Raw genomic sequence first — 56496 nt, forward strand, 5'->3', positions numbered from 1 at the left:
CGCCTGGCGTACGAAATCGTATGCCGTGCGTGCTGCTGAAATCCACTCCGGCTCGTCGAAAACAAAGCCCGCCTTGGCGAGCGCTGCGATCATCAATCCGTTCCAATCGGCCAGCACCTTGTCGTCCCGGCCGGGGCGCACGAGTTTTGCACGCTCAGCCAGGAGACGCTGGCGCAGCTGAGGCAGCTGCGCTTCCTCGGCGGCATCGAGAGGCGGTGCGCGCAGCCTGTTGAGCACATTGCTGCCTTCCCAATTGCCTCCGGCGGAGACGTCGTAGGCTTTCTTGAAGACCTGCGCATCGGTGTCGAGCACAGCCTCGACGTCAGCGTTGGACCAGACGTAGAACTTACCTTCGACGCCATCGCTATCGGCATCCAGGCTGGCCGCGAAGGCGCCATCTTCCGTGCGCATCTCGCGGAGGACCCAGGCCACAGTTTCGCGTACGCGCGCGTGGAACAAGGTGTTGCCAGTACTTTGCCAGACGAGGGTCAGCAGGGCGATTAGCTGGGCGTTGTCGTAGAGCATTTTTTCGAAATGGGGGACAAGCCATAGCGGGTCTATCGAGTAGCGCGCAAAGCCGCCACCGAGGTGATCGTAGATACCCCCCTGGCACATGTGCTCACAGGTAACGAGGGTGGCGCGGGCAGCGTCGTCGTCGCCGTTTCGTAGCGCTGCGCGCCAGATCAACTCGAAGAGTGCGCATTGTGGGAATTTTGTTGCTCCGCGCAAACCTCCGAGGGTGGTGTCGATATGGGGCAGCGCCTGGGCGGCGAGGCGATCGATATCGTTGATGTTGGGTGCTGTTCCCGGGTGGGTGTGTTCGAGTCGCGCAAGCCCGTCGCGCAGGGTGTCGACATTGGCGTTGATGCGTTGCGGGTCAGCGCGGTAGGTTTCTGCGATGCCGGTCAGCACTTGGGGCAGTCCTGGGCGGCCATAGCGGGGTTCGGGCGGGAAGTAGGTGCCACCCCAGAAGGGCTCGCCGTCGGGCGTCAAGAACATGGTCAGGGGCCAGCCGCCATGCTCGCCGAGCAGGCCCAGTGCGGTCTGGTAAATGCCATCAATATCAGGGTGTTCCTCGCGGTCCACCTTGACGGTAACGAACAGTCGGTTCATGAGGGCGGCGATGTTTTCGTTTTCGAAGCACTCACGCGCCATGACGTGGCACCAGTGGCAGGCGGCATAGCCAACCGAGAGCAGGATGGGCTTGTTCTCGTCGCGGGCGCGCGCCAGCGCTTCCGGGCCCCACGGCATCCAGTGAACCGGGTTGTCCTTGTGCTGTAGTAGGTAGGGACTGGTCTCCGCGGCTAGCAGGTTAGCGGACATAGATCCTCTTTTAACTCGCAGCCGTCGCCGGCTTTGTCTTGACGTTTATGACAGGATGGTGCCGTTGGGGCGCAGCTTACAAACCCACGTCCGAGAAAGGAATGCTATGGTCGAGACGGAAAGTAAGTGGATCGGCTATTTCCGCGCGCATGTGTTCTGTTGCACCAACCAGCGCGATGCGGAGGATCCGCGCGGCTGTTGCCACGATCGGAACGGCACGATCTTGCGTAACTATATGAAAACAAAAATAAAAAAGATGGGAATTTCAGGAATTCGCATCAACAGTGCGGGCTGTCTCGGCCGCTGTGAGGAGGGTCCGGCCATGGTTATCTATCCGGACGGCGTCTGGTACCGCTGCGAGAGCCGCGAGGATGTGGACGAGGTGTTGCAATCGCACCTGGTCAAGGGGGTTCCGGTAGCGCGACTTCTTCTTTCAGATTGCGATAAGTGAGTGACGCCACACATCACACAATAATCGCGCGATCGACCGCTGCAGGGCGAGCGGGGATAGCGGTAATTCGCCTGTCCGGTCCGGCAGTTGGCGCAGTTCTGCGGGGAATGGCTGGGTCCTTGCCACCGGCGCGGCAGGCGCAGTTGACGCGGCTTCGCGTGCCAGGCTCCGGCGAGCTCATCGATCAGGGGCTTGTGCTGTGGTTTCCCGGCCCACGCAGCTTCACCGGCGAGGATATGGCGGAGCTGCAGGTGCATGGCGGCGAAGCCGTGGTTATGGCCTGCCTCGAGGCGGCGCTTGCGGTCGACGGCGTACGCCTGGCCGAACCGGGGGAGTTCAGCCGCCGTGCGTTCCTCGACGGCAAACTGGACCTGACCGAGGCTGAAGGGCTCGCCGACCTGATCGGCGCCGAAACCGAGGCGCAGCGCCGGCAAGCGCTGCGTCAACTCGATGGTGCTCTTGGCATCCTCTATGGGGACTGGCGCGTCCGCCTGATCAATGCCTTGGCCCATGTAGAGGCGGTGTTGGATTTTGCCGACGAGGCACTGCCTGACGATCTTCTATTGAGCGCCGCGCCGGTGGTAGCAGAGGTGGCACAAGAGATGGCCGCGCATCTTGATGACGGGCGCCGGGGCGAGCGCCTGCGCAGTGGTTTATTGGTCGCGGTCGTGGGGCCACCAAATGTAGGAAAATCGAGTATTATCAATATATTAGCAAATCGCAACGTGGCTATCGTTAGCCCCATGGCGGGGACCACGCGCGATGTCGTGGAGGCCCATCTCGATCTCGGCGGGGTTCCGGTCGTGATGGCAGATACGGCAGGTCTGCGGGAGGGCGGCGGTGCGATCGAAGCGGAAGGGGTGCGCCGGGCCAGGGCGCGTGCCGAGGCCGCGGACCTCGTGTTGGCGGTTTTCGAGGCGACGACAGCGGGCAACCTTGACGCAAATACCCTGTCAGTGGTCGGCGAGGAAGCCATGATCGTTCTGAACAAGTCCGACTTGGTAGCGGGGGCGCTGCCTTCGGAAATAGCCGGCCGAGCAACCATCGCCACTTCGTGCCGAACCGGACAGGGCATCGATGCGCTGACCGCGGCAATCGCCGGGGCCGGTCAAACAGTGGGCGGTGAAGGCGCGCCACTGACCCGCGCCCGGCACCGCGATGCCGTGACCGCCTGTTCGGTGTCGTTGGTGCGCTTTGCCGAGGCCGAGGCGCCCGAACTCGCGGCAGAGAATTTACGCCAGGCGGTTCGGAGTCTCGGGCGAATTACCGGTCGGGTCGACGTGGAAGATATTCTCGACGCCATCTTCGCCGAGTTCTGTATCGGCAAGTGAGTGTTTCACGTGGAACATAGATGGACGTGCCACGCTGGGAGCGCCATTTGACGATGGTGAGCGAAAGGCCTATGTGTCCCGGCTCTCAAGGGCGTGAAGCGCCGGTCTTCGCCCGGTCAAAACCCTTGAGAGCCGGGACACATAGGCCAGATGCAACCATCGTTATCTGGGGTAGGTTGCCTACGCGCTAGTGTTCGGTGGTCAAGGAGGCATTGGAGTGCGCGGCATGTTAGGCTTGGATGTCATTGTTGTTGGCGGGGGCCATGCGGGCTGCGAAGCCGCGTCGGCTGCGGCGCGTCTTGGCGCGCGCACGCTGCTGATCACGCACGATCTCGCAACCATAGGCGCTATGTCGTGCAACCCAGCTATCGGCGGCATCGGCAAGGGAACTTTGGTGCGCGAGGTCGATGCACTGGGCGGGATGATGGGTCTGGTGGCGGACCGTGCCGGTATCCAGTTCCGCGTGCTCAACGCCAGCAAGGGCCCCGCAGTGCGGGGTCCGCGCGCCCAAATCGACCGCGACCGCTATCGCCTGGCCATGCGTGCCGCGCTCGACGCCCAGGCGGGTATAACCTTGCTGGCTGGGGCTGTGGAGGATCTTATCGTTGATAGGGGGGGCGCCGTCGCCGGCGTCGTTCTTGGGTCGGGGGAGCGCATTACTGCCAAGGCCGTGGTGATCACCACGGGCACCTTCTTACGCGGCATGATCCATATCGGCGAGTCGCAGATTCCTGCTGGTCGGGTGGGCGAAAGTCCGGCAATCGGCCTATCCCGAACGTTTGAGGGTCTAGATTTTCGGCTTGGCAGGCTGAAGACGGGCACGCCGCCGAGACTTGCCCGCGACAGCATCGCTTGGCAGCGGCTAGAAATTCAGCGCGGCGACGATACTCCGCAACCCTTTTCGTTCCTTGGTGGCGGGATCGGGTCCGAGCAGGTGGTCTGCCATATTACAGGCACCACGCCGGAGGGCCACGCACTGATCCGTGCTAATCTCGACCGCTCGCCGGTCTATAGCGGTGCGGTTGAGGGTCTGGGTCCGCGCTATTGTCCGTCTATTGAGGACAAGGTGGTGCGCTTCGCTGACCGCAACAGCCATCAAATCTTCCTAGAGCCCGAAGGCATCGATAGCGAACTGATCTATCCCAACGGCATCTCCACGGCCCTGCCGAAAGAAGTTCAGGAGGCGCTAATCACCAGCATTCCCGGGCTCGAAAGCGCTGAGATTCGCCAGCTGGGTTATGCCATCGAGTACGATTTCATCGATCCGCGCGAGCTTTCGCCGAGTCTTGAAACCGGCCGTATGCCGGGACTTTTTCTCGCTGGGCAAATTAACGGTACGACCGGTTACGAAGAAGCCGCGGGGCAGGGGCTGATAGCGGGGCTCAATGCGGCGCTGTCTGCCGCGGGCCGGCCCGCCTTTACGTTGGACCGCGCCGAAGCGCTGATCGGCGTGATGATCGACGACCTTGTGACCCTCGGTGCGGTTGAGCCGTATCGTATGCTTACCTCGCGAGCCGAATATCGCCTCAGCCTGCGCCCTGACAATGCTGATCTGCGCCTGACTGGGCGCGGCATTGAAGTGGGGTGCATCGACGACGCCCGACGGGACCGCCATGCGGCAAAAACACAAGCCATCGCCGAGGGTAAGACGCAACTTTCGGCGCTCACCCTGACGCCGGGTGAGGCGGAAAAGCACGGACTGCGCCTGCGCCAGGACGGCGTTCGCCGCGACGGCATTGCACTGCTCGCCCATCCCGAGATCGATATCGCGCGCCTTGCCGCCATCTGGCCGGAACTTGCCGGATTTCCAGGAGATGCGGGGCGCCAAATCGAGATCGACGCGCATTATGCCGCTTATCTCAAGCGCCAGGCGCGCGAGATCGCCGATTTTCGCCGCGAAGCGACGCTCGCCATTCCCGCTGACCTCGATATAGCCGCGATCGGCGGCTTGTCGACCGAAGCGTGCCAGGCCCTCGCCGTGGCACGGCCGGCAACCCTTGCTGCTGCAGCGCGCCTGCCGGGGCTGACGCCGGCGGCGCTAACGGCGCTTCTCGTGTATCTGCGGGGGTCGCCCAATGCCGCCTGAGATGTCGGCGGCGAAATTCGCCGTGGAAGCCGGTGTTTCACGTGAAACATTGGACCGTTTTGAGGCCTATCTGGCGCTGCTTCGCCATTGGCAGAAGCGTATCAACTTGGTCGCGGCCTCAACCCTCGCCGACCCCTGGCGCCGGCACATGCTTGACAGTGCCCAGCTGGTGCCGCTTTTGTCTGCGGGCACGCGGACCGTCGTCGATCTCGGGGCCGGGGCCGGATTTCCGGGACTGCCCATCGCCTTGGTAGCGCCAAAGCCCATAGAAGTACTGCTGATCGAGAGCGATGTGCGCAAGTGCGCCTTCCTGGCGGAGGCGATTCGCGAGTGCGGGGCGCCGGCACGGGTGATTCCAGCCCGAATCGAGGACATCCCGGTGCGCGATATCGATGTTGTGGTGGCACGTGCCTGCGCGCCTTTGGCTAAATTGCTGGGCTTGGCACGACCGCTGCTATGTCCCGGCGGCCGCGCCCTGTTTCTCAAGGGGCGCCGCGCCGAAGAGGAATTGACCGTGGCGGGGCAAGCCTGGACAATGACCCTGGTGCGGCACGCGAGCCGCACCGACCCCGATTCCACCATTATCGAGGCGAGCGACATCACGCCGTGTCCGTGACTGCAGAAGACAGCGCCCCCGGGGGCACAGCGAAAGTTATCGCCGTTGCCAACCAGAAAGGCGGCGTGGGCAAGACCACCACCGCCATCAACTTGGCGACCGCCTTCGCGGCTATCAATAAGCGCGCGCTAGTGGTTGATCTCGACCCCCAGGGCAATGCCAGCACCGGACTCGGCATTGCGGCAGCCCAGCGTGAGCGCACCAGCTACGACGTCATCATGGGCGAGACGAGCCTGGCCGAGGCCGTGCTTGCGACGGAGGTGCCGGGGCTTTTCCTGCTCCCCGCCGACGAGGATCTGGCGGGTGTTGAGATTGAGCTGGTGGCGGCCGAGGACCGCGTGTTCCGCCTGCGCCGGGCCATCGAGACGCTGGTGCAGGATTACGATTACGTGCTTATAGACTGCCCGCCGGGCCTGGGACTGCTCAATCTCAACGGCCTGGTCGCGGCGCATACGGTGCTGGTGCCACTGCAATGCGAGTTCTTTGCGCTCGAAGGCCTCAGCCAACTCATCCGCACCATCGAGCGCGTGCGACAGAGCTTCAATCCCGAGCTGACAATAGAGGGTGTGGTGCTGACCATGTTTGATCGCCGCAACAATCTCTCCGAGCAAGTCGCCAACGATGTGCGCCATTATCTCGGTGCAAAGGTCTTCGAGACTGTGATCCCGCGTAACGTGCGCATTTCCGAGGCGCCCTCCCACGGCAAGCCAGTACTGCTCTATGATTTCCGCTCGGCCGGTGCCCGCGCCTACATGTATTTGGTCAGCGAAATGTTGCGGCGCGACAAAAATGCCGCGATGGTGAGGGCATGAGTGCGGCGCGCGAGCGAGGGCTCGGCCGCGGCCTCGGCGCTTTGCTGGGTGAGGCGGGGGCCGCTGTGCCGGGCCATGAGCCGGCCACGCTGGCGACAGCCGATTTGGCGCCCGGGCCATTCCAGCCACGGCGAAATTTCGATGAGAATGAACTCGAGTCACTGTGCGCCTCGATCCGCGAGCGCGGCATTATGCAGCCAATCCTGGTGCGCCCCGATCCCAAGACCGAAGGTCGCTATGAGATTGTCGCCGGCGAGCGCCGTTGGCGCGCTGCGCAGCGCGCCCAGCTGCACGAAGTTCCGGTCATCATCCGTGAACTCGACGATCGCGACAGCCTCGAGGTAGCACTCATCGAGAACGTCCAGCGCCAGGACCTCGGTGCACTCGAGGAGGCCGAGGGCTACCGCCGCCTGATCGAGGAGTTCGACCTCACCCAGGAGACCCTCGCCCGCCAGGTTGGCAAGAGCCGCAGCCATGTCGCCAACATGTTGCGCCTGCTCGGCCTACCGGAGGCGGTGCGCGAGATGGTCGATACGCGCGAACTCAGTCCCGGCCATGCCCGCGCGCTCTTGATGGCACAGGATCCGGAGGCGCTGGCCAAGACCGTCCAGGCTAAGGGCCTCAACGTGCGCCAGACCGAGGCGTTGGTGAGGCGAGCGGCGGCCGGCTTGGTCAAGGCACTCAAGGCCAAGGTGCTACGCAGCCCGGATACCGTAAAGCTCGAAAAGGACCTCACGGCGGCACTCGGTATGCGTGTACAGATCGTGGAGCGCGGTGAGGCAGGTGAACTGCGTATCACCTATCGCAGTCTCGAACAGCTCGACGATTTCATCAAACGAGTGCGGGACTAACGATTAGCTGCAGCGGTAAGACGCGTAAGCGTCTGGCCACATATCGCGGCAGCCGGCAGACCCGTGGTCTTGCAGTCGATCTCCGCTTGCAGCAGAAGATCAAGTGCTGCGGCCAGGGTTTGAGTTCGCCAGCGCCTCAATTGTTCCATGAAGGAGGCTTTGCGCTTGAAGAATAGGGGTGGGCGCAGCCCGGCGAGCGCGCTTTCGGCGTCGGTGCTGGCGGCAACCCGATGCAGGCGCTGAAAATGCCGCTCTACCGCACGTAGCACGCCGACCGGATGGACGCCATCGAGGTGCAGGCGTAGGAGCGCTCGCCCGACTACGGCGTGGTCACCGCCCGCCACCGCGTCGGCGAGGTCGTCAAGGGTAACCGTAGCCGAATCGCCAATCACGGCCTCGACAGCCGCTTCGTCCACTTCCGTCTCGCCTTCGCCCACATAGAGCGCGAGCTTGTCGATCTCGCGCCGGGTCAGCTTGCGATCGCCACCAAGGCGGGTAATAAGCGCGTGACGGGCGCCAGGCGTCGCGCGCAACTGATGGCTGGCCAAGCTTTCGTCTATGACGCTTTCCAGGCTCGTCGCGTCGTCGGCGTAACAGGGAACGGCGGCTGCGTTGTCGGCACCTTCGCAAAGTTTACGCAGCCGTGAACTCGCCGCAAGCTCGCCCGCTTCAAGCACAACGAGGGTGTCGCCCGCAGCCGTTTCAAGCCAGGAGGCGACTGCCTCCGCCGTGTCGTTGCCGGCTTCGCGCAGGCGCACGACGCGGCGTCCGCCGGTGAGCGCTAGGGCTGCAGCCTCGTCGGCAAGCGAGGCTGGGTCGGCCACGATCGCCTTGCCGCTCAGCTCGGAGACGCGGAAGGGATCACGTAGATCGTCTACGATGCTGCGGACAAGGGTTTCTGCACGCTCCTGCGCCAGCCCACGGTCCGGGCCGTAGACTAGTACTGCTACGACCTTGGCCGGGGGGCTTCGGCAAAAGCCGTCCGCGCGTCCGGCGCCTATCTTCATTGGCCACGCCTGCGGTCAAAATAAAGCGTCAGGCGCTCAAGAATCTTGTGCCCAATCTGGCGTGTAGCGCGGCGGCCCGCGCGCTGCTCGGCAATGAGTGTAGCGTATTCCGCCGACTCGACGATGTTGTAGCTGGTTACGGTGCGCAAATCGCCCTGGTCCAGCACCGTACCGCTGCCGCTCTCGCTCAGAACGTAGCGGACACTGAGGTTGAAGTCATAGCGCCGCACCAGGGTGTTATCCTCGATCACCAGCGCCTCCTTGCCCTCGGTCAGTGACACGCTAAGGCGGTAACGCGACTTCTCGGCCGTTCCCCGCGGGGCAAGCTCTTGATCCAGCAAATCCGCGAGAGTCGGACCCAGGTTGCCGATAATCGGTGCTACTTTGACATGTGCGAGATGAGTAGCGATCTCTACACTGGCGCGCTCGCCGTGCAACGGGTGGAAGCCGCAGCCCGCAAGCGCTGCGGCAACAAGCACTATGACTATATGCCTAGACCACAACATTGACGATTCGGTTTGGCACGACAATCACCTTGCGTACATCCTTACCGGCGATCGCCGCTGCCACCTTGGGCTCGGCCAGGGCCTCGGCTTCGACAGAGGCGCGGTCCGCGTTGGGCGCGAGTTCGAGCGTGGCGCGCTTCTTGCCGTTAACCTGCACTGCGACCACCACGCGCTCTGCGGCAACCAGCGCCGGGTCGGCTTCAGGCCAGGGCTCGCGGCAGATATAGCCGTCATGGCCGAGACGGCGCCAGGCTTCCTCAGCGAAATGAGGCATCATAGGCGCCACTAGCAGGACCAGCGTCTCTAGCGATTCGCGCAGCACGGCGCCAGCCTGTGGGCCGGCCGGCTCGTAAGCCGCGATGGCGTTGGAAAGTGCGCGAATATGCGCGACCGCACGGTTAAAGTGGAAGCGCTCGATGTCGTCGCTCACTGCGGCGATGGTGAAGTGGATGACACGCCTAAGCTTAAACTCGGGGCCCGCCGCATCGAGGTTGTCCGGCATAGCGCTTCCCGCAACGGACAGGGCGGTAGCCGGCTCAGTGACCATGCGCCAAAGTCGTTGCACGTAGCGCCAGACGCCCTCGATGCCTGCTTCCGTCCATTCAAGGTCGCGCTCGGGAGGGCTATCCGAGAGCATGAATAGCCGTGCCGAATCGGCGCCGTAGCGCGCGATCATATTCTCCGGATCGATGACGTTGCGCCGCGACTTACTCATCTTCTCCGAGCGCCCGACGCTGACCGGCGCGCCGTCGCTGCACCGCGTCGCCCCGTCCTCGCTGCGCGTCACCTCCTCAGGATAAAGCCAGCTGCCATCCTCAGCGCGATAGGTCTCGTGGCAGACCATGCCTTGTGCAAGCAGGCCGGAGAACGGCTCGTCGAACTCGACATAGCCGCAGCGCCTTAGCGCGCGCATGAAGAAGCGCGAATAGAGCAGATGCAGGATGGCATGCTCGATGCCGCCAATATATTGGTCGACCGGCATCCAGCGCTGCATCGCCTCGGGCTCCAGCGGCACCTCCGCGTGGGCACAGGCGAAGCGGGCAAAATACCAAGAGGAATCGACAAAGGTATCGAAGGTATCGGTGTCGCGCTCGGCTTCGGCCCCGCATGACGGGCAAGTGACGGTCTTCCACGCCGCATGCCGGTCGAGTGGATTCCCCGGCTGGTCGAAGCTGACATCGTCAGGCAGGATCACCGGCAAGTCTTCCTCCGGCACCGGCACGATACCGCAACTCGCGCAGTGCACGACGGGGATCGGACAGCCCCAATAGCGCTGGCGCGAGGCGATCCAGTCGCGCAGGCGATAGGTGGTCTCGCCTTCGCCATCGCCGCTCTCGGCAAGCCGGGCGATGACTGCCGCCTTGGCCTCCTCGACGTCGAGGCCGTCGAGAAAATCCGAGTTGACCAGCACACCGTCTTCCATGAAGGCCTCGCCGGATACAGTAAAGCTCTTCTCGGCGTTGCGTGGGCGCACCACGGTAAGGATCGGTAATTCGTACTTGGTGGCAAAATCGAAGTCGCGCTGATCGTGCGCCGGCACGCCGAAAATGGCACCTGTGCCATATGCCATGAGTACGAAGTTGGCGACATAGATTGGCAGGGTTACGCCCTCGGCGAGCGGATGGATCGCCTCCAGCTCCGTGCAATAACCCATCTTCTCGGCCGTCTCGAGGTCGGCTTCGGAGGTGCCGATGCGGTTGCACTCGGCGATGAAATCGGCCAGTGCTGAATCCGATTCGGCAAGCTCCACCGCCAGCGGGTGATTTGCGGCAATAGCGCAGAAGCTGGCACCGAACAGCGTGTCCGGCCGGGTAGTGAAGACCTCCAGGCGATCATCGCGGCCCCCCAGGCGGAAGCGCAGCCGTGCGCCCTCGGAGCGGCCAATCCAGTTGGCCTGCATGGTCCGGACGGAATCGGGCCAGCGCTCCAGCTCGTCGAGCGCATCGAGCAGGGAATCGGCAAAATCGGTAATGCGGAACATCCATTGCGGCAGCAGGCGTCGCTCGACTAGTGCGCCCGAGCGCCAGCCACGCCCCTCAATGACCTGCTCGTTGGCAAGCACGGTATGATCGGCGGGGTCCCAATTGACCCAGGCCTCCTTGCGGTAGACCAAGTCTTCGGTGAGCATGTCGAGGAACATCTTCTGCTCGTGCCGGTAATAGTCAGGTGAGCAGGTTGTGACCTCGCGGCTCCAGTCGTAGGACAGGCCCATAGACTTGAGCTGCTCGCGCATGGTGGTGATGTTGCTCCAGGTCCACTCGGCGGGATGGACGCCCTGTTCCATGGCCGCGTTCTCGGCCGGCATGCCGAAGGCGTCCCAGCCCATGGGGTGCAATACGTTGAAGCCGCGCGCGCGCTTGTAGCGCGCCAGCAGATCGCCGAGCGTATAAACGCGCACATGGCCCATATGGATGCGACCGGAGGGATAGGGAAACATCTCGAGAACGTAGTAGGGCGGCCGCTCATCGTCGTCATCGGTGGCAAAACTCGAATCCGCCTCCCAGGCCTTTTGCCATTTGGGCTCGGTCGTTTGCGGATCGTATCGCGCCATCGGGAGTCCGTTCTTGGCTTCAGAGAATGTTCGATAAATCTCACCAGCGCTGCGCCTCATCAGCACCAGCCCAACGGCCGCGTCTGGCCCGCCCGGACTACTCTTGGTTGGCGAGGGTGCGAATTCTGAGTAGGCGAGCGCGCCTCAGAATGGCGTTCTCCAGATCTGTTGACATGGAATCGGCGACAGCCGCATCGACCCAGCCGTTGGCGCCCTGCTCCTGACGGAACACCGCAACCCGGACACCGTCGGCTCGCATGGCCCGATCGAGAATGAAGGCCGAGATCTTAAAGCGCTCGTTCGGCGTTTGCGGTGGGGTATACCAGTCGGTGATGATGACGCCGCCAAAAGGATCGGCTGAGGTCAGCGGCAGGAAGGCAAGGGTGTCGATCGAAGCCCGCCAGAGGAAGCTGTTGACACCGATGCCGGCGCCACCGCCGCCGTCGTCCGGCCGGTAGTCGGGTTCGCCCAGCAAGACGATGCCGCCGTCCCCAAAAAGGGACCCGCTGCTGTCGATGCCGGGCCTGTTCGGATGGGTGCCATAGGTGGAACTATCGTCGGAAGGATAGGCCGTCTCGATGTCTAAATCGTCGCCGCAGCCCGACAGGGTGGGCAACAGCAATGCTACGGCCATCGCCAAGCCCAGCGAGCGCTGCGAGTAGAGTGCCACAGATGAAGCGGTCAAAAGCAAGCGTAGCCTCAGTCAGCGGCCATGCCGCAGCCAACGAAAAAGGGGCGACAGCATAGCTGTCGCCCCTTCTCAAGTCGAGAACCAAAGCTTCCTGATCAGAAGCTCATCTGCAAACCGCTAAAGACCGCTATAGCGTCGTTATCCAGGTTGGCCGCACCGTTGACGGCGAAGTCGGTCGCGTTTTGAGTGTGGTCGATGTCAACACCCTGTATGCCAGTATGCCAACTGAGGCCTGGAGCGACCTGATAATTCGAGCCGATTGTCCAGATATCAACCTCGTACGTCTCGCCCAGCGCTGACGGCGCGACCGTGAAGCCAGTCGTAACGCCAGTGGTGGCATGGGCGAGCGCCGCAGCCGCGGTAACCACCCGGTTCGAGGATACGACTTCAGTGGAAACGTACTGCACCTCGAAACTTAACGGTCCAGCCCAGTAGGCCGCATCTAGACCCCAGCCGTCGCTCTTGAAGCCGTAGTCGCGGCCCTTGATGGCACCTGAGGTGCCTTCATCATAGTATTGGCCGCCCACCTGGAAGCTACCCCAACCGATCTGAGCGCTGAGCATGTACATGCCCAAACCGCTCACGTCCTTGTGGGTGTTCAGACCAGTTGTGCCGGTGGCAGCCGAGAGATAGCCATCGGAAATGGCGCCGACAGCCGATAATCCGACATTGACATCGCCAAAGTCGCCCTTCCACTGGCCACCGAAACCGATCTTGTCCTTGTAAACGCCGGCGGCATTGTCAACAGCGTTGACGGCATTGTCAGACGTATTGGGGGCGTAAGTGATTCCAGCCTGGAAGCCCGATACGATCGGAGTGTAATAGGTGACACCGATCCCCTTAGAGAACCATTGGCGGTATGGCGCGCCAGCGCGAGACCTGATGCCAGACACGGCTGCACCGCCACCATCGGCTGCGCCCGCGGGCATGGCAATGTAGCGCAGCCCAGCGTCAATACCGCCGTTAGCGCCGGCATAGGTTCTACACGTCGGACAGAGGGCCATGCCTGAGTCGGCGTGGAAGTTGTTGCCAAACTCAAGCGAGCCCCAGCCACCATTCATAAAAATGTACTCACGGCCAGGCCAACCGTTCGTATTTACGCCGCCGGTGGCCATGTGTATCGTCGCGCCATAGGCGAGGCCGTTATCAGCCGTCAACTCGCCGTTCATCCAGATCTCGGCAAAACGGCCATTTATCATACCATGATCTGAGGTATTGGCGCTGCCTGCGTAGTTGTCGTTAGAGGCTGTGCCTACTTCCCACTGCGACACCATTCCCGCGGTTAGAACTTGCGTGCCGTCCTCATCTTGCGACTGGAGGGGTACGGCAAGCGCGCTACCAGCGACCACCGATGCCCCAACCAGTGCGGTAGTTCCAAGAAGAAGTTTCTTCATAAGGTTTTCGACCTCCACACTGTGGGTCCATGGGTCCGCGGCTGCATGAACCCCGTGACCCGGCTCTTAACAATCGCCTGGGCAACCAACACAACAAGTCGCCAGGCCCAAAATGGTCGCTCTCAAGGTCGCTTGCCAATCCTCGGCACATCCCTCGAAACCGGCGCGCGCAACATAAGCTACGCACGTCGTCCAGTTTAACTATTTTATGGGCATGCAAATCAACCTTTTCCGACGTCGGACTGCGTTCTTCATGTTACGTTGTGGCAAAAAAGCAACAAATGGCGCCTCAACTAGTGTCCCGGGTGGGTTCTGGCTCAGCTAGGGCGGCCGCCAGCGGCGCGAGCGCTTCCCCCAGACGTTGTGCCCCTTCGTGACACATCGCGCGTTGCCGGTCCACGATGGCAGCGCAAGCGGCCTCTTCGGCAAGGTCGAGGAAGCGCAGCAACGCTGCTGCTGCTTCTGTCGGCCTGTCGAGGAGGTCCGCGAAGGCGATCTCATGCACGGGCAGCGCCAGGACTTGCCGCCAATGGTCGAGCAGGCGCGCCACATTGCGGGCATGGCCGCCGATATCGCCGAGATCGTAGGCATAGGGGCTGGCGCCGGCGAAATCCTCAAAATAGCAGGCGAGGCCGGCATCCAGCGGGTCGCGGTGGCAGATCACCACGCGGGCATCCGGGAACAAGCTTTGCGCCAGGCCGAGGTGGAAGACGTTGCCGGGGACCGCTTCGACGGCCCAGACTACGCTGGGCGCGCGCTCGGCCAGGCGCGTGCGGTGCGCTGTCGCCACGGTCGCACCGCCCTCACCGGCCAGCGCAGCCATATCATCGAGATAGCCGAAGCCCTGGCCACCGAGGCTCCGCGCGCTGGCGTGCAGCAGGCCGGCCGGGCCGAGGCCTTTGATGCGCGAATGGGAGGCAAGCATGCGTTCGACTAGGCGCATCCCTGAGCGCTGCATGCCGACCACGAAGAGCGGGCGCGGTTCGTTGGGTGCCAGCGCTACGAGGGGGCCGGCGGGAAAGGCAGCGATGAGGCGTTCGACCAGGGCCGTCTCTGCTGCCAGGTCCAAGCGCACGCCTTTGAGGCGATTGGCCTCGTGCGCGGTCTCCAATGCGGCTTTCGCCTCGCCCAGGCGGTAGCGGGCGCGGGCCAGGGCGAAGAGCAGCTGGCTGCGCAGCACCCCAGGCAGGTCGTCGCGCGCGAGGGCTGCCTCCAGGCCATCTCTTGCCGATGCCAGCTCGGCCGGACCGGCGGTTTCGGCACGCGCCAGGGCGAGCTCGGGTTCATCGCCCGAGAGGCCCGCGAGCAACACCCTAGCGCCCGCTTGGTCGTCGAGCGCGGCGAGGCCGCATGCCGCGGCCGCCGCCGCGCCGCGCCTGGCGGCTGTACGGAAGGTCGCCGCGGCGGCCTCATCTCTGCCGGCAAACGCGTAGGCGTTGGCCAGTTCGCAGAGCAAGACGCCCGAGGTCGGGGCCTTGTCACGCGTCCGCTCCAGCACCGCCACTGCCTGCTCGACTTCGCCGGTCTGCTGCAGGGCCGTGGCCAGGCGCCGGGCGCCTGCGGGCTCGCCCGGAACCAGGGCGTGGAGTTCGCGATAGGCTGCGAGCGCCGCGTCCAACTTGCCCGCTTGCATTAGGACGTCGCCGAGGGCGAGGCGAATCTGCGGCACCGTCGGCTGTAACTGGGCGGCCCGCGCCAGGACCAGCTCAGCGCCCGGCAGGTCGCCAGTCTCGGCCAGGGCCTGACCGAGATGGGTCAGCCCACGGGCATCGTCGGGCTCGTGCTCTAAGCCCTTGCGGAAATGCCCCAGCGCCTCGTCAAAACGGCCCTGGGCTGCGACTGCCAGTCCGAGATTGTGGTGGCCTCCGGCGAAGGCGGGGTCGGCGGCAGTGGCGGCGCGGAACTCTTGCTCGCCTTCCTTGGCCTCGCCTCGTTTCAGGAGCGCCTGGCCTAAGGCATTGCGAACGCTGGCATTTTTTGGCTCGACGCGGGCCGCCATGCGAAAATGCTCCAGCGCCTCCTGCCCCTTGCCCTTGCCTTGTTCCAACAAACCCAGCTGCATCAGTGTCGGCGCATGCCGCGGAGCGCGCGCGAGGATGTTGCGATAGAGGGTTTCGGCTGTGGTGAGGTCGCCGTTACGGTGCGCTTCTGCCGCCGTTTCGAACAACCGCGCCGCAGCGTTGGCATCCTCCCAGGCCGGGTCGTCGACAGCCGGCGAGGCGAGCGCCTCGACGAGCGGTGCGAGATGCGCAGCATAGTGTTCGTGGCGTTTGACCGAGCCGCGGTAGATGGGTTGGCGCACCTGATCGTAGCTCGCCGTCAGGGTGCGGCGGGAGGAGCTGTGAAAGGCGAGACAGGCGTCGTCCCAAGGCAGGCCGAGGAAGGCGATCATCTGCCGGCTCACGCGCTCCTGATCGGCGACCAGCTCTTCGTAAGAAACCTCAAGCAGCTCGATGCCGCCGTCGCCCTGCCAATGGGCCATGAGGCGCTCGTAAAGCCGATGCTGTGCGCCGAGGCTCGCCAGGTCGTGTGCAAAGCCGAGACCGTAAAAGAAATTCTGGAAATAGCACGACAGGCAGGTGTCGATCGGGTCGCGGGTGCAATGGATGATGCGCGCGCGAGGGAACAGCTGGGCGATCAGGCCCAGGTGGCGATGATTGTGTGGCAGCTTGTCGGTGGTCCGCTCGGCATTGCTCGAGAGCGCCGCAAGGCGCTCCAGGTGGGCCTCGGCGAAGCGGTCGAGCAATGCCTGATCGGCATCCGCCATGCAGTCCGGGAAGCGCGCGTCGCCGCCCATCTCGATGGCCATGGCCTTGCTGAGGTTGGGGATATCGGAAAGTTCGCCGGCGCCGTGCACGGCGGGATGGCTGGCCAGGATGGCTTCGACCAGGCTGGTGCCCGAGCGCGGCATGCCGACGATAAACACCGGCACTTCGCTGGTGTTGCTCGCCTGCGCCAGGCCTTCGCGCCAGCCCGCGTTATAGACGCGCTCGTTGGCCGCGGCGTCGCGCACCTGGTTGGCATGGTCATAGGGCCGCGAGTCTAGCGCGTTGCCGCGAGCGTAGGCATCGAAGGCGTCGTCGTAAAGGCCGAGCGAATCGTTGAGGTCGCCGAGGCGGAAATACAGCACCTGTCGGGTCTCGTCATCGAGCTCGTGGTCGTCCAGCAATGCGACGATTCTGTCTCGCGCCTCCTGGCGCCGGTCGAGGCGCTTGGCCAGGACGGCGAACTCGGTGACCACGGAGGGGTCCTCGGGCGCGCTGTCGAGCAGCGGCTCGAATCGCCGCCAGGCTTCGTCAAACCTTCCCTGACGCTCGAGATTATTGACCTGATCGACGGTAATTATGGTGCCATCTTCGCCGCTGGTGCCGGCGCGCTCGAACAGCGTCAGGGCCTCCTCGTAGCGGTCGGCATGTTCGAGTGCCCGGCCCAGATACCTCTGAATCACCGAGTTTTCCGGTTTCAGTGCCAAGGCCCTTTCAAGGCACGGCACCGCTTTGTCGGGCTTGCGCTCCTTCATCAAGATGATGCCGAGATTGGCCAGCGTCTCGGGATTTTCGGGCCTGAGCTCGAGAGCGGCGGCAAAATGCGGTGCTGCCTCCTCGCCGCGGTGCAACTCACCCAGAGCGACGCCGAGATTGTTGTGCGCCGCGCCGTGCTGGGGCTCGAGCCTGAGCGCAGTCTCGAAATGGGGCACTGATTCCTCCGTGCGCTCGCTCTGGCGCAACGCCTCGCCGAGGTTGTTGTGGAAATCGGCGGCGTCGGGTGCCAGTGCCACGGCTTTTTCGAAATGGGGAATGGCGCGCTCAGGCTTGCCCAACTCGGAGGCAACGATCCCCGCCATGTTCCAGACTAGCGGGTGCTGTGGAATGCCCTTGGTCAGCTCACCGACCAGCGGGCGCGCCTCGGCAAAGCGCTGCTCGCGCATCAGGCGCACGGCCTTATCCAGCTTTTTCTGATGTTTCTCGCGGGGCGTCATTGCGGCGCCGGTATAGCACCGATCGGGATGGCCGAGAAGTCGTGGACTTGTTCCCGAATTAGCCCTTTTTGCTAGCGCGTCCCGCGGGATGAGTTGATTGGCAGCCATCGACCCACGCTGCTCCTTGCGTGGTCTCTGGGCGATCTGCCAGCGCCCCGAGCGCCGCGATACCGCAGGCGCCGCTGCCCCATAGACGGGTGGCGGTGCGGTCACTGATTCCGCCAAGCGCATAGACTGGCAATCGGGCCTGACGGACGAGGTTGGCGAAGCGCACAGGACCGAGCGCGTGGGCGCCGGGATGGCTGGCGGTGGCGAAGACCGGTGAGATCAGGCAGGCAGTGGCGCCCGCGCGCGCCGCGCGCACCAGCGCGGCCCGATCATGGGCCGCTGCGGTTACCATGTCGCGCTGGCGCCGGGCCCGCGCGACCAGGCCTTGTGGCAGGTGCACCCCGGCGCCGAGCGAAGCTGCCAGCCGGGCATCGTCGCCGATCAACAAGGTGAGACGCTGGCGCCGGCAAAGCCGGGCGAGGGCCTTGGCAAGGTGCGCCCTGTCCGGTGCATCGTAGTCGCGTAGCAGCACGGCCGAGCCCGCCGGCAGGTGCGCCGCGGCGGTGAGTGGATCGGCCAGGCGCTTGCGATCTACGATGAGGATCAACGGCGGCAGGCCGCTGCCGTGTCGCGAATTGAGTCGCCGAGCCCAGTTTGCTACGGTCATGCGCAGCACACTAGAGCATGACCGCCCATGGACGATACGCCCACCGTCGACATTGTCGCCAATCTCGCCGCCGTGCGCGCCCACATTGCTGACGCGGCAGAGGCTGTGGGCCGCGCGCGCGACGCCGTGACCCTGGTCGCAGTTTCGAAGAACTTTCCGGCCGAAAGTATCGTTCCCGTCCTCGAGGCCGGACAACGCGTGCTCGGGGAAAACCGCGTGCAGGAGGCGCAGGGCAAGTGGCCGGGTCTGCGCGAGCGGTTCGCCGATGTCACGCTGCATCTCATCGGCCCCCTGCAAACCAACAAGGCGCGCGAGGCGGTCGCCCTGTTTGATGTCATCGAGACCGTCGATCGGGCCAAGCTGGCGAAAGCCTTGCGTCAAGAGATGGACCGGCAGGGCTGCGAGCCCGTCTGTTACGTGCAGGTCAACACCGGCGCCGAGCCGCAGAAGGCGGGTGTGCTGCCCGGTGCCGCCGCCGCCCTCATAGAGACCTGCCGCGAGAGCCACCAGTTACCCCTGCAGGGGCTCATGTGCTTGCCCCCCATCGGAGACGACCCGGCGCGCCATTTTGACCTGCTCGCACGCATCGCCGAAAACAACGCTCTGCCAATCCTTAGCATGGGTATGACCGCGGACTTCGAAACCGCCATCACGCACGGCGCCACTCATGTGCGCGTCGGCACCGCAATCTTCGGGCCACGGCCGCCTCGGCAGCTCTAGGAAAGAGATGGGCCGCACCTGCGGGTGTGTACCGACCGGTTGTCCAGCTAATCTTTCTTACCGCCTTGACGGTCACTTGAAAACGAGCTTTTGCGTCTACTTCATTAATCTTGTGCTATCGCCAATTTTTTACAGCCGTCTGCAACGCCATTAGCCAGTGCAGTTATCAGCGCCCCCCCGTATTGGTCACCACGGGTAGCATGCCGTCTTCCTTGAGCCATTCCAGAACCACATGGGATTGCACGTGCGAGACCGCGGGATGCGGCAAGAGGACTTCGCTGATCAGGTGGTTCATCTGGTCGAGATCGGCGGTGGCAACGCGCAGCAGAAAATCGGTCGGGCCGGTCAGTTTGCAGGCCTCCAGGATCAACGGATTGAGTTCCAGCAGACGCAGGAAGGCATTGATGTCGTCATGTTGATGGTTGGCAAGGGAGACCTGAATAAAGGCGGAGATGCCGAGCCCCACTTTGCGCCGCGACAGGCGGGCACGGTACGACTTGATGATGCCGAACTCTTCGAGCCGGCGGCGCCGGCGGGCGCATTGTGATGGCGATAGTGCTGTTGCCTCTGCTAGGTCATGGCTCGTCATGCGGCCATCGCGCTGCAGGGCCTGCAAAATCTTGCGGTCGAAATTGTCGAGTGCATCCATGGTGTCTGTCTCCGCATTCACCTAAGTATGCCATATTATGGCATGAAATGATGTTTTGTGCGCTTATTCTCGACTATATCTCATAGATCATCGTGAAATCGCGCATTAAAGGCAGCGCACCCGCTTCATAGTCATGGTTGGCATTGGCCATGGTCGACCTTTGCGGCTGACCGACTGATCACTTTTCATGTGTCTCAGGCAGAGGATTCGACGATGTTGCAGAAGGTGCCGACCATTCCCGACGGCCATGATATGTGTCTCGAAACCATCGTTGCGGCGGCGCGCGATGCCAACAACCAGGTAATGATCACTGATGCAATCTGGGACCGCGTGAGCGCCTCGCGGGCGCTCCTCGACGAGTTTGTTGATAGCGGCCGTATCATCTACGGGGTGACCACCAGCGTCGGTGGCTTCGTCAACTGGCTGGTGCCGCCGCATCTGGCCGAGCAGGTGCAAAACAACATCCTACGCAACGTGCAGTCCAATGTTGGTGATGATCTCGACGACGTCTATGTGCGCGCCGCCATGCTGGCGCGCATCAATTCGCTCGCGCGCGGTAATTCGGCGATCTCGCTCGAGAATCTCGAAAAATATGTCGCCATGTACAATCGCGGCATCGTTCCCTGCATCCCGGAAAAAGGCTCGCTCGGCACCAGCGGCGATCTCGGCCCCTTGGCCTGCATCGCTTTAGTCGGCACCGGGCAATGGCGGGCGCGTTACCAGGGGCAGGCCATGCCCGGTGCCGAGGCATTGCGGCGCGCCAACATCGAGCCCATGACCCTATCCTACAAGGAAGGCCTGGCGCTGATCAACGGCACCTCGGTGATGACCGCGCTGGCCGCCTGCCACGTGGTCGCCGCCAAAAATTTGATCAAGGCGCATACCCTCGCTGCCTGCCTGACGCTGGAGGTGCTGAAGGCCAAGATCATGCCCTTCCATCCCGCGGCCCACAGGCAAAAGCCCCATCCTGGCCAGATCCGCATCGCCGACGCCATCTACACGACCTTAGCCGACAGTAAGATGATCGTTCAGGATCGTCAGGTGGAGGCTTGGTTGCGCAAGATGGCGAGTGACGAGCCGCGCGGCCTCGACGAGCAGATCGAGGACGCCTATTCGATACGCGCCACGCCGCAAGTGCTGGGTCCGGTGCTCGATACCACCCTGTTCGTCGAGCAGACCGTGACCACCGAACTCAATTCGTCGAACGACAATCCGCTGATCGTTGTCGAGGAGGGTGAGGCCATCCATAACGCCAATTTCCACGGCCAGTACATTTCCAATGCCATGGACCAGCTGGCAATCGTGCTCGTCACCCTGTGCAATCTGTCAGAGCGGCGCAACAACCGGCTACTGCATCCCAGCCTCAACGGCGATTTGCCACCCTTCCTCTGCGCCAGCAATCCGGGCATGAGCCAAGGCCTCATGGGCGGCCAGTTCATGGCTACCTCGCTGACCGCAGAACTGCGTCATACCGCGGCGCCGATCTCGATCCAGTCATTGCCGTCGACCGGCGATTTCCAGGACCACGTGTCGTTCGGTCTGGTCGCCGCGCGGCGCACGCGCGATACTCTCGCCGATGCCCGCCGCATCGTTGCCTATGAGTTGATCTGCGCCGCCCAGGCAGCCGATATCCGCGGCATCGACGGGCTCAGCTCGTCGACGCGGATGCTATACGGGATGGTGCGTGAGCACGTCCCCTATCTCGATCACGATGAGCCGCTAACCGACTACATCGAGGCTGTGGCAGCGTTGTTCGAGAGCGGTGCGCTGCTCGATGCGCTGCCCGAAGAGTGCGATGGCTACGACTGGTAGGAGCGCGCAGCCATGAGCAGCCAAGCGGCACGGGCAGTGGTGCTCGACACTGAGCAGTCGCTGCGGACCTATTCGCGCAAGACCCGCAAGAGCGCTGCGGCCCATGTTCGTGCCGATAAGTTACTGCCCGGCGGCACCTCGCGCCAGGCTGGCTATTGGGCGCCCTATCCGCTGACCTTCAAGCGCGCAGAGGGCCCCTTTCTCTGGGATATCGACGGTAACCGCTACTTCGATCTGATCAACAATTACACCGCCATGGTGCACGGCCATAGCTATCCGCCGATCGTCGAAGCGGCACGGCGCCATGCCGGGCGAGGCACCGGCTGGGTCGGCGGCAATCTCGAACAGCTCGAACTCGCCGAGGAAATCGTCGGGCGGGTGGCCGCGGTGGAACAGGTGCGCTTCACCAATTCAGGCACCGAAGCAGGCGCGCTGGCCTTCAATATAGCGCGAAAGTTGACCGGGCGGGAGAAGCTGCTGATGGCGCGCTACGGCTATCACGGCTCGCTGCTGGAATTTGAAACGGGCTCGTTTGGCCGTGAAGGGTCAGTGACGTTGTTGGCCGACTACAATGACTTGGCCGCATTCGAGCGCGTTATCGAGGAGCACGGTAATGAGATCGCGGCCGTTTTTCTCGAGCCGGTGCTGGGGTCGGGTGGTGTGGTGAGCGGTGATGCGCTGTTCCTGCACGGCGTGCAGGCGGCGGCACGCCAAGTCGGGGCGCTGCTCGTGCTTGATGAGGTGCTGACGTTGCGCTTCGCCCTTGGTGGCGTTCAAGGGCAGGTCGGGCTCACCCCCGATCTCACCATGTTCGGCAAGCTGATCGGCGGCGGCTATCCGGTCGGCGCCATCGGCGGGGCGCGGGATCTGCTAAAGATTTTCGCCCCCTCGGACCTGAAGCTGTTCCATACCGGCACCTTCAATGCCAATCCGGTAACCATGGCCGCCGGTTTTGTCTCACTCAACCACCTGACCGGCGAGCGCATCGACGCTATGGCGGGCGCTGCCAAGACATTGAAGTCCGGGCTTGCGCGCGCGGCGACAAAGGCCGGCCTGCCGCTCTCGATCAACCATCACGGCTCTTGCCTGAACCTTTATTTCAGCGAGCGCGCGCCGCGATCGTCGGTCGTCCGCGAGGATGGGCAGCTGCTTGGCGCCTTCCACATCGTGGCGATGAACCACGGCTTGTTCCTGGCGCCGCGCGGCATGATCGCACTGTCAACGGTCATGACTTCCGCTTACTTGGCCGAAATCCTGGAGCGGGCCGAGGCGGCGATGGCCGAGTTGGGGCAAACGGCGTAGCGCGGCCCCGCGCGCATCGCCACCATCAGGATCGCACCGCCCTAGAGCATATGACCGCCGCGTTTTGCCTTGGTCGCCAGATAACGGGAATTGTGGGCGTTGGCAGGAAAGCTGTGCGGCACGCGTTTTGCCACAGTCACGCCGCAGCGCTCCAGGCCCGCGATCTTGTCGGGATTGTTGGTCAGCAGACGCACCCGCTCGATACCGAGCTGGCCTAGCATCTCGGCCGCCACCCGGTAGTGGCGCTCGTCGGCGTCGAAGCCGAGTTGTTCGTTGGCCTCGAAGGTATCCAGGCCGTCGTCCTGCAGTTCGTAAGCGCGCAGCTTGTTGACTAGGCCGATGCCGCGGCCTTCCTGGGTCAGATAAAGCAGCACGCCGCCGCCGTTCTCGGCAATGAAGCTGATGGCGCCGCGCAACTGGTCACCGCAGTCGCAGCGCAGGCTGCCTACCAGATCACCGGTAAAGCACTGGGAGTGGATGCGCACCAGCACCGGGGTGTCCGGCGCCGGTGCGCCGATCATCATAGCCAGGTGCTCGCTGCCGCCATCGGCCGGGCGGAAGGCGACGATGGTGGTGTCCGGGGCATCGGCCAGGGGCACCTTGGCGGCGCTGACGCGGTTGAGCATGCCTGAGGCAGTGCTGCCGTAACGCTGGATATCCGCGGCGCTCACCGCCAGCAGACGCTTGGTGGCGCTGGCCTCGGCGGCATCGAGATGCCCGGTCAGGATCGCCGGCAGCAGGCTTGCGAGCTTAGCGAGGCGGATCGCGGCTAAATCGCGTGGCCCGGCTGTGGCGAGGGCAAGTCCAACGGCGCGCGCGCCGCTGGGATCGCCCGGCGCGGTGGTTGGGTCAGAAAGGTCGTGCACCTGCGCCGGGTCAACGGCGTCCGGCAGGGTCAGCGCCACGCCGGGCTCGTCATCCCGGGCCAATCCGAGAACTCTGGCGCGCTGTGCCGTCAGCACTAGTCTCACCGGACCTTGCGAGGCCTTGGCGAGACGGCGCAGGCGGGCAGCGTTGGCATATTCGCTCGACAGCACCAGCGAGGTGCCATCAGCGTCCTGCAATAGCACCATGCCACCGCGGCGCAGGTCGCCGATGGCGCGGTCCACGGCGATCACCGCGTGCGGCGTCTCGGCTTCGATCGGTTCGAAGGATGTCTCGTCCACGTCGTTCCCCTAGGATAGCATCATGCCGCCGCCGCGCTTTCATATATAGGCGTCCCGGACGCGGCACCAGTCCCGGCTACCGCAGGGCTCATTGACGCGGCCTGTACCGCGGCTAAACTTGCGGCAAAGACGGGGGCGAAACGTCCGGAGCATGCCATGGCTAAGGCTATGTGGAACGGTACGGTGTTGGCCGAGAGCGATCGCTTCGAGATCGTCGAGGGGAATTGTCTATTGCCCACCCGAGACCATCATGCGGGAGTTTTTCGTGGACAGCGACCACACCAGTTGATGTCCCTGGAAGGGCGAGGAGCCCTATTATTATGTGCGTGCAAACGGTGAAGAGAACCGAGGCGACGCCTATTACTATCTCGAAACCAAGACGGTGGCGGACAATATCGGCGGCCATATCGCCTTTTGGCACGGCGTGACGGTCGAGCAATAGACCGCGCCAAGAAATCTGACTAGGGAGCGGGCCCGTGGCGGAGCCTGAGCGTTGATGGAGCCGACCGGGGCGGAAAAGCGCATCTTGCTTGTCGAGGACGATGAACCCTTACGAGAGTCGCTGGCAGAGCAGCTGCACTTGCATCAGGAGTTTGAGGCTGTCGAGGCAAAAACCGCGGCCGAGGCGCTGGAGCTGACCGAGGCGCAGCGCTTCGATCTTATTCTGCTCGACATCGGCCTGCCGGACATGGATGGGCGCGAGGCCTGCCGCCTGATACGCCGGGCCGGGCACAAGACACCGATCATCATGCTGACGGGTGCAGATTCGGAGGCCGACACGATCCTCGGCCTCGATGCCGGTGCCAACGACTACATCACCAAGCCGCTCCGCCTCGGCGTTCTGCTGGCGCGTATCCGTGCCCAGTTGCGCCGTCACGAGCTGACCGATGACACGGCTTTCACCGTCGGCCCCTATGACTTCCAGCCCGGCAACAAGATGCTGGTAAAGGCCAACGGCAAGTGCAAGGTCCGCCTGACCGAGAAGGAGACGGCGATCCTTAAGTTTCTCCACCGCGCCGGCGACAAGGTGATTGGTCGCGACGTACTATTGGACGAGGTCTGGGGCTATAACGCGGCGGTCGCCACTCATACGCTGGAGACCCACATCTACCGTCTGCGCCAGAAGATCGAGACCGACCCGTCGAATGCGCAGATTCTGCTGACCGAAACCGGGGGCTATCGGCTGGCGCGCTGAGCCGCGCCCATCAGCCAGACGGCTAGGGCGAGCGCCGCCAGGGTTACAGCGCCAAATACAGGGCCGACGGCGCTCCAGTCATCGCCCATCAGCAGCAACGGCGGCAGCGCCAGCGGGCCGGCGAGCACGCCGAGATTGCGCCCAGCCATGAGAACGCCAAAGCTGCGCGCCATATCGAGTCCGGGTCCGGCGAGGCGGGCCGGCAGCGCGAACAGGCAGACCGTGACGAGACCGGTGCTGGCGCCATAGGAGAATAGCGACAGCAGACCGGTCCAGTCGGTGCCGGTGATCGGCACCAGCAGCCAGGTTGCCGCCTGTACTGCCAGCGCCGGCAGTAGCAACCGGGCGATTGCTACGCCGCGCCCTAGCAGGGCGCCGCCGAGCTGGTTGAACACGAGCACAATGGCAGGAGAGACCCCATAGCCCAGCACCACGGCGCCGATCGCCAGCTCGTGCGCCTCGACCAAAAACGACGGCAGCCATGTCATGTATGCCATGTACTGTATCGACCAGAGCGTAAAGAGCAGGGCGGCGGCGCGGATTGCCAGCCGGCGCGCGGGCGACGCGGGCGCCTCGTCCCGCGCCGCCGCGGCGGCCGTCTCAGGCGCGATTCGGCCGAGCCGCCGGGCCCAAACCGCAAGCAGCACGGCGGCGCCGAGCGAAAGCGCCCACAAGGCCTGCCAGTCGGCCTCCGTCGGCAGCGCCACGGCAACGGCGGTCAGCTGCCCGACCGGCATCCAGGCGGCGTAGAGTGCCATGACCGTAGCACGCTGGCCTGGTGCGGCGTGGCCGTTGGCGATCACCGCACCCGCCACGGCCAAGATGGCATAGCCAATCCCTTCGAGGGCACGGGCGAAAAGCATCGTGGCGCCGGTTTCAGGCCAGGCTAGGCCGAGTAGGCTGCCGGCCACAATCGTGCCGAAGGCTGTCATCACCAGCGTTCCGCCGTGGCCATGCGAGAGGCCACGGCCGACCGCGGCTGAGAGTACCAGGCCCGCCAGCGCGAAGACTGACATCAAAGCGCCGCCGAGCAGCTTGCTGTAGCCGAAGCTCTCGGTTATCGCTGGGAGTGCTAGCGGCAGCTTGAAATGGCAATAGGCAGCCAGCCAACCGATGGCTAGGCCGAAAATAACGCCTTCCCAGCGTGTTCGACTCACGGGTCTAGGTCGACGATGACCGGGGCGTGGTCAGACGGTCTCGGCCAGCCGCGGACGCGTCTAAGAATATAGCCGCCGGTGAGCGTCGGCGCTAGCTTCGGGCTCACCCAGATATGGTCGAGCCGACGGCCGCGGTCGGCCGCCTCCCAGTCACGCGCACGATAGCTCCACCAGCTGTAGAGTTTTTCCTCGGGTGGTACGAAGCGGCGCACCGCATCGACCCATTTGCGCGACGCGCCCAATGCATCTAGCCTCTCGATCTCGACCGGCGTGTGGCTGATGGTGCGCAGTAACTGCTTGTGCGACCAGACATCGGTTTTCAGCGGCGCAATATTTAGATCACCGAGCAGGATCTGCCGCGCCGGCTGGCGCGTGTCACGGAACCAGGTGCTCACTTCGTCGAGAAAGCCAAGTTTGTGCGCAAATTTCGGGTTCTTCTCTGTGTCCGGAATGTCGCCGCCCGCGGGAATATAAAAATTGTGTAGGACAATATTGCCGAGCAAACGAATCGAGAGGTGTCGCGATTCCGCCTTGCCCCACCATTCGCGTCGCGTCGGCCTGTCGAATGGTAAGCGGGAGAGAATGGCGACGCCGTGATAGCCCTTCTGTCCGTAGATGGCACGGTGTTCGTAGCCGAGATCGGCCAGATCATCATGTGGGAACAGTTCGTCGGCGACCTTTATCTCCTGCAGACAGAGCACGTCTGGCGCCGTTTCCTCGGTCAGCTGCACGACACCGTTAAGGCGCAGGCGTACGGAATTGACGTTCCAACTCACGATCCTCACGTCAACGCTCCCGGCACGCGGCACCAAAGGCCGTGAACAGAGCTTGCGACGCAGCGCTTTCCCAATAGCGCCATTCGGGATGCCATTGTACTGCGAGTGCCATCGTCTCGGCGTCTTCAATGCGCACGGCCTCGATCAGTCCGTCAAGCGCTATCGCTTCTATCACGAGGCCATTGCCGAGGCGATCGATGCCTTGCGAATGGACCGAATTGACGATGATCGTCTCTTCTCCGATGAGCCCATGGAGATGCCCGTCCTTGACCAGGCGAACGGGATGGGCAGGGCCGTACTGGATGTCGAGCGGCTGGCTCTCGTCGGCCCGGTGATCGTCGCGCCCTGGCATGTCGTGTACGGATTGGTGCAACGTGCCTCCGAGGGCGACGTTGAGTTCCTGGCAGCCGCGGCAGACGGCGAGTATGGGCAGGCCGGCGTCAAGCGCGGCGCGGATCAGAGGCAAGGTGGTGGCGTCGCGGCGCGCATCGTGCAGCGTTCCGGCGGCACTCGCTGGGCCGTCATAGTGGTGTGGCTCGACATTCGAGGCGCTGCCCGTGACGAACAGGCCATCGAGGCGGTCACAAAGCTCGGCGAAATCGGTATTGGGGCCAAAGGCGGGCAGCACCACCGGAATCGTGCCGGCTGCGCCGGCCACGGCAGCGAGATAGTTGTCGCCGGCGACATGGAAATTGTGCGGGCTCACATGCTTGACGCAGGCGGTTATGCCGACCAGGGGGGAAGGATCGCTCATGCGGCCTCGCTATCACGCCCACGCGGGCTACGGCAACAGCCCGCGCTCGCGATAAGCTGCCTCGGTCCCTGGATGGGTCGCCACGCCGCTCCGCCGATGCGGCGCGGTGACGCTCAATACTAGGGTCTCGGCAGTAGCGGGAAAGCTCAGCAGCAGCGCGGTCAGCGCCGCCGCCCTCACGGCAGCTGGCCGATGCGGAAATCTGGTTTGCGGGCGCTGGCGGGGAAATAGAACCAGTCGCGATCGAAGTTTTCGCCAACCACGGCATCGGTCAGGGTGACGATAGTGAGGAAGCCCTGAGCGTCGCGCACCTCCCATTGGCGCAGCGTCATCGGCGTTTCGTCGAACACCAACGTGACCGAGCCGGCGCCGGGGTCCTCGGCGTCCGCCAGCGTGAGCTTGAGCAGGCCGCTGCCGCGCGCCAGTTCGCGCACCTCGACGCCTTCGCCGAAGCGTACCTCTTCATCCAACAAGAATCGGAACGGCCCGGAATCCGCTGGAATATGGCTCACCTGGTCAAGCTCGGCGTCAAAATAGACTAGCCAGTTGCCCGTCGCCACCATCAGCACCTCGGTCGGTGCCGCATATTCAATGCGCACCAGACCCGGGCGCCAGAGCCACATGATGCCGCTGTCGAGAGTGCCGTCGGCGTTCGCCTGCAGAAAATTGGCGCGCAGAGTGGTCATCGATTCGAGATAGGCTTCGATGCGCTCGACCTCTTCACGGTCGCCAGCCGGCCAGATCTCGGGCGCCGCGGCCTCTCCCGCGCCAGCGGCGAGTACGACCAAGATGGCGGTGAGAAAGCGCGTAACCATAGACATCATGTGTGCCCCGTCAGTGCACCGCGCAAGACCTTACGAAGATGTGTCGAAGTCGCTTGCCTCGATCAGCGCGATCAGCTCGAGGCCATGTTCTGAGAGCGTGGCGCGAGCGCCCTCCAGGCGATCAACCACGGTGACGGCGAGCGAAACCTCGCCACCAACCTCGCGCACAGCCTCGGCGGCCTTGAGCGCCGAACCGCCGGTGGTGGTCACGTCCTCGACCACGACGACCTTGGCGCCGGGCTCAAGCTCGCGCTCGACCAAACGCCGCGTGCCATGGCCTTTCGGCTCCTTGCGCACGCAAAAGCCGTCGAGCGCGTGCCCGCGCTCGCGCGCTCGCAGGACCGCTGCCATGACCACCGGCAGGGCCCCCATCTCAAGGCCGGCCACATAATCCACCTCGCGGTTCTCGATGGCGTCGAGCAGCACATCGCCGATGATCGTCGCGCCCTCGCCATCGAAGGTGGTTGGCTTCATGTCGAAATAGAACCGGCTAGTGGCGCCCGAGGTGAGCGTCATCTCCTTGCCCGTGATCAGAGACCGCTCCCCCACGATCTCGATCAGTCGCGCCTTCACATCCATCTTCATGTTGTTTCCGTCCATTTGCGCCACACTGCGCGCTGTGTAGCACAGTGACAGCAGCCTACGCATCGGCGGATAGGCTAGCCTGGACCGCAGCTTTGAGCAGAACAAGATCGCCGTTAGAGGCGAACCAGACGTCAATCCACGGGTGTCGCCTGATTTCGGCTCACGAATGTGATCCCTATGTCCCTGTCAGTGCTTTGCTTTCGATGGCGTCCCAGATGGCAGCGGCAAGGTCGTTGCCGTCGAAGCGCGAGATCTCTTGGATGCCGGTGGGCGAAGTAACATTGAGCTCGGTCAGCCAATCGCCGATCACGTCGATGCCGGTGAAGATCAGGCCGCGTTTTTTCAGCGCCGGGCCGATGGCAGCGCATATTTCCTGCTCGCGGGGCGTCAGCGCTGTTGCTTCCGCTCTGCCGCCCACATGCAGGTTGGAGCGTGCCTCACCCTCCGGCGGCACCCGGTTCACCGCGCCCACGGCCTCGCCGTCGACAAGAATGATGCGTTTGTCCCCAGCGCGCACCTCCGGCAAGTAGAGCTGCACCACGACGGGCTCCCGGTAGAGATCGGTGAGCAGCTCCAGAAGCGCGTTCAGGTTCTCGTCGCCCTTGCTGATATGGAAGACACCGGTGCCGCCGTTGCCGTAAAGCGGCTTGATGACAATGTCCTCGTGGCGGGCGCGAAAAGCGTCGATCTCACTGCGGTCCAAGGTGATGAGCGTTGGTGGCATCAGGCCTTCGAACTCTGTTACGAAAAGCTTTTCCGGTGCATTTCGCACATGCGCCGGATCGTTCACCACGAGCGTGTTGGGGTGTATGCGCTCAAGTAGATGGGTGGCTGTAATGTAGGCCATGTCGAAGGGCGGGTCTTGGCGCATTAGCACCACGTCGACGTCAATGAGGTCGATGGTGCGCGCCTCGCCGAGTGTAAAATGGTTGTTGTAGGCGCGGCGCACATCAAGTGGATGTGTCTGAGCCACCACGCGGCCTTCGCGCAGGCTGAGAGCGCGCGGAAGATAATGTAGCAGGCTGTGGCCGCGCGCTGTTGCCTCGAGCGCCAAGGCGAAGGTCGAATCGGCATCGATATCGATCCCCTCAAGGGGATCCATCTGGATAGCGACCGTGAGGCTCATTCGGTAGCGGCGGCGGAGCGCGAGGGATCGTCCTTCATCACCACATGCGCGACCACCCTTCGCACATAAGGCATGTCGCGGGCATGCGCGAGCACCTGCTCGAGCTCGTCCTGGCTCTGGCCGATGCCGAGCAGGTAGATGCTGCCGCCGACGGTGACGATGGTGTAGTTGACGTCATAGATCTCAGTATCGCCTAGCATACGGACGCGCAGGCGCATGCTAATCCAGCGATCACGCACGATCTCCAGCGCGTCGAGCTCGCCGACGCGGACCTCGTTGATCACCGTGGCTACGCCGTCGACTTTCCAGGCGATCAACGCCGCCTGGTCAACAAGCTGCTGGGTCTTCACTTGGCCGGTCAACAACACTCGAGCTTCCATCACATCGACGTTGACCTTGCGATAAAGGTCATCGATATGGGCCTGGAACAGTGCTTCCGAGATTTGCAAGTTGATGCCCGCATCGTCAACTGCGTCGCCGGCTGAGCGCTCCTGGGCGATAACCACGCCGGTGGCGGTGGTGGCACTAATGCCCACGCCGAGCGGACTACAAGCACCTTGCATGAGCGCCGCCAGCAGCACCAAGAACAGGCCGACGCGATACGCCGGGCGTTGGGAAGGTATAGGGGCCATAGAAATTACACGCTCAGCTAAGGTTCAACCAACATCACGTCGAAGCGGCCACAGAGTGCCGCGAAGCGTGGGTGCCGCGCAAGGAACATTTCCGCCGCGGGTACAATGCGGTGGTGCCAACCCTTGACCGCACCGCGGTAGGGCACAAAATCGATCTCGCCAACCAGCGTGGCTAAAGCGCAACGCCCGACGGCGTGCTTCACGGCTCCGCGCTATCGCCTTGCCGGCGCAGCGTCACGGCGCGGGCATAGAGTTGGCGCCGCGGCAAGCCTGTCGTTGCCGCCACTTTCGCTGCCGCGTCCGAGGCTGAGGCGTTAGTCAGCGCCTTGCGTAGGCGGGCATCTACTTCGCCGGCATCCGTGGTGACGCCGGCGTTCTCGGGCGGGGCAATCACAAGTACTGTCTCGCCTTTGGGTGGGGCGTCGGCGAAGCGGGAGGCGAGCTTGGACAAAGGCTCGCGCAGCATAGTTTCATGGAGTTTGGTCAATTCCCGCGCCAAGGCCGCCTGCCTATCGCCGAGCGCCTCGACAAGTGCCGTGCAGGTCGCGGCGAGGCGGCGCGGCGATTCGAGTAGCACCAGCGTTGCCGACACCTCGGCGAGCCCGGCGAAGAAAGCCCGGCGTGCCCCGGCTTTCGCTGGTGGAAAGCCGGCATAGAAAAAGCGGTCCGTTGGCAGGCCCGAAGCAGTCAACGCCGCCAGCACCGACGAGGGGCCTGGGATTGGGATCACGGACACGCCTGCCGCTGCGGCCTCGGCGACCAGGCGGTAGCCGGGATCGGAGATCAACGGCGTACCGGCATCGCTGATCAGCGCCACGGCCTCACCGCCGGCAAGTCTGGCAAGCAGGCTGGGCAGGGCACGCCGGGCATTATGCTCGTGATAGGGCGTCAGGTGGGTCGAGATTCCGTGGGCCTGCAGCAGGCGCCCGCTGCGGCGCGTATCCTCGCAGGCCACCACATCGGCGTCCGCTAGCACATCGAGGGCACGCAAGGTAATGTCACGCAGGTTGCCGATCGGTGTTGCTACGAGATAGAGACCCGGCGGCAGTTTACTTGGCCGGCCAGCGGAGCTACCGTCATTTGATGAGGCAGTTTCAGACACTGTGGCTCCCCGCCCTCGTCGCGGCTGCATCGTTGAGCTTGCTCGCCGCCTGTGCTGACACCGTAACGCCGCTGCTTGAGATCATGCAAGGTGAGCCGCCGTCGACCGAAGATGAGGTCGTTCCCGTGGTGCCGGCTACTCAGGTTGATCTCGAGCCCCTCAACCTGCCAGCACCAGAGACGCCGTTGACCGAAGACGAGATCCTGCCCGTGGTGCCGGCTATCGAGGTTGATCTCGAGCCCCTCAACCTGCTGGCGCCTGAGATGCAGCCACCGCAGGTCGTGGATCGAGAGCCGGGCGCAGTGCGCGTCGCCATTCTGCTCCCTTTGAGCGGGCCGGGAGCAGGCGTTGGCCTGGCGTTTCTCAAAGCGGCGCAGCTGGCGCTGTTTGACCATGCGGGCGACGACTTTGTGCTCATGCCCAAGGATACCGCCGGTACCAACTTCGGTGCCGAGCAGGCCATGCGCGAGGCGCTTGTCGACAGTGCCGATATCGTGCTCGGGCCGCTGACCGCCTCCTCGGTGCGCGCAGTCAGCCAATTGGCACAAAGCCGCAGCGTGCCTATTCTCGCCTTCACTAATGATAGCTCGGTGGCACGCGCGAACGTCTATGTACTTGGCATCACCCCGGCACAGGAGGTCGAACGCATCGTCGGCTATGCCGCCAGCAATGGCTATGCGCGTATCGCGGCCCTGGTGTCAGAAGACGAATATGGCACGGCAGTGCAACAGAGCCTGATACAGTCGGCTGCGCGGCACGTCGCAGACGTGGGCCAGGTGGAGTATTTCGTGCCCGGCCAGGTCAGCGCCGGCGAAAGTGTGCCAGTGCGCAGCCTGGTCTCGAGCGGCGGTTTCGATACGTTGCTGATTGCAGCGGGTGGGCGCGAGTTGCGTCTATTGGCGCCGCTCTTCCCCTATTATGACCTTGACCCGGACGAGGTGCGCTTTCTCGGCACGAGCTTGTGGGGGATTGACCAGGCGGTGATCGGCGAACCGGCCCTGATTGACGGCTGGTTCGCGGCGGCGCCCGATGACGATTTTGCGGGCTTTGCCGCGCGCTACCACCGCGCTTATGGGCGCAAGCCGCCGCGCCGGGCCTCGCTCGCCTACGACGCGCTGGCGCTCACCGCGCTGCTCGCCAATGCGCCAGGCGGGGCTGATTTCAGCCGCGAGACTCTGACCAACGACGAAGGCTTCGTCGGCATCGACGGCCTCTTCCGCCTGCGCGAAGATGGCTATGGTGAGCGTGCGCTGGCGGTTTACCGCGTTACCGCGCGAGGCTTTGAGGTCATCGACCCCGCGCCGACGGCGCTGGGCGGAGCAGTGTTTTAAGAAATTACAAAGGTAACTACTTCCATGTGGGTGGCCTGCGCTTTGGATCGATGATTGCCATTCACGTAACCACTGGTGAGGCAACGGGTTGCTGACTGCCACAGGGTGGCCCTCTGCGGCCTCGGTCTCACCAGCGGATGTGTTGTTCGCTCACCATCAATCCAAGGTGCTTTCGGCAGGTCTCTTTCGGCGGCGTTATGTTTTCTCCTGCCATGCGCACAAATTCCGGATCGGGCAGTTGGGGCAATTCGGCTTACGCGCCTTGCAGCGATAGCGGCCGTGCAGGATAAGCCAGTGGTGGGCGTGCTGCTGAAAGCGCTTCGGCACCGCCTTCATCAGCTTCTCTTCGACCGCCAGTGGCGTTTTCCCCGGTGCCAGCCCGGTGCGATTGGCGACGCGGAAGACGTGGGTGTCGACGGCGATGGTAGGCTCGCCGAAGGCGGTGTTGAGCACCACGTTCGCTGTCTTGCGCCCGACACCGGGTAGCGCTTCGAGGGCGGTCCGGTCGCGTGGCACCCGACCGTCGTGCTCAGCGATCAGTTTTTGGCTCAATGCGATCATGTTCTTCGCCTTGTTGCGGAAGAGGCCGATGGTCTTGATCATCTCGCGCGCCTTGGCCTCGCCGAGCGCCACCATGGCTGTGGGCGTGTCGGCGACGGCGAATAATGGCCCGGTCACTTTGTTGACCCCGACATCAGTCGCCTGGGCTGACAGCATCACGGCTACCAGCAGCGTATACGGATTTGTCGAGACCAATTCTGTCTGCGGCGCCGGGTCTAGGGCGGACAAACGCTCGAACATCTCCTCGCGCTGGGTGGGTCGCATTAGCGTGACCTCCTGGACGGGTTTTTGATAAGACATGGCCGCGGTTCTATCATCGAGCAATGGAAGCACGCCGCAATCCTGATGCTCAGCCAGCAAATGCAACGCAGCCCGTGCTGTTTGACGCTGTGGTGCGCCCGCACCGCTGGCTGAGCGGGCTCGGCTTCGCCGTGCTCATGGCGACGGTCGGGGTGGTTATCTTCGATGAGCACCCTGGCGTTGCCGAGTTTGTTGTTCTTGCGACGATGCTGGGCGTCTTGGTGCTGATAGGCGGTCAGTCCAATAAACCGAGGACCTCCGCCATTCCGTAAAGACCCGGCGCCCGGTCGCGTGTCCAGAGCGCGGCGCGGACAGCGCCATTGGCGAAGATATCGCGGGAGCCCGCGCGGTGGCCAAGCTCCACACGCTCGCCTTCGGCGGCGAAGATCGCGCAGTGGTCACCCACCACGTCGCCGCCGCGTAAGGCCGCAAAGCCAATATCGCCGGATCGCCTGGCGCCCGTGATGCCATTGCGCCCGCGCGCCGAAACTGCGTTGAGATCGACGCCACGCCCCGCCGCGGCGGCACGGCCGAGGCCCAGCGCTGTACCCGACGGCGCATCAACCTTGTGGCGGTGATGCATCTCGACGATCTCGATGTCGTAGTCGTCACCTAGCACGGCCGCGGCGCGCCGGGTCAGGGCAAAAAGTAGATTGACACCCACACTCATATTCGGCGCCCAGACGAGGCAAGCTGTCTCTGCTGCTACTTGCAATGCGGCGGTCTCGGCGTCGTCAAGCCCAGTGGTGCCGATGACATGCGCAGTACCGCTCTCCGCCGCTAGCGCTACATGCGCCGCCGTTGCCGCCGGGCTGGAAAACTCGATCACCACGTCGGACGCGACGAACATGGCAGCGGCATCCTCGCCGATCGCCACGCCCCTTTCGCCGATCCCGGCCAAGCTGCCCGTATCTTGCCCGATCGCGGCGTGCCCGCTCCGCTCAATCGCCGTCACCAGTCGACAGCCCTCGCACGCGTCGATGCGCCGCACCAAAGCCCGCCCCATCCGCCCCGCCGCGCCGACCAGACCGACCGATAACTCACTCATGGCGTCCCCCGTCACTTCGATTCCAACCCTACTCCCGAATATCGTCCCACAGCTCCTTCACCTTACTGAAGAAGCCTGCGGTCTCGGGGTGGGTGTGCTCGTTGGCGGTGTCTTCGAATTGACGTAGCAGTGCGCGTTGCTCTTCGTTGAGGTTGACCGGGGTCTCGGTCATGGTCTGTACGAAGAGGTCGCCTGTGCTCTGGCCGCGCATGGCCGGCATGCCTTTGCCGCGCAGGCGGAACTGGTGACCGGTCTGGGTGCCCTCGGGCACGGTAATGCGGGCGTTGCCGCCGTCGACTGTCGGCACCTCTATGGAGCCGCCGAGCGCGGCCCGGGTCATGGGCAGGGGCACGCGGCAATAGAGGTTGCCGCCTTCGCGCTGGAATAGGGAGTGCGCGGCGATGGCGATAAAGATATAAAGATCGCCAGGCGGGCTCCCGCGCACGCCAGCCTCGCCCTCGCCGGCCAGGCGGATACGTGTGCCGTCTTCGACGCCGGCCGGAATGTTGACCTGCAGCTCCTTGTCGCGGCTGGTGCGGCCGCTGCCGCGGCAGGTCACGCAGGGACTCTCGATCACGCGGCCTACGCCCTGGCATCTCGGGCAGGCGCGCTCGATGGTGAAAAAGCCCTGCTGGGCACGCACCTTGCCGTCGCCGCCGCAGCCCGAACAGGTAACCGGTTGGGTACCAGCGGCGGCACCACCGCCAGAACAGTCCTCGCAGGTCACGGATGTGGTGGTGCGGATGTTGGTCTGGCGGCCGTGGAAGGCGTCTTCCAGCGAGATCTCGAGGTTGTAGCGCAGATCAGCACCGCGCTGCCCACTGGTGCCGCCGCTGCGCCGGCCGCCCATGAAGTCGCCGAACAGGTCGTCGAAGACATCGGAGAAGCTCGAGCCGCCAAAACCGAAGCCGCCGCCCTGCCCGTTGCCGCCTTCGAACGCGGCGTGGCCGAAGCGGTCGTAGGCGGCGCGCTTGTCGGCGTCCTTCAGGACCTCATAAGCCTCCGAGACTTCCTTGAAAGCGCGCTCGGCTTCCGGATCGGCGGGATTGCGATCCGGGTGGTATTTCATGGCGAGCTTGCGGTACGCTTTCTTGAGCTCGGCTTCGCCCGCCTGGCGGTCAACGCTGAGCGTCTCGTAGTAATCGCGCTTGTCCATGACAGCCTCGGATCACGCTCCAAGGCGTCGCTTAGCCATCGCTCTTCTTGTCGTCCTCGACTTCCTCGAAGTCGGCATCGACCACAGTCTCGTCGCTGTCGCTGTCGCCGCCACCGGGCCCCCCGCCTGCAGCCGCCTCAGCCTGGGAGGCTTGGTACATGGCTTCGCCGAGCTTCATGGAGACCTGCTGCAAGGTATCGGTTTTGGATTTGATGTCTTCGACATCCTCGCTTTCGAGAACCCCGCGCAAGTCGGCGACAGCGCTCTCAATCGCGGTCTTGTCTTCGTCGGACACCTTGTCACCATGGTCGCCCAGCGTCTTCTCGGTGGCGTGGATCACGGCATCGGCCTGGTTGCGCGTGTCGATCAGCTCGCGGCGCTCCTTGTCCTCTCCGGCATGCTCCTCCGCCTCGTGCACCATGCGGTCGATGTCGTCATCCGAAAGACCGCCCGAGGCCTCGATACGAATTTGCTGCTCCTTGCCAGTGCCCTTGTCCTTGGCCGAGACATTGACAATGCCGTTGGCGTCAATGTCGAAGGTGACTTCGATCTGCGGCACACCGCGTGGCGCTGGGGGAATGCCGACCAGGTCAAACTGGCCGAGCAGCTTGTTGTCGGCCGCGATCTGGCGCTCGCCCTGAAAGACGCGGATGGTGACCGCGCCTTGGTTGTCCTCGGCGGTTGAGAAGGTCTGCCCCTTCTTGGTCGGAATAGTGGTGTTGCGGTCGATCAACGGCGTGAAGACACCGCCAAGGGTCTCGATACCGAGTGACAGCGGCGTGACGTCGAGCAGCAGCACGTCCGTGACATCACCAGCCAGCACCGCGCCCTGGATGGCGGCACCGGTGGCAACCACCTCGTCCGGGTTGACACCCTGGTGGGGCTCGCGTCCGAAGAAGGTCTGCACGGTCTCGATCACTTTTGGCATGCGCGTCATGCCGCCAACCAGCACCACATCATCGATCTCGGCCGCCGTCAGGCCGGCGTCATCGAGTGCCGCCTTGCAGGGGCTGATGGTGCGCTGGATGAAGCTATCGACCAGCGCCTCCAACTTGGCCCGGGTGAGCTTCATGGTGAGATGCTTCGGTCCGGAGGCGTCCGCCGTGATGAAGGGGAGGTTGATCTCGGTTTGTGTAGTACTGGAAAGCTCGATCTTGGCCTTCTCGGCGGCCTCGCGCAGGCGTTGCACCGCGAGCTTGTCGCCGCGCAGGTCGATGCCGGCCTCCTTTTTGAACTCGTCCGCCAAGTAGTCGACAATACGCAGGTCGAAGTCCTCCCCGCCGAGGAAGGTGTCGCCGTTGGTCGACTTCACCTCAAAGACGCCGTCGCCGATCTCGAGGATGGAGACGTCGAAGGTGCCGCCGCCCAGGTCATAGACCGCGATCACGCCCGCGCCGCGCTTCTCGAGCCCGTAAGCGAGCGAGGCAGCGGTAGGCTCGTTGATAATGCGCAGCACCTCGAGCCCGGCGATCTGGCCGGCGTCCTTAGTCGCCTGGCGCTGGGCATCGTTGAAATAGGCGGGAACCGTGATTACCGCTTTGCTGACCGTCTCGCCGAGATAGCGCTCGGCGGTCTCCTTCATCTTCTGCAGCACCATGGCGCTGATCTGGCTCGGGGCGTAGCCCTTGCCGCGCGCCTCGACCCAGGCATCGCCGTTGTCCGCCTTGATAATCTTGTAGGGGACCATGTCGGCGTCCTTTTTCGCCATCGGGTCTTCGAAGTTGCGCCCGATAAGGCGCTTGATGGCGAAAAGGGTGTTTTCCGGGTTGGTCACGCCTTGGCGTTTGGCCGACTGGCCGACCAGACGCTCGTCCTCGGTGAAGGCTACCATCGACGGTGTGGTCCGGGTGCCTTCGGCGTTCTCGATCACCTTGGCTTCCTTGCCTTCCATGATGGCAACGCAGGAGTTCGTGGTGCCAAGGTCGATACCGATGATCTTGCTCATATTTTTTCTCTTTCGAAAAGCAGGCGGATCTGCTCCGGCCTCGTCGAGCACCGGACGGCCCGATCGTATTGATACTGCACCGTGCGTCTCACTTGCGCACTAGCAGGCGGCGACGGAAGGTATATGGGAGTGTCAGGGGGGCACTGCAAGCGTTTGCGATCAAGCTTCCGTATCGATGCTGCCGTCGGCCGGTCGCTTGGCCACGCCGACCCGTGCGGGGCGTAGCAGGCGGTCATGAATGCGATAGCCGCGCTGGACCACCTGAACCACCGTTCCCGGCTCCCTGTCGGGCGATTCCACCTCGAACATGGCTTCGTGAAAATTGGGGTCGAATTTATCGTCCTGGGGATCGATACAGGTGATGCCGTATCGCTCCAGCGCCGTGTCCAGACTGCGCAGCGTCAACTCGATACCTTCGAACACTGACGTCGGGTCGCTGTCGCCGGCACTGCCCACGGCGCGGTTTAGGTCATCGGCGATGGCGACGATGTCGCGGGCAAAGGCGGTGATGGCATATTTGCTGGCATCCTCGCGCTCGCGCTCCGCTCGCCGGCGCACGTTCTCGGTCTCGGCCAGCGCGCGCATCAGGCGGTCTTCGAGCGCCGCCGTCTCGCCGCGCAGCGTCTCCAGCTCGCTGACCTCGTCTGCTTCCTCGGCAACGGGCGTCTCTGCTCCGGTCTCCTCGGGCGTTTCGTCTTCGGGCTGGGTCGGTGTTTCTGGCATGTTGGCAAGTCCGTTTCGCTTGGGTGTGTTGGTTCAACCCATCAGGCGGCTGATCGCGCGGGCGGTGTAGTCCACCATGGGAATGATGCGGGCGTAATTAATGCGCGTCGGCCCGATGACGCCGATGGCTCCGAGGCACCCGGGCTCGCTACCGCCTCCACGGTGCAGGGGTGCGATCACCATCGAACAGCCGGCAAGATTGAAAAGCTCGTTCTCGGAGCCGATGAAAACGTGCACAGCTTGGCCGCTCAAGGTCGAATCGATGACCTGCAGCATGCCTTCGTGGCGCTCCAGGTCCCCGAATAATTTGCTGATGCGCTCAAGGTCAGCAATGGCCTGCGCGTCCTCGAACAGCTTGGCGCGCCCGCGCAGGATCAGCGTTGGCGCGCCCGCCTGCTCGGTAAGCGTGCCGAGTCCGGCTGCGACGATACGCTCGCCGAGGCTGTCGAGCGCGGCCCGATGCTCGGCGAGTTCCGCCTCTATAACGCCACGCGCTGCGCTAAACGTGCGCCCGTCCAGCCGCATATTGATGTAATTCGCAGCCTCGGTCAGCGATGACGGTGTGAAACCGCCGGGCACCTCGATGATGCGGTTCTCCACCAGGCCGTTGGCGAGCACGATGATGGCAAGCGCCTGGCCCTCGGCAAGGCGGATGAACTCCATATGCTTGACCGGCGCCTCGCTTTTTGGTGCCAGAACTAGGCCGGTGGCGCTGGAAAGTCCGGATAGCATCTCGGTGGCCTGTCCCAGCACCTCGGACAGCTTGCGTCCCGCGCCCGCGCATTGAGCGTCGATGCTGATGCGCTCTTCGGAGGTGAGGTCGCCGATCTGCAGTAGCCCGTCGACATAAAGCCTTAGACCCTGGTCGGTCGGCATGCGCCCGGCGGAAGTATGCGGTGCATACAGCAGGCCGAGATTCTCTAGGTCCGCCATGACATTACGGATTGTCGCCGGTGACAGGCGCAAGGGCAGGCGCCGAGAGAGCGTGCGCGAGCCGACGGGCTCGCCGCCTTCGAAGAAGGCTTCGACAATTTCGGCGAAAATGAGACGCGAGCGCTCGTTGAGCTCGGTGATCATGGGTTGACTAGACCTGAAAGTCCCCGTTGCCGTAGCGTTGGCGGAGAATGTAGTAAGCGCTCCCGGGAGCGTCAACGCGGTGGACGGAAATAGCCCCTGTCAGTAGATTGCTTCTATGTCCGAAAACATCCCTCAAGACCCCGTCACGCGGCCTTCCGGCCGCGCCGTCGATGCTCTTCGCGCGGTGACGCTCGAGCCCGGATTCAGCAAGCATGCCGAAGGCTCTTGCCTGATCCGCTTTGGCGACACGCATGTGCTCTGCGCCGCCACGGTCGAGGACCGGGTGCCTCCTTTCTTGCGCAATACGGGGCGCGGCTGGGTGACGGCGGAATACGGTATGCTGCCGCGCTCTACCAATACTCGCACTGATCGCGAGGCGGCGCGCGGCAAGCAGTCGGGCCGCACTTTGGAGATCCAACGCCTGATTGGGCGCAGCCTGCGCGCCGTCACTAGGCTCGACGGCTTCGGTGAACGCCAGGTGCGGGTCGATTGCGACGTCATCCAGGCCGACGGCGGCACGCGCACAGCGGCGATCACAGGTGCCTGGGTGGCGCTGCATCTCGCCTTCGACTATCTCGCCGGTCACAGCCTGATCGAGGCCAACCCACTCAGTGATCAGGTGGCGGCGATCTCGGCCGGGCTGTACGGTGGCATAGCGGTGGTCGATCTCGACTATGCCGAGGACTCGACGGCCGACGCCGACGCTAATTTTGTGCTTACAGCCGGTGGCGGTATCGTCGAAGTGCAGGCGACCGCAGAGTCGGAACCGTTCCGCCAAGAACAACTTGATGCTTTGCTTGGTCTCTCCCGTAACGCCACTAAAACGCTGTTCGATTTGCAGCAAAAAGCGTTAGAGGATGCCGCGTCGGCTTGAGGCTGAGCGGTTGGTTGTGGCCAGCCATAACCCAGGTAAGGTCAAAGAGATCAATGCCTTGCTGGAGCCCTTCGCGATCTCGGCCGTTTCGGCCGGTGACCTGGGTCTGCCAGAGCCAGAGGAGACTGGCGACAGCTTCCTCGCCAATGCCGAGCTCAAGGCGCGGGCGGCGGCTGCAGCCTCGGGCCTGCCGGCCTTGGCCGATGATTCCGGCCTGGCCGTGGCCGTGCTCGGTGGTGCGCCGGGAATCTTCTCTGCCCGCTGGGGCGGGCCGTCGAAGGACTTTGCGGCCGCCATGGCACGACTGGAACGGGCGCTCGGCGGCATCAGCGGCGGCCGCGCGCGGTTCGTCTGCGTCTTGGCACTCTGTTGGCCGGACGGCCATTGTATGAGTTTTACCGGCATGGTGACCGGTTCTCTGACCTTCCCACCCCGTGGACACGGCGGCTTCGGCTACGACCCAGTTTTCATCGCTGACGGTCGCGACATCACCTTCGGCGAGATGGACCCGGCCGAAAAGGACCGTATTAGCCACCGCGCCGACGCCTTCGCCAAGCTCACCTCAGCCTGCCTGAGGGGCTGACATGGCAGATACGCTGGCGGTCTATGTCCACTGGCCGTTCTGCCTCACCAAATGCCCCTATTGCGACTTCAACAGCCACGTCGGCGATGTCATCGACCAGGTGCGCTGGCGCGAGGCCTATCTGACCGAGATTGCTGAGATCTCCGCGCGCACGCCGGGACGCGTGGTCGAGAGCATCTTCTTCGGTGGCGGCACGCCATCGCTGATGTCAACGGAGACGGTGGCTGCAGTGATCGCGGCCGTGGCGTCGAACTGGCGACTTGCAAGGGATGCTGAGATTACCCTGGAGGCTAATCCCAGCTCTGTCGAGACCGCACGCCTCGCGGCGGTGGCCGCTGCTGGGGTCAACCGTATATCGCTCGGGGTGCAGGCGCTCGACGATGCGGCCCTGGCTTTTCTGGGACGTCTGCACTCTACCGGGGAGGCGCTCGCGGCGGTGCAGGTGGCAAAATTGCACTTCAAGCGTGTATCGATCGATCTGATCTATGGCCGACCGGGCCAGACCGTCGCAGCATGGGTGGGCGAGTTGCGCCAAGCGCTGGAGCATGCGGGCGGGCATATCTCGGCATATCAGCTCACTGTCGAGAAAGGCACACCCTTCTTCATCGCCGAGCGTGATGGCGCCTTAACCATGCCCAATGAGGCAACTCAGGAAACGCTCTACGCGGTTACCGGCGAGACGTTGGGCGATGCCGGTTACCAGGCGTACGAGATATCTAACTACGCCCTTGCCGGAGAGGCCTGTCGGCACAATCTTTGCATCTGGCGGTATGGCGACTATGTGGGCATTGGTCCCGGCGCCCATGGCCGGCTGACCATCGGCGGCAGGACCTACGCCAGCGAGGCAACATCAAACCCGGCCGGCTGGTTGGACGCCGTAGAAACCAAAGGTCATGGCCGTCGGCGCTGCGCTGCGCTGTCAGCCAAGACCGTGGCCGAGGAGATACTTTTGATGGGCTTGCGGATCGACGACGGCATCTCTCAAAAGACCATGTGGGAACGCACCGGACAGGATCTCGCTGCCTGGGTTGATGGGGACACGGCGCGGCAGTTGCGTGACGGTGGCTTGTTGGTTTGGGATTCTGACGGTTTACGTCTGACTGCCGCAGGCCGGCCTTTGTTAGATGGTATTCTGGCGCGCCTTCTGGCTTAGGCCCTGTACTACATGCACCATCATGGCGGTGCCGATGATCGGAGCCAGCAGATTGAGCAGCGGAATCCAGAACAGAAGGGCGACCGTGATGCCTGCGGTCCACAAGGGCATGCGGTGGCGGCGGCGGAAATCCGCTGCCTCGAGCCGTGGCATGCGGCGCAGCGCGACCACCTCGAAATACTCACGCGACAATAAATAGCCGCTGACCGCGAAGAAAATCAGCAGATTGAGTCCAGGCAAAAAGGCATAGAGAGGTAGACAAACCAAATTCACCACCATGGTCCAGATCACTAGACGGACGGCTGCCCAAATGGACTGCCCGAGCGAAGCACCGGGTGCCGTACCGAGGCCGGGATAGTGTTGGGCCTCAACAGCATTCGCCGCCTCCTCTTGGAAGAGCGAGGCGACGAGCGTCGCGATGGGGGCGAACAGCACCAGGGTAATTACGATGCCGACCGTGCTCCCGAGGATGCCGATCAACCAGTTGATCCAAGCTTCCCCGACCGTCAACCAGGTATCGATAGCGAAGCCGACGGCAAACCAGAGCACGGCAAAGACCGTCACCGTGCAGGCGAAGGTTTTGGCCACGACCCAGCGCAGACTGCGGTCCGGCAGTTGGGCGATGGCCTTGCTCAATGCGCCAATCATGCCCGCCGGTATACGGCTCTCGGGCTTAGCCGGGCAAGTGAGACTCGGATTCCCAGTGCCGGACACCTATAGTTCGGCTATGGCCGATCGGTCGGAACGAAAAGAGCGACTGGTAGCCGCGCTGAGTGACATGTTTTGTACCCACGGTTACGGTGGTGCCAGTGTGGCCGTGCTAGTGCGCGCAGCCGGTTTGAGCAAGGCGAGCCTTTACCACCACTTTCCCGGGGGTAAGGAAGCTAGGCTTGAAGTCGGAATGCTCGCCCCTCTGGCCGGTGAAAGCCCTTTGCCTGAGCGTGTGGATGCCATGATGGTGGCGGTTGCGAGCTGAGCATTTTCGGCCAGTTCAGCCAAGTCGGTACCGACCACCCCTAGCGGCGCCGGTGGTTGCGTTCTATGGACGCTGGATCGCTTCGCTCGCAGATGCCCTGAGCGAAAACGGAGTCGAGAGCGAGGAGGCGGTGCGTCGGGCCGCCGATGCGGTGATGATGGTCGAGGGCGCGGTGCTACTTTCGCGCGCACTCGCTGACCCGGGTCCGCTGCACCGCGTGCGGCGGCATCTGCCGAGCGCCACCGCCGAGGGTGGCTAGGCAGGCGCGCCTGGGTATACTGCGAGGCCAGTCCGATTCTTCCCATCTCCAAGAGGCCCCGTATGGTGCAAACCGAAATCGATGTGCTCGGCATCGGTAACGCGATCGTCGATGTTCTCAGCCACGCCGAGGACAGCTTTCTCGATAGCCACGGTCTGACCAAAGGCGCTATGGCGCTGATCGATCCAGACCAAGTCAAGATGCTTTACGATGCCATGGGTTCCGGTGTCGAGATATCGGGCGGCTCGGCCGCCAACACCATTGCTGGGCTCGCCTCTTTCGGCGGTCGCGGGGCCTTCATTGGTAAGGTGCGCGACGACCAGCTCGGCGAGGTTTTCGCGCACGACATCCGCGCTCTCGGCGTGCGTTTTGATACCAGGCCGACCAGTGACGGGGCGAGCACCGCGCGCTGCCTGATCCTGGTCACGCCAGATGCCCAGCGTACTCTCAACACCTTCCTAGGCGCCTGCGTCGAACTGAGGCCGGAGGATATCGACGCGGACCTCGTCGAGGCCTCGGCCGTGACCTACCTCGAAGGCTATCTCTGGGATCCGCCGCGGGCCAAGAACGCCTTCCGCAAGGCCGTCGAGATCGCCCATAATGCGGGACGCAAAGTGGCGCTGACGCTTTCGGATTCGTTCTGCGTCGACCGCTATCGCGACGAGTTCTGCGCTTTGGTTGCTGGTGGCGCTGATATTGTTTTTGCCAACGAGACCGAGCTGCTCTCGCTTTACGGGGTGGACACGTTCGACGAGGGCCTACGGGCGATCCGCGAGAATTGTGAGGTGGCGGTGCTGACGCGCAGCGAGAAAGGCTCGGTGATTGTCGACCACGAGGAGGTGCACGTGATCGACGCTACGCCGGTCGAGCACGTGGTTGACACCACAGGCGCCGGCGACCTCTTTGCCGCCGGCTTCCTCTACGGCTACACCCGCGGCGACGGGCTCGCCGAATGCGGACGCCTGGGCTCGCTCGCTGCGGCCGAGATCATCAGCCACTTCGGTGCCCGCCCAGACGTCGCGCTCTCGACATTGGTGTGACGATGATGGCGCCGACTTGGCGGGAGACGCTTGCGTCTTTCAAAGAGCGACCCGTCGTCACCATGCTCTTCCTCGGCTACGCTGCCGGCGTGCCGTTGATCATCGTGCTCTCGACGACCGGCTATTGGCTGCGCGAGATGGGCGTCAGCCGCACCTCGATCGGTTTCCTAGTCTGGGCGAGTCTTCCCTGGGCTCTGAAGGTCTTTTGGGCGCCGTTGGTCGATCGTATACCGCTCCCGTTTCTAACTGCTTGGCTCGGCAAACGACGGTCCTACATGCTTCTGTCGCAAATAGGTATCGTTTGCGGCATGATTGGCATTGTTCTGCTCGACCCCCAAGCATCGACCGCCTTCAAAGCTGGGGTGCTGCCGGTCTTCGGCGGCATGTCGAACGCCGAGGTCACTCCACCGGGAACCAATGTTGTTCTGGCAATGGCAATCTTGCTCTTTGTTATCGCTGTCTCATCGGCCACACAGGACATCGTTGTCGACGCGTTCCGCATAGAATCCGCACCGGACGATCGGCAGGGTGTTATGGCCGCCGCTTATCAATACGGTTACCGGATCGCCATGTTCGCGGCCGGGGCGGGCGCCCTGTACATCGCTTATGCCGCAGATTGGGTGACGGCTTATTTTGTGATCGCGATTTCAATGGGGATCGGCATGGCGACGGTGCTGGCGATTCGGGAGCCACCACATGAGGCCGTTGAGCGCGAGCACGACCATGAGACCGCCCTTAGTGAACGAGTTGCCGCTTTGGGACATCTGCATGGGCGCAGGAAGCACATGGCCGCGTGGTTCTCGTCCGCCGTGATCAGCCCGCTAGCAGAGTTTTTTCGCCGCAACGGCTGGATGGCGATCGTTGTGCTGGCGCTTATCGGATCGTTTCGGCTGTCGGACTTGACGCTCGGCGCGATGGCCAACCCGTTTTACGTCGATATTGGGTTCTCTAAGCTCGATATTGCGAATATTGGCAAGACCTTCGGCCTGTTCGTGACGCTGGTCGGCATTGCCCTTGGCGGTGTCACGGTGGTGCGTTTCGGTATCATGCCAATGTTGTTGCTTACTGCCGTCCTGCTGACGATCACCAATCTCCTTTTCGCAGCTATGGCAATGGTCGGGCCGGAGCTGTGGATGCTCGCCATCACCATCAGTGCTGACAATCTTGCTGGCGGCATGTCAGGCACGGTTTTCATCGCCTATCTTTCGGCACTCACCAATCGCGCTTATACGGCGACACAATATGCGCTCTTTACCTCGCTGATGAGCCTTTTCGGCAAGTTTGTGGCGGGGTTCTCCGGTGTCGTAGTCGATGCTACCGATTATGTGACGTTCTTCATCTACGCATCCATTCTTGGTGTTCCCTCAATCCTGCTGATCATTTTTATTCGCATCCGCGGGCGTGAAGGCATGCCGGCGTTTGAGCGCCTACCGACTGGAGCTATGGTGCCCTAGCTAAAAATAGGATACTGCCACGCTTATCAGTGTGCTGAAGAAGATTAAGGATTAGGAATCGCGCGACGGGCTAATTCTGCCGAGTGTGTGGGTAGTGCATCAAGATACCAGTTATTGCTAACAAGCAATGCTACGCACACCATTGAGTTCGACGACTATATCTCCCAGGCGGCCTTGTCGTATGTGCTGTCGCTTACCGAGCAGGGATGCTTGGCCGCCGATGGCGGCTTCGCCGAAGACCTCAACGTGCACACTGGCAAGGTCACCCCTTCTACCGTGGCCGCGAATATCTCTTACGACTATGTGGTCCTGAGACAGTGCTTGGCTAAGCGTCTTCGTATTCTAACGCATATCCGGCCGAGCGCACGGTACGGATCAGGTCGCGCTCGTTCTCGCTGTTGAGTGCCTTGCGCAGACGCCGGATATGGACATCTACGGTGCGCGGCTCAACCGAGATGTCAGGTCCCCAGACCGCATCCAGTAGGCGCTCGCGCGAGAACACCCGGCGCGGCTTTTCGAGAAAATGCCTGAGCAGACGAAATTCGGTGGGGCCTAAATGGATGGTGCGGCCGGCACGACGCACGCGGTAGGTGTCGAGCTCCATCTCTATGTCGGCGTAAGTCAGCCTGTCCTGCGACAATGCTGGGCGTGTGCGGCGTAGCACGGCACGCACGCGGGCGATGACTTCGGACGGCGAGAACGGCTTGGTGACATAGTCGTCGGCGCCACTGTCGAGGGCGCGTACGCGATCGTCCTCTTCGGCGCGCGCGGTCAGCATGATGATCGGCAGCTGCTGGAGGTTGGGATCGCGGCGCAGCTGGCGGCAAACCTCAAGGCCCGAGACCGAGGGCAGCATCCAGTCGAGGATGACCAGATCGGGAGGCCGCTCCCTGATCATCAACAGCGCCTCCTCGCCATCGCCCGTCTCGCGCACCTCGAAGCCTTCGCGCTTAAGGTTGTAGCTGAGCAATTCGACGATTGAGGGCTCGTCTTCGACCAGAAGAATGCTGGGCCGCATTGATTTGCTTCCCATCTATTCCAAGGTGCCGTCCAACTCCACCGGCGCGCAGGCGACGAATGTCGCGGTGGTGTCTGCCTTGGGGCGATCGCCGAATCTGTGGTCGCCGGTCAGGCGGTAGTTGATCATTTCGGCAATATTGGTCGCGTGGTCGCCAATGCGCTCGAGGTTCTTAGCCGCAAACAGCATATGTGTGCATGGCGTGATGTTGCGCGCATCCTCCATCATGTAGGTCAGTAGCTGGCGGAACAGGCCATTGTACATTTCGTCCACGTCCTGGTCATTGCGCCAGACTCGCTCGGCCCCTTCCAGGTCCTGGTCGACATATGCGTCGAGCACCTGCCCGACCATGGCTCTGACTTTTTCGGCCATGTTGGGGATCATCCAAGCCGACGGTATCTCGCGCGCCTGTGAGAGAGCAATACCGCGCTTGGCTATATTCTTGGCGAGATCGCCCATGCGCTCGAGGTCGCTGGCCACCCGCAACGCACCGATGACTGAGCGCAAGTCCACCGCCATGGGCTGGCGCAGCGCCAGCATCTTGGTGACTTGGCGCTCCACAGCGAGCTCGAACTCGTCGATGCTATCGTCGGTTTCGATAATGCGGCCGAGGCGCTCACTATCACGCTCCATCATGGCGGCGACCGTGTCGCCGATCTGGCGCTCGACCATGCCCCCCATCTGCAGCACTGTATCGGTCAGCTGCCGCAGCTCGTCGTCATAGGCATGGACCGTATGTTCGCCGTTCATGTCTTTCTCCTCACCCTCAGCCGAAGCGGCCCGTGATGTAGTCCTGGGTGCGCTGCTCGGCCGGATTGGTGTAGACCTGCTCGGTGTCGCCGAACTCCACCAGCTTGCCAAGATGAAAGAAGGCGGTGCGCTGGGAGACGCGCGCGGCCTGCTGCATGTTGTGGGTCACGATGACAATGCTGTACTGGGAGCGCAAGTCGTCGATCAGTTCCTCGATCTTGGCAGTGGCGATAGGATCGAGTGCTGAGCAGGGTTCATCCATCAGGATCACCTCCGGATTGATGGCGATGGCGCGGGCGATGCAGAGGCGCTGCTGCTGGCCGCCTGAGATCCCGGTGCCGCTTTGGCTCAGACGATCCTTAACCTCGTCCCACAGCCCGGCGCGGTACAGGCTCGATTCGACGATCTCGTCGAGCGCTGTGCGTGACGAGGCCATGCCATGAATGCGTGGGCCATAGGCCACATTCTCGTAAATCGATTTGGGAAACGGATTGGGTTTCTGAAAGACCATGCCGACACGAGTGCGCAGACGTGCCACGTCGATGCTCGGCGCATAGATATCTTGTCCGTCGATGGTGACGCTGCCGCTAACACGACAGGATGGGATAGTGTCGTTGGTGCGGTTGAAACAGCGCAGAAAGGTGGATTTGCCGCACCCCGAGGGGCCGATGAAGGCGGTGACCTCGTGGTTGTTGATAGTGATATCGACATGGTTCAGCGCCAGTTTGTCGCCGTAAAATACATCAACGCCTTGCGCTACGATCTTTACAGCCGGCGTGGCGGCGCCGTGCAGGGGCGCATCTGTGGTGACTGACATGGCTACCATCGCTTCTCGAATCTCTGGCGGATCAGGACCGCACTGGTATTCATCAGGATGAGGAAGGCGAGCAGTACCATGATGGCAGCCGAGGTTTTCTCGACGAAACCGCGTTCGGGGCTATCGGCCCAGATATAAATCTGCACGGGCAGCGCGGTAGCGGGGTCGAGCGGTCCGTCGGGCACGTCGACGATGAAGGCAACCATGCCGATCATCAACAGCGGTGCCGTCTCTCCGAGCGCACGCGCCATGCCGATAATGGTGCCCGTCATAATGCCCGGCATTGCCAACGGCAGCACATGGTGCAGCACGACTTGCATCGGCGAGGCACCAACGCTCAGCGCCGCGTCGCGCGTCGAGGGCGGCACGGACATTAGGGCAGCGCGGGAGGCGATGATCACTGTCGGAAGGGTCATCAAGGCGAGAACCATGCCGCCGACCAATGGCGCCGAGCGCGGCATGCCAAAAACATTGAGGAATACCGCCAGGCCGAGTAGGCCGAAAACGATTGATGGCACCGCGGCGAGGTTGTTGATGTTGACCTCGATCAGATCGGTCCATCGATTGCGCGCCGCGAATTCCTCCAGATAGACGGCAGTCATGACGCCGAGTGGCACCGATAACAGCAGGCAGGTCAGGATTGTCCACAGCGAGCCCATGGTCGCGCTGCCAATACCCGCCAGCTCAGGCTCGCGCGAATCGCCCGACGTAAAGAAGCCGAGTGCGAAGCTGCTTTTCAGGCGCCCCTCCTCGGCAAGGGCGTCGAGCCAGGCAAGCTGTTTGTCCGACAGCGCGCGTTGCGTCTCGGGTATATCGCGCGAGATATGCCCTTTGCGCAGCATGTCGACATCATCCGAGACGAGCAGCGACCGCGTTTGGCTGCTGCCGATCAGACCTGGGTTCGTGATCACCATTCCGCGCAGCTCGCGCGCCGCTCCATCGCTCAGCAGGCGGGTCAGAGCGCGCTTATCGCGGCGCCCAGAGACTTCGGGGAAAAGCGCGCTCAGGGAGCGCTTAGCAATAGCGCCGTAGTTGCCCTTGGCCAGAATTTTGGGATCGCCGCTCGCCTCGGGATCGATCAGGGCCGGATCGAAAAACACGTCAACCACGACGCGGCTTTGGAAGAAGGCGGTGTGGCCCTTCGCGACAATCGTGACCAACAGCACTCCGAGCGCCAGCACGGCTAAGGCGATGCCGAGCAGGCCGTAAAAGCGAAACCGCGTCTCGGCCGCATGTCGGTGGCGCAGGCGCCTTTCGTCGAGCTTAAAGGTCACCCTAACCTCCTGTCCGAGAGTTTCGATCTGGTCTCCGCCCTGGGCCACTATTCATAGATCTCCCGATAGCGACGCACCACTCTCAGCGCAACGACATTGAGCGCCAGGGTCACTAGCAGAAGCACTAGCCCGAGGGCGAAGGCCGCGAGGGTCTTGGCACTGTCGAATTCCTGGTCCCCGACCAGCAGGGTAACAATCTGTACTGTCACCGTGGTCACTGCCTGTAGGGGGTTCGCGGTCATATTGGCGGCTAGGCCCGCAGCCATCACTACGATCATGGTCTCGCCGATGGCGCGCGATATGGCGAGTAGGATGGCTGCGACCACACCCGGGAGGGCAGCCGGCAGCACCACGCGCTTGATGGTCTCAGACGGCGTCGCACCGAGGGCCAAGGAGCCGTCACGCATGGTCTGTGGCACCGCGTTTATGACATCATCTGATAGTGATGAGACGAAAGGGATGATCATGATTCCCATCACTAGACCGGCTGCCAGCGCGCTTTCCGAGGCGACGTCAAGACCGATACCGGCTCCTACCTCGCGTAGCATCGGGGTTACGGTGATGGCGGCAAAGAAGCCGTAGACCACGGTCGGCACGCCCGCCAGCACCTCAAGCACGGGCTTGGTGATGGCGCGCAAGCGCGGGCTGGCATATTCGGAGAGATAGATTGCCGACATGAGGCCTATGGGCGCGGCAACCAGCATAGCTATCACCGTAACCAGAAGCGTGCCGACGAAGAGCGGGATGGCGCCAAAGCTCCCCGTAGCCCCGACCTGATCGGCCCGGATTGCGGTCTGCGGGCTCCATTGCAGACCGAATAGGAAGTCGTAGATCGGCACTTTGGCGAAAAAACGTATCGATTCGAAGAGAAGGGACAAGACGATGCCGATGGTCGTAAAAATGGCGACTGTCGAGCTGATGATGAGCAGGATCGAGAGGGCGCGCTCGACGGCGTCACGGGCGTGAAACGCACTCGTGATGCGACGACGGGCATAAAGCAGGCCTAGGAATGCCACCGCCAGAGCTACGATGGTGAGCGCGGCCGTAGCGATGGCCCGGTAGCGCACCAGATTGTCGGCGGCCGCTTGAACTGCCGGCTTGATGTTGCCGCCAGTGTTGAGCCCATTGGCCAGATTGTGAATGTCGTTGAGCAGTAGCCCCTTTGCGTCGGCCGGCATTCCCGTATAGCTCTCTGGCAGGTCGCCGACCACGAGGAAGTCTGCCACATGGCTTTCCAGCACGGCCCACACCACGATCGTGAGCAGCGCCGGAACGCTACACCAGATCGCGACATAGGCCCCGTGATAGCTGGGTAGCGAATGCAGCCGACGTAATTCGCCGCCCACTGCCATCACGGCGCGCTGCCTGCCCAGGTAAAAGGCCAGGGCGCTGAGGCCCAGCAAGACGAAGAGCAGTATCGTCAGCGACATCTCGGCGACACTTTCGACAGCGGTCTTAGAGGCTCAGCGGTGCTAGGGCCAAGGCCTTCTCGCGGGCCCGTTGGCGGTCCTTGTTCGACAACGGGATCAAGCCCTTGTCGGCCAGGTAGCCGTCCTCGCTCCAAGCCCGCTCCGCGGTGAACTCCTCGACATATTCGACGATGCCCGGGATGACGCCAACATGGGCATCCTTGACGTAAAAGAACAGTGATCGCGATATAGGATAGTAGCCGTCGGAGATTGCCTTGAAGGTGGGCTCAATATTGCCGACAAGGCTGCCTTGCACTCGATCGGTATTCTGATGGAGAAAGCTGAAGCCGAACAAACCGAAGATATCCGGATTAGCGATTAGCTTCTGAATGATGAGCATATCATTCTCACCGGCCTCGACATAGGCACCGTCCTCGCGGATGCCGTGGCAGATCCCTTTGTAGCGGTTCTTGTCTTTCGCCCTAAGTATCTTGATCCCCGCAAATGTCTTACAGCCGCGTTCCAGAGCCAGTTCGGCAAAGGCGTCGCGCGTGCCAGAGGTTGGTGGCGGACCGAGCACCTCGATGGCGACGTTTGGCAGGGACGGGTCAATCTCACTCCAGGTCTGGTGTGGGTTCGCTATGAGTTCGCTACCGTCCTTGTTCGCTGGGACATCTTTGGCCAGGGCAAGAAACAGTTGTCGCAAGGTGATCGACATCAGCGCCGACTCCTTGGAGTTTGCCAGCACGATGCCATCATAGCCGATCATCACTTCGGTAATATCGGCCACGCCGTTTTTGGCGCAAAGATCCACCTCAGACTGTTTGATACGTCGCGAGGCGTTGGTGAGGTCCGGGTGCTCTACGCCGAGGCCGGCGCAAAACAGCTTCAAGCCGGCGCCCGAGCCTGTGCTCTCGACCACTGGTGTCTTGAAATTGCTGCTGTTGCCGAACCGCTCGGCTACCGTAGTCGCAAAGGGGAACACGGTCGAGGAGCCGACAATACGGATCTGGTAGCGGGCGTCGGCGGCAGTGGACGCAACCATGGTTGCAACAGCCACGAGAGCGAAAAACTTGAGGGACACCGTCCAATCTCCTTTAGGTGGTACGCCCGTTTTCGGAGTCTGCGAATTCGGGACGAAGCGCGCACCTCACCTTATGGATGCCAAGCACCAGACGTATGACAGAAAGATGATAGTTTTATTTCAGTCGCCGGGAGAATCGTCGCTACTGCAATCGAGGCAGACTGAGAAGCGACTGCCGACTCCTGGCGTGCTCTCGATTCGCAAGGCGCCGCGGTGGCGGGCGACGATATGTTTGACAATCGCGAGACCCAGGCCTGTGCCGCCCAACTGGCGCGAGCGCGCCTTGTCAACACGGTAGAATCGTTCGGTCAGGCGCGAAATATGTTCCGCGGGAATTCCCTGGCCACTGTCACTCACGCTGATCACCACTGCGCTGTCGCGTGGGCGCCAATCCTCCCCGGCATCGGTGGCCTTGGCGTGCCTTGCTTCGATGCACACCGTAGTATTTTCGCTGCCGTATTTGATCGCGTTGTCGATAAGGTTCTCGAAGACCTGCTGCAATTCTTCCTCGTCGGCGGCAACTTGCACCAACCCGTCGGCGATCCGCAGATCGAGTGTTACGCCTCTGCTATGCGCCTTCAGGGTCAGCGCCGATGACGCTAGTTTGAGTATCTCGCCGACGTCTGTCCGGTCCTGCGGCAGGCGATGCTCGGCCATCTCGATTCGTGACAGGCCCAGGAGATCGTCGACCAGACCGCGGATACGATCAGAGTGCTCGCGGATCATGACTAGAAACTGATGGCGGTCGCCCTCGGGAATCGGCTCAAACAGGGTATTAACGGAACCGATGATGGTGGTGAGCGGTGTGCGGATCTCGTGGCTGGCATTGGCCACAAAATCCGCGCGTAGGCGATGCACGCGCTCAAGCTCGCTGACGTCGTGCAGGGCGAGCGCCACGGCACTGCCGCGAGGTACCGCCCTTTCCATGATTTGCAGGTGGCCGAGGAAGTGGCGCGGCGGATCATTCCCGAACTCAAACGAGAATTCCGCCACCGGCTCGCCGGCGAAGACGCGGTCGGCAGCAGCCATCACTGCCGGCACGCGCAGGATCGCGGCAAGGCTGCGTCCGTTTAGGTCTTCGCCCAATAGGGCCTCCGCCGCGGCATTGGCGTGGACCACGGTGCGACCGGCATCGAGCAGCACGAGCGGGTCCGCGACCGCATCGAGCATACCGATCGCGCCGCGTTCCGACTCGGCTGTGCGTGCGTCCAGCGCCTCCCAGGTGCGTGCTAGCTGCGCAAGTGCCGTAGACAGACGGTCCCCCGCTCCGGTCCACCAGAGCTGTGGTGGCTTCCCTACCTCGCCGCGCACAAGTCGCTCCAGATGTTTCGCGAGGGCGTTAGTGCCGCGTAGCGCCGGCATGGCCACCAGACCAAGGCCTATAGTGCTGGCCGCGAACATGATAAAAGCCTGGTGCATCACCAAGGCGCCGGCGGCGGTAGCCAGCATTAGAACCAGCGCGGTCGGGAAAGCGAGTACGGCAAGCAGCGTTAGGGTGCGCACCGAAATTCCTTTCCTTGTTGACCCCTCTTACGGTGCCGAGCGGGCCTGTTCGCGGACGGAGTCATGAGCGGCGAACTTCGTCATGTTGACTATATCGGCGACCGTGGCCCCGATTTGTACGATTTGCGCCGGCTTTTCCAAGCCCATCAACAGTGGGCCGACCAGCGTCGCTCCGCCCAGTTCCTGGAGCAGTTTCGATGCAATATTGGCGCTGTGCAAGTCAGGCATTACCAACACGTTTGCCGGCTCGGATAGGCGGCAGAACGGATAAAGTGCGCGCAGGTTCTCGTTTAGGGCAACATCCGCGGAGACCTCGCCTTCGTACTCAAAATCGACGTTGCGCGAATTGAGAATCTCGATGGCTTCGCGCACACGTACCGCCGCATCGAGTGGGGGATTACCGAAATTGGAGCATGACAGCAACGCAACTCGAGGCTCGTGGCCCATGGCGCGAGCCTCTACTGCACCTTGGCAGGCGATGTTGGCAAGCATCTCGGAGCTTGGTAGCTCATGTACTGTCGAATCGGCGATGAAGACCGTGCGCTTCGGCGCGACCACGATGGACAGTCCAAACAGCACCTGTCCGGGTCGGGGATCAAGCACGCGGCGAATGTCCGCATAGGCGACGTGGTAGTTGCGCGTGACACCGGTGATCATGGCGTCGCTATGGCCATGGGCGATCATGCATGCAGCGAAGACGTTGCGGTCCTGGTTGACCATGCGCTGGCAATCGCGAAACAGAAAGCCCTGCCGCTGCAGCCGCTTGTACAGGGATTCGGCGTAGAGTTTGTTGTGCTGGCTGAAACGTGCGTTGTGGATCTCCATCTCTTTCGGCTGGCTCAGCCCGATACGCGCCATGGTCTCGTTGACCTGGTCCTCGTGACCGATCAGCACCGGTGTGCCGAAACCGCTCGCATGCCATTGTAGGGCGGCGCGGATCACCTGCTCCTCCTCACCCTCGGCGAAGACCACGCGCTGCGGTGAGGCCTTTACCCGCTCCTGGACCATGTGAATGTGCGTCGCCGTGGGGTCGAGCCGCGCCTCGAGGGCGCGAGCGTAGCCGTCGAAATCGGTAATCGGTCGGTTGGCCACGCCGCTTTCCACCGCAGCCTTCGCCACGGCCAGGGGCACCGCCACGATGAGACGCGGGTCGAAAGGCTTCGGTATGACATATTCGGGCCCGTAGCGTAGGCCCTCGGCGGCATATGCAGCCGCCACTTCGTCAGGGACGTCTTCGCGGGCAAGTTCCGCCAGTGCCTGGGCTGCGGCGCTCTTCATCGCTTCGTTGATGGTGGTTGCGCGGACATCGAGTGCGCCGCGGAAGAGATAGGGAAAGCCAAGCACGTTGTTGATCTGGTTCGGGTAGTCCGAGCGGCCCGTGGCCATGATCGCATCGTTGCGAATCTCGGCCACTTCCTCAGGCGTGATCTCGGGATCCGGGTTGGCCATGGCGAAGATGATGGGCTTGTCCGCCATCGAGCGTACCATGTCGGCCGTCATCGCCCCCTTAGCCGACAGGCCAAAGAAAGCGTCGGCTCCTTCCAGGGTTTCGGCCAGCGTGCGCATCGGCGTATCGATCGCGTGCGCTGATTTCCACTGGTTCATGCCCGTCTCGCGTCCCTTGTAGATCACGCCACGAGTGTCGCAGATAAAGGCGTTCTCGTGGGGCAGGCCCATAGCCTTGAGAAGTTCGACGCAGGCAATTCCAGCGGCGCCGGCTCCATTGATCACGAGGCGGGTATTCTTCATGTCGCGCCCGGTCAGGTGCAAGGCGTTGATCAGACCAGCGGCGGCGATGATCGCCGTGCCGTGCTGGTCGTCATGGAAGACCGGAATGTCCATGCATTCGCGTAGGCGCTGCTCGATGATGAAACATTCTGGCGCCTTGATGTCCTCGAGGTTTATGCCACCCCACGACTTACCGAGGAAACGCACGCAGTTGACGAATTCGTCGACGTCCTCGGTATCCACCTCCACGTCGACACCGTCGATGTCAGCAAAGCGCTTGAACAGAACGGCCTTGCCTTCCATCACCGGCTTCGATGCCA

The 56496-nt window shown here is 63.0% G+C and carries 54 protein-coding genes and 1 pseudogene (2 of these 55 running past the window's edge); 20 read left to right on the forward strand and 35 right to left on the reverse strand.

Annotation, left to right across the window (positions count from 1 at the left end; all coding sequences use genetic code 11):
- A protein-coding gene (locus QF629_04675) for a thioredoxin domain-containing protein (GenBank protein ID MDP6012827.1) crosses the window boundary here: on the reverse strand, positions 1-1323 show its 5' portion. The gene continues 807 nt to the left of window position 1, outside the view; the window shows 1323 of its 2130 coding nt (coding positions 1-1323); its start codon is at positions 1321-1323; its stop codon lies beyond the left edge, outside the window.
- 106 nt (positions 1324-1429) lie between these two features.
- Here QF629_04675 and QF629_04680 point away from each other — a divergent pair, with 106 nt between their 5' ends.
- From QF629_04680 to QF629_04705, 6 genes are all read left to right on the forward strand, one after another.
- Positions 1430-1774: a (2Fe-2S) ferredoxin domain-containing protein gene (locus QF629_04680; protein MDP6012828.1), complete on the forward strand. Its 345-nt coding sequence runs from the start codon at positions 1430-1432 to the stop codon at positions 1772-1774.
- The gene (mnmE, locus tag QF629_04685) at positions 1771-3105 is read left to right on the forward strand and encodes a tRNA uridine-5-carboxymethylaminomethyl(34) synthesis GTPase MnmE (GenBank protein MDP6012829.1); all 1335 of its coding nucleotides are present in this window, start codon (positions 1771-1773) and stop codon (positions 3103-3105) included. The genes QF629_04680 and mnmE overlap by 4 nt, the downstream gene beginning before the upstream one ends.
- Before the next feature lie 226 nt (positions 3106-3331).
- Complete coding sequence (mnmG, locus tag QF629_04690) at positions 3332-5191, forward strand: tRNA uridine-5-carboxymethylaminomethyl(34) synthesis enzyme MnmG (protein MDP6012830.1); 1860 nt, start codon at positions 3332-3334, stop codon at positions 5189-5191.
- Between the two features lies 1 nt (position 5192).
- Positions 5193-5807, forward strand: a complete 615-nt coding sequence (gene rsmG, locus QF629_04695) for a 16S rRNA (guanine(527)-N(7))-methyltransferase RsmG (GenBank protein ID MDP6012831.1) — start codon at positions 5193-5195, stop codon at positions 5805-5807.
- Positions 5798-6619 (forward strand): AAA family ATPase, encoded by an 822-nt coding sequence (locus QF629_04700; protein ID MDP6012832.1) that lies wholly within the window; start codon positions 5798-5800, stop codon positions 6617-6619. The genes rsmG and QF629_04700 overlap by 10 nt, the downstream gene beginning before the upstream one ends.
- Positions 6616-7470 (forward strand): ParB/RepB/Spo0J family partition protein, encoded by an 855-nt coding sequence (locus tag QF629_04705; GenBank protein MDP6012833.1) that lies wholly within the window; start codon positions 6616-6618, stop codon positions 7468-7470. Before QF629_04700 ends, QF629_04705 begins: the two co-directional genes overlap by 4 nt.
- Here QF629_04705 and holA read toward each other — a convergent pair.
- The 7 genes from holA to QF629_04740 all read right to left on the reverse strand — a co-directional run bounded on the left by holA (position 7467) and on the right by QF629_04740 (position 18313).
- Complete coding sequence (holA, locus tag QF629_04710) at positions 7467-8477, reverse strand: DNA polymerase III subunit delta (GenBank protein MDP6012834.1); 1011 nt, start codon at positions 8475-8477, stop codon at positions 7467-7469. The genes QF629_04705 and holA overlap by 4 nt on opposite strands.
- Entirely contained in the window at positions 8474-8956 is a 483-nt protein-coding gene (lptE, locus tag QF629_04715) for an LPS assembly lipoprotein LptE (protein MDP6012835.1), read from the reverse strand. The genes holA and lptE overlap by 4 nt, the downstream gene beginning before the upstream one ends.
- A 13-nt stretch (positions 8957-8969) precedes the next feature.
- Entirely contained in the window at positions 8970-11534 is a 2565-nt protein-coding gene (gene leuS / locus QF629_04720; protein MDP6012836.1) for a leucine--tRNA ligase, read from the reverse strand.
- Positions 11535-11631: 97 nt separating this feature from the next.
- Positions 11632-12219: a DUF3576 domain-containing protein gene (locus QF629_04725; GenBank protein ID MDP6012837.1), complete on the reverse strand. Its 588-nt coding sequence runs from the start codon at positions 12217-12219 to the stop codon at positions 11632-11634.
- A 101-nt stretch (positions 12220-12320) separates the two neighbouring features.
- Positions 12321-13619, reverse strand: coding sequence for a porin (locus tag QF629_04730; protein MDP6012838.1), 1299 nt, complete (start codon positions 13617-13619; stop codon positions 12321-12323).
- 289 nt (positions 13620-13908) lie between these two features.
- Complete coding sequence (locus tag QF629_04735) at positions 13909-17598, reverse strand: sulfotransferase (protein ID MDP6012839.1); 3690 nt, start codon at positions 17596-17598, stop codon at positions 13909-13911.
- 58 nt (positions 17599-17656) lie between these two features.
- Positions 17657-18313 (reverse strand): thiamine phosphate synthase, encoded by a 657-nt coding sequence (locus QF629_04740; protein MDP6012840.1) that lies wholly within the window; start codon positions 18311-18313, stop codon positions 17657-17659.
- A 27-nt stretch (positions 18314-18340) separates the two neighbouring features.
- On the opposite strand from QF629_04740, the gene QF629_04745 reads away from it, so the two are divergent.
- Positions 18341-19033: a YggS family pyridoxal phosphate-dependent enzyme gene (locus tag QF629_04745; protein MDP6012841.1), complete on the forward strand. Its 693-nt coding sequence runs from the start codon at positions 18341-18343 to the stop codon at positions 19031-19033.
- Positions 19034-19199: 166 nt separating this feature from the next.
- Here the strand turns inward: QF629_04745 and QF629_04750 are convergent, their stop codons facing one another.
- Positions 19200-19682, reverse strand: coding sequence for an Lrp/AsnC family transcriptional regulator (locus QF629_04750; protein MDP6012842.1), 483 nt, complete (start codon positions 19680-19682; stop codon positions 19200-19202).
- Positions 19683-19895: 213 nt separating this feature from the next.
- Between QF629_04750 and QF629_04755 the strand changes: the two genes are divergently transcribed.
- Positions 19896-21494: an aromatic amino acid ammonia-lyase gene (locus tag QF629_04755; protein MDP6012843.1), complete on the forward strand. Its 1599-nt coding sequence runs from the start codon at positions 19896-19898 to the stop codon at positions 21492-21494.
- 12 nt (positions 21495-21506) lie between these two features.
- Positions 21507-22796 (forward strand): aminotransferase class III-fold pyridoxal phosphate-dependent enzyme, encoded by a 1290-nt coding sequence (locus QF629_04760; GenBank protein ID MDP6012844.1) that lies wholly within the window; start codon positions 21507-21509, stop codon positions 22794-22796.
- 41 nt (positions 22797-22837) lie between these two features.
- Here QF629_04760 and ribA read toward each other — a convergent pair whose 3' ends face one another.
- Positions 22838-23962: a GTP cyclohydrolase II gene (gene ribA, locus QF629_04765; protein MDP6012845.1), complete on the reverse strand. Its 1125-nt coding sequence runs from the start codon at positions 23960-23962 to the stop codon at positions 22838-22840.
- Positions 23963-24118: 156 nt separating this feature from the next.
- On the opposite strand from ribA, the pseudogene QF629_04770 reads away from it, so the two are divergent.
- Together QF629_04770 and QF629_04775 are read left to right on the forward strand one after the other, a co-directional pair.
- Positions 24119-24404, forward strand: a pseudogene (locus tag QF629_04770) (DUF427 domain-containing protein).
- 54 nt (positions 24405-24458) lie between these two features.
- Positions 24459-25157 carry a response regulator transcription factor gene (locus QF629_04775; protein ID MDP6012846.1) on the forward strand — a complete coding sequence of 233 codons (699 nt, stop codon included), beginning with the start codon at positions 24459-24461 and terminating at the stop codon, positions 25155-25157.
- Here the strand turns inward: QF629_04775 and QF629_04780 are convergent.
- The 10 genes from QF629_04780 to rsmI all read right to left on the reverse strand — a co-directional run bounded on the left by QF629_04780 (position 25139) and on the right by rsmI (position 32113).
- Entirely contained in the window at positions 25139-26314 is a 1176-nt protein-coding gene (locus QF629_04780; protein ID MDP6012847.1) for an MFS transporter, read from the reverse strand. The two genes, QF629_04775 and QF629_04780, sit on opposite strands and share 19 nt — an antisense overlap.
- A complete protein-coding gene (locus tag QF629_04785) occupies positions 26311-27099 on the reverse strand; it encodes an exodeoxyribonuclease III (GenBank protein MDP6012848.1) in 789 nt (262 codons plus the stop codon). Before QF629_04785 ends, QF629_04780 begins: the two co-directional genes overlap by 4 nt.
- Before the next feature lies 1 nt (position 27100).
- Complete coding sequence (locus QF629_04790) at positions 27101-27844, reverse strand: gamma-glutamyl-gamma-aminobutyrate hydrolase family protein (GenBank protein MDP6012849.1); 744 nt, start codon at positions 27842-27844, stop codon at positions 27101-27103.
- Positions 27845-27871: 27 nt separating this feature from the next.
- Positions 27872-28024: a hypothetical protein gene (locus QF629_04795; protein ID MDP6012850.1), complete on the reverse strand. Its 153-nt coding sequence runs from the start codon at positions 28022-28024 to the stop codon at positions 27872-27874.
- Entirely contained in the window at positions 28021-28668 is a 648-nt protein-coding gene (locus tag QF629_04800) for an outer membrane lipoprotein carrier protein LolA (GenBank protein ID MDP6012851.1), read from the reverse strand. The genes QF629_04795 and QF629_04800 overlap by 4 nt, the downstream gene beginning before the upstream one ends.
- Positions 28669-28698: 30 nt before the next feature.
- Positions 28699-29253: an orotate phosphoribosyltransferase gene (gene pyrE / locus QF629_04805; protein MDP6012852.1), complete on the reverse strand. Its 555-nt coding sequence runs from the start codon at positions 29251-29253 to the stop codon at positions 28699-28701.
- Positions 29254-29428: 175 nt separating this feature from the next.
- The gene (gene gshB, locus QF629_04810) at positions 29429-30379 is read right to left on the reverse strand and encodes a glutathione synthase (GenBank protein ID MDP6012853.1); all 951 of its coding nucleotides are present in this window, start codon (positions 30377-30379) and stop codon (positions 29429-29431) included.
- Positions 30376-31011 (reverse strand): BON domain-containing protein, encoded by a 636-nt coding sequence (locus QF629_04815; protein MDP6012854.1) that lies wholly within the window; start codon positions 31009-31011, stop codon positions 30376-30378. Before QF629_04815 ends, gshB begins: the two co-directional genes overlap by 4 nt.
- A 17-nt stretch (positions 31012-31028) precedes the next feature.
- Positions 31029-31214: a hypothetical protein gene (locus QF629_04820; GenBank protein MDP6012855.1), complete on the reverse strand. Its 186-nt coding sequence runs from the start codon at positions 31212-31214 to the stop codon at positions 31029-31031.
- Positions 31211-32113 carry a 16S rRNA (cytidine(1402)-2'-O)-methyltransferase gene (rsmI, locus tag QF629_04825; GenBank protein MDP6012856.1) on the reverse strand — a complete coding sequence of 301 codons (903 nt, stop codon included), beginning with the start codon at positions 32111-32113 and terminating at the stop codon, positions 31211-31213. The genes QF629_04820 and rsmI overlap by 4 nt, the downstream gene beginning before the upstream one ends.
- Positions 32114-32145: 32 nt before the next feature.
- Between rsmI and QF629_04830 the strand changes: the two genes are divergently transcribed.
- Positions 32146-33444, forward strand: coding sequence for a penicillin-binding protein activator (locus QF629_04830; GenBank protein MDP6012857.1), 1299 nt, complete (start codon positions 32146-32148; stop codon positions 33442-33444).
- Positions 33445-33639: 195 nt separating this feature from the next.
- Here QF629_04830 and nth read toward each other — a convergent pair whose 3' ends face one another.
- Positions 33640-34269 carry an endonuclease III gene (nth, locus tag QF629_04835; GenBank protein MDP6012858.1) on the reverse strand — a complete coding sequence of 210 codons (630 nt, stop codon included), beginning with the start codon at positions 34267-34269 and terminating at the stop codon, positions 33640-33642.
- Between the two features lie 59 nt (positions 34270-34328).
- Here nth and QF629_04840 point away from each other — a divergent pair, with 59 nt between their 5' ends.
- The gene (locus QF629_04840; protein MDP6012859.1) at positions 34329-34577 is read left to right on the forward strand and encodes a hypothetical protein; all 249 of its coding nucleotides are present in this window, start codon (positions 34329-34331) and stop codon (positions 34575-34577) included.
- Here the strand turns inward: QF629_04840 and dapB are convergent.
- The 5 genes from dapB to hrcA form a co-directional block, all read right to left on the reverse strand.
- Entirely contained in the window at positions 34541-35353 is an 813-nt protein-coding gene (gene dapB, locus QF629_04845) for a 4-hydroxy-tetrahydrodipicolinate reductase (GenBank protein ID MDP6012860.1), read from the reverse strand. The two genes, QF629_04840 and dapB, sit on opposite strands and share 37 nt — an antisense overlap.
- Before the next feature lie 28 nt (positions 35354-35381).
- Complete coding sequence (gene dnaJ, locus QF629_04850) at positions 35382-36509, reverse strand: molecular chaperone DnaJ (GenBank protein MDP6012861.1); 1128 nt, start codon at positions 36507-36509, stop codon at positions 35382-35384.
- Between the two features lie 31 nt (positions 36510-36540).
- Complete coding sequence (gene dnaK / locus QF629_04855) at positions 36541-38454, reverse strand: molecular chaperone DnaK (GenBank protein MDP6012862.1); 1914 nt, start codon at positions 38452-38454, stop codon at positions 36541-36543.
- Between the two features lie 159 nt (positions 38455-38613).
- Entirely contained in the window at positions 38614-39177 is a 564-nt protein-coding gene (gene grpE, locus QF629_04860) for a nucleotide exchange factor GrpE (GenBank protein ID MDP6012863.1), read from the reverse strand.
- A gap of 33 nt (positions 39178-39210) precedes the next feature.
- Positions 39211-40254: a heat-inducible transcriptional repressor HrcA gene (gene hrcA / locus QF629_04865; protein ID MDP6012864.1), complete on the reverse strand. Its 1044-nt coding sequence runs from the start codon at positions 40252-40254 to the stop codon at positions 39211-39213.
- Positions 40255-40369: 115 nt separating this feature from the next.
- On the opposite strand from hrcA, the gene rph reads away from it, so the two are divergent.
- From rph to hemW, 3 genes are read left to right on the forward strand one after another with little or no spacing between them, the layout of a single operon-like run.
- Positions 40370-41128: a ribonuclease PH gene (gene rph, locus QF629_04870; GenBank protein MDP6012865.1), complete on the forward strand. Its 759-nt coding sequence runs from the start codon at positions 40370-40372 to the stop codon at positions 41126-41128.
- Complete coding sequence (rdgB, locus tag QF629_04875) at positions 41112-41711, forward strand: RdgB/HAM1 family non-canonical purine NTP pyrophosphatase (protein MDP6012866.1); 600 nt, start codon at positions 41112-41114, stop codon at positions 41709-41711. Before rph ends, rdgB begins: the two co-directional genes overlap by 17 nt.
- 1 nt (position 41712) lies before the next feature.
- The gene (gene hemW, locus QF629_04880; protein ID MDP6012867.1) at positions 41713-42864 is read left to right on the forward strand and encodes a radical SAM family heme chaperone HemW; all 1152 of its coding nucleotides are present in this window, start codon (positions 41713-41715) and stop codon (positions 42862-42864) included.
- Here hemW and QF629_04885 read toward each other — a convergent pair.
- Positions 42832-43512, reverse strand: coding sequence for an EI24 domain-containing protein (locus QF629_04885; GenBank protein ID MDP6012868.1), 681 nt, complete (start codon positions 43510-43512; stop codon positions 42832-42834). The genes hemW and QF629_04885 overlap by 33 nt on opposite strands.
- Between QF629_04885 and QF629_04890 the strand changes: the two genes are divergently transcribed.
- From QF629_04890 to QF629_04905, 4 genes are all read left to right on the forward strand, one after another.
- Complete coding sequence (locus QF629_04890; protein MDP6012869.1) at positions 43511-43840, forward strand: TetR/AcrR family transcriptional regulator; 330 nt, start codon at positions 43511-43513, stop codon at positions 43838-43840. The genes QF629_04885 and QF629_04890 overlap by 2 nt on opposite strands.
- Before the next feature lie 52 nt (positions 43841-43892).
- A complete protein-coding gene (locus tag QF629_04895; GenBank protein ID MDP6012870.1) occupies positions 43893-44099 on the forward strand; it encodes a hypothetical protein in 207 nt (68 codons plus the stop codon).
- Positions 44100-44161: 62 nt separating this feature from the next.
- Entirely contained in the window at positions 44162-45139 is a 978-nt protein-coding gene (locus QF629_04900; protein ID MDP6012871.1) for an adenosine kinase, read from the forward strand.
- Between the two features lie 2 nt (positions 45140-45141).
- Entirely contained in the window at positions 45142-46593 is a 1452-nt protein-coding gene (locus tag QF629_04905; protein ID MDP6012872.1) for an MFS transporter, read from the forward strand.
- A gap of 325 nt (positions 46594-46918) precedes the next feature.
- Here QF629_04905 and phoB read toward each other — a convergent pair whose 3' ends face one another.
- The 8 genes from phoB to QF629_04945 all read right to left on the reverse strand — a co-directional run.
- Positions 46919-47611: a phosphate regulon transcriptional regulator PhoB gene (phoB, locus tag QF629_04910; GenBank protein MDP6012873.1), complete on the reverse strand. Its 693-nt coding sequence runs from the start codon at positions 47609-47611 to the stop codon at positions 46919-46921.
- A 15-nt stretch (positions 47612-47626) separates the two neighbouring features.
- Positions 47627-48361 (reverse strand): phosphate signaling complex protein PhoU, encoded by a 735-nt coding sequence (gene phoU, locus QF629_04915; GenBank protein ID MDP6012874.1) that lies wholly within the window; start codon positions 48359-48361, stop codon positions 47627-47629.
- Between the two features lie 16 nt (positions 48362-48377).
- On the reverse strand, positions 48378-49178 hold the full coding sequence (gene pstB / locus QF629_04920; protein ID MDP6012875.1) for a phosphate ABC transporter ATP-binding protein PstB: 801 nt from the start codon (positions 49176-49178) through the stop codon (positions 48378-48380).
- A gap of 2 nt (positions 49179-49180) precedes the next feature.
- Positions 49181-50452, reverse strand: coding sequence for a phosphate ABC transporter permease PstA (pstA, locus tag QF629_04925; protein MDP6012876.1), 1272 nt, complete (start codon positions 50450-50452; stop codon positions 49181-49183).
- Between the two features lie 47 nt (positions 50453-50499).
- Positions 50500-51882, reverse strand: a complete 1383-nt coding sequence (pstC, locus tag QF629_04930) for a phosphate ABC transporter permease subunit PstC (protein MDP6012877.1) — start codon at positions 51880-51882, stop codon at positions 50500-50502.
- Between the two features lie 25 nt (positions 51883-51907).
- Complete coding sequence (locus tag QF629_04935; protein ID MDP6012878.1) at positions 51908-52906, reverse strand: substrate-binding domain-containing protein; 999 nt, start codon at positions 52904-52906, stop codon at positions 51908-51910.
- Positions 52907-53065: 159 nt separating this feature from the next.
- Complete coding sequence (locus QF629_04940; protein MDP6012879.1) at positions 53066-54448, reverse strand: ATP-binding protein; 1383 nt, start codon at positions 54446-54448, stop codon at positions 53066-53068.
- Between the two features lie 27 nt (positions 54449-54475).
- A protein-coding gene (locus QF629_04945) for an NADP-dependent malic enzyme (protein MDP6012880.1) crosses the window boundary here: on the reverse strand, positions 54476-56496 show its 3' portion. Its footprint extends 271 nt past the window's final position; 2021 of the gene's 2292 nt are visible here — the last part of the coding sequence; the start codon falls outside the window, past its right edge; the stop codon is at positions 54476-54478.

Source organism: Alphaproteobacteria bacterium, from assembly GCA_030739735.1.
Taxonomy (GTDB): domain Bacteria; phylum Pseudomonadota; class Alphaproteobacteria; order UBA7887; family UBA7887; genus UBA7887.

Excerpts from the sequence above, each read along its gene's own strand:
- QF629_04755 (MDP6012843.1), top strand. The coding sequence starts at position 19,896 with ATGTTGCAGAAGGTGCCGACCATTCCCGACGGCCATGATATGTGTCTC.
- hemW (MDP6012867.1), top strand. The coding sequence starts at position 41,713 with ATGGCAGATACGCTGGCGGTCTATGTCCACTGGCCGTTCTGCCTCACC.
- QF629_04705 (MDP6012833.1), top strand. The coding sequence starts at position 6,616 with ATGAGTGCGGCGCGCGAGCGAGGGCTCGGCCGCGGCCTCGGCGCTTTG.
- QF629_04750 (MDP6012842.1), bottom strand. The coding sequence starts at position 19,682 with ATGGATGCACTCGACAATTTCGACCGCAAGATTTTGCAGGCCCTGCAG.
- QF629_04800 (MDP6012851.1), bottom strand. The coding sequence starts at position 28,668 with ATGATGTCTATGGTTACGCGCTTTCTCACCGCCATCTTGGTCGTACTC.
- grpE (MDP6012863.1), bottom strand. The coding sequence starts at position 39,177 with ATGCCAGAAACACCGACCCAGCCCGAAGACGAAACGCCCGAGGAGACC.
- pstC (MDP6012877.1), bottom strand. The coding sequence starts at position 51,882 with ATGTCGCTGACGATACTGCTCTTCGTCTTGCTGGGCCTCAGCGCCCTG.
- leuS (MDP6012836.1), bottom strand. The coding sequence starts at position 11,534 with ATGGCGCGATACGATCCGCAAACGACCGAGCCCAAATGGCAAAAGGCC.
- dnaK (MDP6012862.1), bottom strand. The coding sequence starts at position 38,454 with ATGAGCAAGATCATCGGTATCGACCTTGGCACCACGAACTCCTGCGTT.
- pyrE (MDP6012852.1), bottom strand. The coding sequence starts at position 29,253 with ATGAAGATGGATGTGAAGGCGCGACTGATCGAGATCGTGGGGGAGCGG.
- QF629_04735 (MDP6012839.1), bottom strand. The coding sequence starts at position 17,598 with ATGACGCCCCGCGAGAAACATCAGAAAAAGCTGGATAAGGCCGTGCGC.
- QF629_04815 (MDP6012854.1), bottom strand. The coding sequence starts at position 31,011 with ATGGCCCCTATACCTTCCCAACGCCCGGCGTATCGCGTCGGCCTGTTC.
- QF629_04905 (MDP6012872.1), top strand. The coding sequence starts at position 45,142 with ATGATGGCGCCGACTTGGCGGGAGACGCTTGCGTCTTTCAAAGAGCGA.
- rdgB (MDP6012866.1), top strand. The coding sequence starts at position 41,112 with ATGCCGCGTCGGCTTGAGGCTGAGCGGTTGGTTGTGGCCAGCCATAAC.
- QF629_04730 (MDP6012838.1), bottom strand. The coding sequence starts at position 13,619 with ATGAAGAAACTTCTTCTTGGAACTACCGCACTGGTTGGGGCATCGGTG.
- QF629_04935 (MDP6012878.1), bottom strand. The coding sequence starts at position 52,906 with ATGGTTGCGTCCACTGCCGCCGACGCCCGCTACCAGATCCGTATTGTC.
- rsmG (MDP6012831.1), top strand. The coding sequence starts at position 5,193 with ATGTCGGCGGCGAAATTCGCCGTGGAAGCCGGTGTTTCACGTGAAACA.
- rph (MDP6012865.1), top strand. The coding sequence starts at position 40,370 with ATGTCCGAAAACATCCCTCAAGACCCCGTCACGCGGCCTTCCGGCCGC.
- QF629_04790 (MDP6012849.1), bottom strand. The coding sequence starts at position 27,844 with ATGAGCGATCCTTCCCCCCTGGTCGGCATAACCGCCTGCGTCAAGCAT.
- QF629_04680 (MDP6012828.1), top strand. The coding sequence starts at position 1,430 with ATGGTCGAGACGGAAAGTAAGTGGATCGGCTATTTCCGCGCGCATGTG.
- QF629_04885 (MDP6012868.1), bottom strand. The coding sequence starts at position 43,512 with ATGATTGGCGCATTGAGCAAGGCCATCGCCCAACTGCCGGACCGCAGT.
- QF629_04890 (MDP6012869.1), top strand. The coding sequence starts at position 43,511 with ATGCCCGCCGGTATACGGCTCTCGGGCTTAGCCGGGCAAGTGAGACTC.
- dapB (MDP6012860.1), bottom strand. The coding sequence starts at position 35,353 with ATGAGTGAGTTATCGGTCGGTCTGGTCGGCGCGGCGGGGCGGATGGGG.
- dnaJ (MDP6012861.1), bottom strand. The coding sequence starts at position 36,509 with ATGGACAAGCGCGATTACTACGAGACGCTCAGCGTTGACCGCCAGGCG.
- QF629_04775 (MDP6012846.1), top strand. The coding sequence starts at position 24,459 with ATGGAGCCGACCGGGGCGGAAAAGCGCATCTTGCTTGTCGAGGACGAT.
- QF629_04840 (MDP6012859.1), top strand. The coding sequence starts at position 34,329 with ATGGAAGCACGCCGCAATCCTGATGCTCAGCCAGCAAATGCAACGCAG.
- QF629_04900 (MDP6012871.1), top strand. The coding sequence starts at position 44,162 with ATGGTGCAAACCGAAATCGATGTGCTCGGCATCGGTAACGCGATCGTC.
- QF629_04760 (MDP6012844.1), top strand. The coding sequence starts at position 21,507 with ATGAGCAGCCAAGCGGCACGGGCAGTGGTGCTCGACACTGAGCAGTCG.
- QF629_04740 (MDP6012840.1), bottom strand. The coding sequence starts at position 18,313 with ATGACCGTAGCAAACTGGGCTCGGCGACTCAATTCGCGACACGGCAGC.
- phoB (MDP6012873.1), bottom strand. The coding sequence starts at position 47,611 with ATGCGGCCCAGCATTCTTCTGGTCGAAGACGAGCCCTCAATCGTCGAA.
- pstB (MDP6012875.1), bottom strand. The coding sequence starts at position 49,178 with ATGTCAGTCACCACAGATGCGCCCCTGCACGGCGCCGCCACGCCGGCT.
- holA (MDP6012834.1), bottom strand. The coding sequence starts at position 8,477 with ATGAAGATAGGCGCCGGACGCGCGGACGGCTTTTGCCGAAGCCCCCCG.
- hrcA (MDP6012864.1), bottom strand. The coding sequence starts at position 40,254 with ATGATCACCGAGCTCAACGAGCGCTCGCGTCTCATTTTCGCCGAAATT.
- QF629_04745 (MDP6012841.1), top strand. The coding sequence starts at position 18,341 with ATGGACGATACGCCCACCGTCGACATTGTCGCCAATCTCGCCGCCGTG.
- nth (MDP6012858.1), bottom strand. The coding sequence starts at position 34,269 with ATGCGACCCACCCAGCGCGAGGAGATGTTCGAGCGTTTGTCCGCCCTA.
- gshB (MDP6012853.1), bottom strand. The coding sequence starts at position 30,379 with ATGAGCCTCACGGTCGCTATCCAGATGGATCCCCTTGAGGGGATCGAT.
- mnmG (MDP6012830.1), top strand. The coding sequence starts at position 3,332 with ATGTTAGGCTTGGATGTCATTGTTGTTGGCGGGGGCCATGCGGGCTGC.
- phoU (MDP6012874.1), bottom strand. The coding sequence starts at position 48,361 with ATGAACGGCGAACATACGGTCCATGCCTATGACGACGAGCTGCGGCAG.